The sequence below is a fragment of the Pseudomonas aegrilactucae genome, assembly GCF_019168305.1.
Taxonomy (GTDB): domain Bacteria; phylum Pseudomonadota; class Gammaproteobacteria; order Pseudomonadales; family Pseudomonadaceae; genus Aquipseudomonas; species Aquipseudomonas aegrilactucae.
On record NZ_JAHTBI010000095.1, the window covers coordinates 1 to 56240 of the forward strand.

Genomic DNA, 56240 nt, shown 5'->3' on the forward strand with positions numbered 1-56240 from the left:
GCCTGCAGGCTCTGCGTTGCCAGCCTTGTTGGCTCGGCGCCCTATCGCGATGAGGCCCCTTGTAGGACCCGGCCTCGCCGGCGAAGCTCTCGATACACACCTTCAGTTTTGCGCCCCCAGGCCGATGCAATGGCATTAGACCAATAATCCGCCTCGCCTGCCCGCAATGGAGTCACACCATGTACCGTTGGTTAGCCCAGCATCTGGGTAATGTCAGTGTCACGCTCAAACTCGGCATCGGCTTCAGCGTGGTACTGCTGCTGACCCTGGCCATCACCCTGACCGGCTGGCAGGGCCTCAATGGCATCACTACCCGCGGCGACACGCTGGGCTCAATCTCCCAGGTGCATCAGACCACCCAGGACCTGCGCATCGCCCGCCAACACTACGAGCGCACCCGCGACGCCGCCAGCGCACAGGCCGTGGAAAAATACCTCGCCGACCTCGAACGCCAACTCAAGGATGTGCAGCAACGCGTAGCCGTCGGTGAAGGCGGCAACCGCCTGCAACAACAGGCCGAAGCCGCCGAACGCTACCAGCGCGCCTTCGCCGACCTGAAGCAGACCACGCAGGCCCGTGAAACCGCGCGCGAAGCACTGGGCAACAGCGCCGACAAGGCCGCCGCCCTGCTCGCCAAGGTCGAACAAGGCCTGCTGCAAGGTGGCGACATCAACACCTTCGATAACGCCGTACAGGCCAACAAACTGCTGCAACAGGCGCGCTTCCAGGTACGCGGCTACACCTACAGCGGCAAAGCCGAGTTCCAGCAGACCGCGCTCACCGCCATCGACCAGGCCCTGGCCGTGATCCGCACACTGCCAGCCAAGGTGCCCGCCGAACATGCCGCCAGCCTCGAGGCCGCAGGCCAGGCGCTGAGTGCCTACCGCAACGCCGTGGAACAGTTCGGCCAGGCGCAGGTAGCCAGCGAGCAGGCCCTCGGGCGCATGGGCGAACAAGGCAGCGTGCTGCTGGACCTCAGCCAGCAACTGACGCAGACCCTGACCCAGCTGCGCGACGAAGAGTCCAGCCATGCCCAGTCAATGCTCGCCCTGGCCACCGGGCTGGCACTGTTCTTCGGCATCCTCGCCTCGTGGGCCATCACCCGCCAGATCGTCGTGCCGCTGCGCTACACCCTCGGCGCCGTCGACCGCATCGCCAGCGGCGATCTGCGCCAGGACCTGAAGATCGAGCGCAGCGACGAACTCGGCCAGTTGCAGCACAGCATGCAACGCATGACCGTGAACCTGCGCCAACTGATCGGCGGCATCGGCGAGGGTGTGACGCAGATCGCCAGCGCCGCCGAAGAGCTCTCGGCGGTCACCGAACAGACCAGCGCCGGGGTCAACAATCAAAAGGTCGAGACCGATCAGGTGGCCACCGCCATGAACGAGATGGCCGCCACCGTTCAGGAAGTTGCGCGCAACGCCGAGGAAGCCTCCGAAGCCGCCCTGATGGCCGACCAGCAGGCCCGCGAAGGCGACCGTGTGGTGGGTGAAGCCATCGCCCAGATCGAGCGCCTGGCCGCCGAGGTCGACCACTCCAGCGAAGCCATGGGCCAGCTCAAGGCCGAAAGCGACAAGATCGGCAGCGTGCTCGACGTGATCAAGTCGGTGGCCCAGCAGACCAACCTGCTGGCCCTCAACGCCGCCATCGAGGCGGCCCGTGCCGGTGAGGCCGGGCGCGGGTTTGCCGTGGTGGCCGACGAAGTGCGCAGCCTGGCCCAGCGCACCCAGCAGTCCACCGAAGAGATCGAGGCGCTGATCGCCGGCCTGCAGAATGGCACCCAGCAGGTCGTTACGGTGATGGACAACAGCCGCAGCCTGACCGGCAGCAGCGTCGAGCTGACGCGCCGCGCCGGCACCTCGCTGGAAACCATCACCCGCACCGTGTCGTCGATCCAGGCCATGAACCAGCAGATCGCCGCCGCCGCCGAGCAGCAGAGTGCGGTGGCCGAAGAGATCAACCGCAGCGTGATGAACGTGCGCGACGTGTCCGACCAGACCAGCGCTGCCAGCGAACAAACCGCCGCGTCCAGCGTCGAGCTGGCGCGCCTGGGCACCCACCTGCAAACCCTCGTGGCCAGGTTCAGCCTGTAAGCGAACCCCGGGCGCCACGCGCAACGCGTGGCACCCGCCCCCTATGCCCGCCCATCATTAAGGGAAATTTCCTACAGCATTTGCAGGTCCAGACCTGCGCACTCCTGCCGATGAGACCGGATTGACCGCGATTCCTTGCGTCGCGATTCATCCAATGTGCCGGAGAGCCACCATGATCCTGAACCAAATGCTGGGCAACCTGAGTATCAAGTTGAAACTGGGCCTGGGCTTTGCCCTGGTCTTGCTGCTGACGCTGGGCATCGCCCTGGTGGGCTGGGTGACCCTGGACAACCTCGCCGATCGCAGCGACAAGCTCACCGACATCGGCCGGCTCGACAAGGAAATCCAGGATGTGCGCAACGAGCGCCTGGTCTACGAGCGCAACCTGGACCCGGCCACCGGCAAACAGATGAGAAAGGAACTGGACGATGTGGCCCAGCGTATCCAGGCCCTGCAACAGCGCCTCAACGTCCCCGAGAACCTCACCCGCCTGCAGCACCAGACCGACACGCTGGCGCAGTACCGACGCCTGTTCATCGAGCTGGAACAGGTGGCGCTGAACCGTCAGCAGGCGCGCGAGCGGCTGGGCGGCAGCGCCGACCGCACCACCGCCCTGCTCGACCCACTCGAACGCACCCTGCGCGAGGCCGGCAACCTGGGTGGCTTCGCCAGCCTGATCGCGGTCAACCAGCAGATTCAGCAGGCGCGTTTTCACCTGCGCGGCTACACCTACAGCGGTCGCGCCGAATTCGAACAACCCGCACTGAGCGCCATCGACCAGGCCGCCGCCACCCTGGACGCCCTGCCCGACAAGCTGCCCGGCAACTACCGCGATACGCTGCTGGGTGCGAGCAGCGCACTGGCCGACTACCGTACTGCGGTGCTGGCGTTCGGCGCCGCGCGCCAGGCCAGTGACACCCTGCTCGCGCAGCTGGCCCTGCTGGGCGACAGCCTGCTGGTGATCAGCGATGAGCTGACCCTGTCGCAAAGCCAGCTGGTGCACACCGAAGCCGTGACCGCCCGCACCACCCTGGGCCTGGCCATCCTGTTCGCACTGCTGCTGGGGATGACGGCGGCCTGGGTCATTACCCGCCAGATCACCATCCCGCTCAACGAGACGCTGGGCATGGTCGAGCGCGTGGCGGCCGGCGACCTGGGGCACGACCTGCAGGTACAGCGTCGCGACGAGCTGGGTGATCTGCAACGCAGTACCCAGCGCATGACCGTCAGCCTGCGCCGCCTGATCGGCGGCATCGGCGAGGGTGTGACCCAGATCGCCAGCGCGGCCGAACAGCTCTCGGCCGTCACCGAGCAGACCAGCGCCGGGGTCAACAATCAAAAGGTCGAGACCGACCAGGTGGCCACCGCCATGAACCAGATGGCCGCCACGGTACAGGACGTTGCGCGCAACGCCGAACAGGCCAGCGTAGCGGCGCAGATAGCCGACCAGCAGGCCGCCGAGGGCGAGCAGGTGGTGGGCAAGGCCATCGCCGAGATCGAACGCCTGGCCGCCGCGGTCGCGCATTCCACCGAGGCAATGGGCACGCTCAAGAGCGAAAGCGACAAGATCGGCAGCGTGCTCGACGTGATCAAGTCGGTGGCCCAGCAGACCAACCTGCTGGCGCTCAACGCCGCCATCGAGGCGGCGCGCGCCGGTGAAGCCGGGCGTGGCTTCGCGGTAGTGGCCGATGAGGTACGCAGCCTGGCCCGGCGCACCCAGGAGTCCACCGAAGAGATCGAAGGCCTGATCGCCGGCCTGCACCGCGGCACCCAGGACGTGTCGGCGATCATGGACAACAGCCGCGAACTGACGGCCAGCAGCGTCGAACTGACCCGTCGCGCCGGCACGTCGCTGGACACCATCACCAGCACCGTGTCGTCGATCCAGGGCATGAACCAGCAGATTGCCACAGCGGCCGAACAACAGAGCGCTGCGGCCGAAGAGATCAACCGCAGCGTGATCAACGTACGCGACATCTGCGACCAGACCAGCGCCGCCAGCGAACAGACCGCCACCGCCAGCATCGAACTGGCGCGCCTGGGCACGCACCTGCAGACGCTGGTAAGCGCATTCAAACTTCCCACTTAAATACGGGAATTTTCCTACGACACATGCAGGTCCAGCTCTGCCGCCGATGGCCGATGAGCAGTGATGGGCGCGCCCGGTTTGACCCGGGCGCTATCGCCTAAACCTCACCGGAGATCGTCATGCTCGCACCGCTGTCTCGCTTGCTGAACAACATGAGTGTCAGGCTGAAACTGACCCTGGGCTTTGCCATTGTGTTGCTGCTTACGCTGGCAACCACCTTCGGTGGCTGGAAGGCGCTGAACGAATCGATCGACAGTTCCGAGCGCCTGTCCGAAATTGCCCGCGTCAACGATATCAGTCGTGACCTGCGTGCCGAGCGGATCACCTTCAGGGTGCTGGCCGACAGCGTGAGCCGCGATGGCATCGCCCAGGCGCTGGGCGGCCTCGACAGCCTGCTGCAGCAGATGCTGGAGCATTTCAGTGCCGCCGAGGACCGCCAGCGTGTCAGCGACAGCCTGGAGATTGTGCGCAGCTACAAGGCGGGCTTCGCCGACCTGCTGGTAGCCGTCGAGGCGCGCCAGACGCTGTTCAAGGCCCTGGAGGCCGAGGAGCAACGTCTGAGCGGTGCCACCGATGCGCTGGAGCAGCGTCTGCTGCGCAGTATCGACCCACAGCAATCGGGCGATCGCCAGAACCGGGCGCTCACACACCAGGCTGCACTGGAGCGACACCTGGACAATGCCATGCAACAGAGCCGTCTGCCGGCCTACACCTTCGAGCCGATGAGCGCCTTCGCGCACGTCGGCGCCACCTCGCTGGCGGAGGCCAGGGCCGCCATGGGCCAGCTCGACCAGGTGCTGAGCGGCCTCGGCCAGCGCAACAACCGCGAACTGCAAGCAACCGCCGCTGCACTGACGCAGTACAGCAGCGCCCTGAACCACTACGCGCAAAAGGCAATGGCCGTCGAGGCCCTGCAAAACACCCTGGAGACCCTGGGCAACCGCCTGCGCGATACCAGTCGCGTGCTCAGCGAGCGTCAGACCCTGGAACGCGACCGCGAGGCGCAGGCCGCACGCACGGTCATCAGTGCCCTGGCGGCGTTGGCGCTGCTGATCGGTGTGCTGGCGGCGTGGGTGATCACCGAACAGATCACCGCCCCCCTGAAGCTGACCCTGGCGGCAGCCCAGCGCATTGCCCAGGGCGACTTGCGCGGCGACCTGCGGGTCAGGCGACACGATGAACTGGGCCAGTTGCAGAACAGCATGCAGGCCATGAGCACGAGCCTGCGCGAGCTGATCGGCGGGATTGGCCAGGGGGCCGAGCAACTGGCGTCGGCGGTGGCCCAGCTGTCGACAGTGGCCGAGCAGACCCAGGCGGTGGTCGGCAGCCAGCGTGACGAAACCGACCAGGTGGCCACGGCAATGAACCAGATGACCGCTACCGTGCTGGAAGTGGCGCGCAATGCCGAATTTGCGTCCGAGGCGGCCACGGTGGCCGACGCGCAGTCGCGCCAGGGCGATGAGGTGGTCAACGCAGCCATCGGGCAGATCGAGCAGTTGGCCGAGCAGGTCGACCGTTCCATGGAGGCGATGCACACCCTGGCAGGCGAGAGCGAACGGATCGGCAGCATCCTGGTGGTGATCAAGTCGGTGTCGGAGCAGACCAACCTGCTGGCGCTCAATGCGGCCATCGAAGCGGCGCGGGCCGGTGAGGCCGGGCGCGGGTTTGCGGTGGTGGCCGACGAGGTGCGCGGGCTGGCCCAGCGCACCCAGCAGTCCACCGAAGAGATCGAGGCGTTGATCCAGAACCTGCACAGCGGCACGGCGCAGGTGGTGTCACTGCTCGACAGCAGCCGTGCGCTGACGCGTGACAGTGTCGAGCTGAGCCGTCGGGCAGGGGCTGCGCTGGGCCAGATCACCGCGACGGTGTCGAGCATCCAGGGCATGAACCAGCAGATCGCCACGGCCAGTGAAGAGCAGAGCTCGGTGGCCGAGGAGATCAACCGCAATGTGATGACGGTGCGCGATATTGCCGATCAGACCTCGACGGCGAGCGAGCAGACCGCGGCGTCGAGTGTGGAGCTGGCGCGACTGGGCGCGCATTTGCAGACGCTGGTGGGGCGGTTCAGCCTGTAGTGCACTTGCGGGCCTCTTCGCTGGCAAGCCAGCTCCCACAGGTTTGTCGCTGCTCTTGAGGACAGCGCAGTATTTGTGGGAGCTGGCTTGCCAGCGAAGGCCGCGCCGCGGTTACAGCACCTGGCGCAGGAACGCCTGGGCGCGCAGGTCCTTGGGCGCGGTAAAGAACTGCTCTGGCGGCGAGTCCTCCAGCAACTTGCCATGGTCGAAGAACAGCACCCGGTCCGCCACTTCGCGGGCAAAGCCCATCTCGTGGGTCACGCAGACCATGGTCATGCCTTCCAGGGCCAGGGTCTTCATCACGTCCAGCACTTCACCCACCATCTCCGGGTCCAGCGCCGAGGTCGGCTCGTCGAACAGCATCACCTTGGGGTCCATCGCCAGCGCACGGGCAATCGCCACGCGCTGCTGCTGGCCACCGGACAGGCGCGACGGGAACTCGTTGGCCTTCTGCGCGATACCGACCTTCTCCAGCAACGCCCGCGCCTTGCTCTCGCGCTCGGCCTTGCCGCGCTTGCGCACCACCTTCTGCGCCAGGCACAGGTTCTCCAGCACAGTCATGTGCGGGAACAGGTTGAAATGCTGGAACACCATGCCGACCTCACGCCGGTAGGCGTTCACGTCGGTCCTGGGGTCGGCCAGTTGCAGGCCGTCGATGGCCACGGTGCCTTCATCGAACGCCTCCAGGCCATTGAGGCAACGCAGGAAGGTCGACTTGCCCGACCCGGACGGGCCCAGCACCACCAGCACTTCACCCTTGGCCACGTGGGTGCTGACGTGATCGACCGCACGCACCACCTGCCCACGGGTGTCGAAGACTTTCACCAGATCACGGACTTCAATCACTTTGCGCAAGCCTCCGCTCGAGCCGGCTGGCGATATGCGACAGCGGCAGGTTGATCAGCAGGTACAGCCCGGCGACGCAGAACCAGATCTCGAAGGACGAGAACGAGGTGGTGATCGCTTCGCGGCCGCTCTTGGTCAGCTCGGTGATGGCGATCACCGACACCAGCGAGGTGTCCTTGACCAGGCTGATGAACTGCCCGGCCAGCGGCGGCAGCACGCGCTTGAACGCCTGCGGCAGCACCACGTGGCGCATCGACTGCCCGGCACTCAGGCCCAGCGAACGTGCCGCCTCACCCTGCCCCTTGGCAATCGACTGCACCCCGGCGCGCACGATCTCGGCCACGTAGGCACCGGTGAACAGCGCCAGCGCCGCCACCCCGGCAAACTCGCGGGACAGGTTGAGCACCGTACCGATGAAGAAGTAGAAGATGAAGATCTGCACCAGCAAGGGTGTGCCGCGTACCAGCTCGACGTACACCGTCGACAGGTCGCGCAGGGTCGGGTTGCTCGACAACCGGCAAAGGCCTGCGAACAAGCCGATCACCAGGCCCAGCACGCCGGCCGCCACGGATATCCACACGGTGGTGAACAAGCCCCAGGCCAGCGGGCCTGCCGCCCACTCGTGGGTCACGCCGATCAGGTCGCCTTCGGCCACGTCGTCGCCACGGGACAGTTGCAGGCTGGCCTGCTCGACCTCCAGCACCTGCTCGGCGCCGCTTTCGTCACGCAGGGTGACGCGAGCCATGTCGCCCTTGCGCTCGATCGCCTCCAGGGTGCCGTTCTCGGCCGCGCGCTGGGCCACTTCGGCATGGTAGGCGAAGTACTGCGGCACACGGTTCCAGCGCCACTCGTAGGAAATCACCGAGGTCGCGTAGTACAGGCTCAGCGCCAGGCCGATCAGGACCAGCGCGGTCAGCCCGTGCCAGGGCCACTGGGCTTTGTTGTGTTTGATCACGAGGGTACTTCCGTAAAAGCGAACGCGCAGGGCCAGCCTGCGCGTCGGGTTTCAAGCCGGGCCTTGGGCGGCGGCCTTATTCCATGTCCTTCTGCCAGGCGGTGTCCTTGAACCACTTGTCGTGGATTCGATCGTAGGTACCGTCATGCTTGATCTGGTGCAGGAAGTTGTTGATGAAGTTCAGGCTGTCGTAGTCGCCTTTCTTCAGGCCGAAGGCCAGCGGTTCGAAGGTGAACGGCTTGTCGAGGAACAGCAGCTTGCCGGCACCGGCCTTGTTCACCGCCACCACGTTGTAGGGCGCGTCGTAGACGAAGGCGTCGGCCTTGCCGTTGACCACGTCCATCACCGCTTCCTGCTCGTTGTCGTAGCCGTGGTACTTGGCCTTGCCGATCAGCTTCTTGGCGACCATCTCGCCCGTGGTGCCCAGCTTGGAGGTCAGGCGGTACTTCTCGTTGTTCAGGTCTTTGTAGGACTTGATCTCGTCAGCCAGTTCCTTGCGGATCAGCAGGGTCTGGCCGACCACGATGAAGGGTTCGCTGAAGTTGAGCTTGAGGTTGCGTTCCTGGGTCAGGGTCATGCCGCTGCCGATCATGTCGAACTTGTCGGTCATGAGGGCCGGGATGATGCCGTCGTAGGCGGTGGAGACCATCTCCAGCTTGACGCCCATGGACTTGGCCATGGCCTTGAGGATATCGACTTCGAAGCCGATGATCTCGCCGCGTTTGTTGGTCATCTGGAACGGCATGTAGGTAGGGTCCATGCCTACGCGCAAGGTGCCGCGCTTGACCGCGTCATCGATTGCACCGGCTGCCTGTGCGGCGTTGACCGCCACCAGTGCCGCGACGCCGATCATCAGCATCGACAGATACTTCTTCATCATCACCAGATCCCCCAGCAGTAAAACTTCGAGTTTTATTATCGGGGGGGATGCTAACGCATGGGGGGCGTTGTGGGTATCAGAAAAGGTGGTGAGGCCTTCGCTGGCAAGCCAGCTCCCACAGGTACTGCGCTGCCCTCAAGAGCAGCGATAACCTGTGGGAGCTGGCTTGCCAGCGAATGGGCCGCAAGGCGGCCCCACGGTTCACGCGCTGGCCAGGGTGGCCTGAGGCTGATGCTCCGGATGCAGCGGCAACAACGGCGAGTGCGGGTCGTTGGCCTTGGAGGCGCGCCACACATCCAGCCACGCCCGGTTGTCTTCGGCCCATACACGGCTGTGCAGGCGAGCCAGTGCGACAGGGTCGCTGAGCAGGCCCAGCCGGGTGTTGCCATCCAGGGCTGCCGGGCCCACGTCCAACGCCTTGGCGATACGCTCGGCGCGGTTGCTCTCGACCACCGCTGCGACACCATGGCGCGCCGTGGCCAAGGCACACGCCAGGGCGTTCTGCTGCGGGTCGACCACCGCCCGCACAAAACCGTCCTTCAGGGCATGCCAGCGGTTTTCATGGGTGTACTGGTCGGTTGCCAGCAGCTCATGCGGGATCGCGTATTCCTCCGGGATCAGGAACAGCTTCTCGTCCTTGGCGCGCAGGCCCAGGTTGGTGCGGCTGGAGATCACCGACACCGGGATCGACAGCATCAGCGAGCCCACGATCGGCACCAGCCACCACAGGAAGCTGGGGTTCAACCAGGCCACCAGCAGCGCCCAGCCCAGGCCCAGCAGGGTTTGCGGACCATGCCGGCGTATCGCTTCGCCCCACGGCGTGGAGTCGTCGTCACGCTGTGGCGAGTTCCAGGTCGCGGCCCAGCCGAGGAACGCGGCCAGCACGAAGCGGGTGTGGAAGATCATGCGCACCGGTGCCAGCAGCATGGAGAACAGCATCTCCAGCAGCATCGACGCGGTGACCTTGATGCGCCCACCGAACTCGGTGGCACCCTTGGCCCAGATCAGGATGATGCTCAGCAGCTTGGGCAGGAACAGCAGCACGATGGTGGTGGAGAACAGCGCGATGGCCTTTTCCGGGTGCCACTGCGGCCACAGCGGGTACAGCTGGCGCGGCTCGAGGAAGTACTGCGGCTCCATCAGCGTGTTGGTCGCCAGCAACGCGGTCGACAGCACCAGGAAGAAGAACCACAGCGGCGCCGACAGGTACGACATCACACCGGTCAGGAACACCGCACGGTGCACCGGGTGCATGCCCTTGACCAGGAACAGGCGGAAGTTCATCAGGTTGCCGTGGCACCAGCGCCGGTCGCGCTTGAGCTCGTCAAGCAGGTTGGGCGGCAACTCTTCATAGCTGCCCGGCAGGTCGTAGGCAATCCACACGCCCCAGCCGGCACGGCGCATCAGCGCGGCTTCGACGAAGTCGTGGGACAGGATCGCACCGGCGAACGCGCCCTTGCCCGGCAACGGCGCCAGGGCGCAGTGCTCGATGAAGGGTTTCATGCGGATGATCGCGTTGTGGCCCCAGTAGTGCGACTCGCCCAGTTGCCAGAAGTGCAGGCCAGCGGTGAACAGCGGGCCATACACACGCGTGGCGAACTGCTGCATGCGCGCATACAGGGTGTCCATGCCCGAGGCCTTGGGCGCGGTCTGGATGATACCGGCGTCCGGGTTGGCCTCCATCAGGCGCACCAGGCTGGTCAGGCAGTCACCGCTCATCACGCTGTCGGCGTCGAGCACCACCATGTAGCGGTAGTCGCCCCCCCAGCGACGGCAGAAGTCGTCGAGGTTGCCGCTCTTGCGCTTCACACGACGGCGGCGACGGCGGTAGAAGATGCGCCCGAAGCCCTTGGCCTCGCGGCACACCTCCAGCCAGGCCTGTTGCTCGGCAACAGCGATGTCGGTGTCGTTGGTGTCGCTGAGCACGAAGAAGTCGAAACGGTCCAGGTCACCGGTGGCCGCGACCGACTCGAAGGTCGCCCGCAGGCCGGCGAACACGCGTGGCACGTCTTCGTTGCAGATCGGCATGACGATGGCGGTGCGTGCACCGGCCTCGATCGGCTCGTTGCCGGCACTGCTGCCCGAGATCTTGTACTTGTCGCGCCCCGTGAGCAGCTCGAGGAAGCCCATCAGGGCCGTCCAGAAACCCGCCGAGACCCAGCAGAAGAGGATACCGAACAGGATCAGGATGCTGGTCTGCAGGGCATACGGCCACACCTGGGTGACGGTCTGCATGAACGATTGGTGCATCACTTCGTCGAGGTCGACAAACGACCAGCCCTGGTACGGCAGGATGCCTTTCATGTACCAGCCGGCCACGATGGTCTGGCCGAGCATCAGCGCCAGCAGGATATAGCGGCGCATCGAGCCGACCCAGCGCCAGCGTGCCTTGGGCAGCTCGCGCTGCTCAGGCGCCGGTGCATTGGTGCGGCCGGTGACCCGGCGCCAGGCGCGGATCAGGATATTGGTACGCCACGGCTCGGGGATCACCCGGGTGCGGCGGATCGGTGGCGTGGCCTTCAGGCACACGCGACCATTGCCATCGAGCACGAGCATCTCGGCCTCGTGCATTTGGGCAGCGCTGTCCAGGGTCAGGCGGCTGCCCACCGACCCCTGCACCGCGCCGTTTTCCCCGCTCGGCGGCTGCGCCGACAGGCGTCGGTGCAGCTCGCTGAACGATGAGCAGGTCGCGAGTTCCGCGCGCTGCTCGTCGCTCAAGGGAAGGTGGGCCAGGTACTCGCCAAGCGATTCTGGCCGTTCTGAAGAGTTACTCATCGGCAGGCAACTGATAGCTCCAGGTCTCGGTCAGCACCTGTTCGGTGGTGGCCGGTGCCCCGGTAGTGGAGGCCGCTTCGGCGGCGGGTGGCTGGGCAGGTTTTTCCTGCTTGGCGTGCTTGGCAACGGCCTTTTCCGGCTTGGCAGGCTCGACCGGCACGTCACGCAGCAGCGCAGCACGCATTTCGGTGGCCTTGCCCGGGTCCTTGACCTTCAGGCGCAGGGTCAGGCGCCAGCCCTTGATTTCAGGGTTGTAGCGCAGGTTGTTCTCGACCACTTCGGCGTTGTCGTCGGTGGTCACCTGGCTGCGCACATTGGCGTCTTCAGGCAGGGCGGCCAGCACCGGGCCTTCGAAGTCGACCAGGAACGCGACGCTGCCATCGGGTTGGCGGATCAGGTTGGACTGCTTGACGTCACCGGTGGAACGCAGGGTCTGCTTGACCCAGCCCAGGTTCGGCGAGTGGAACGCGGACTCGTCGATGGTCCAGTGCAGGCGGTAGTCGTACTCGAACGGCACGCCCGGCTCCGGCAGTTTTTCCGGGCTCCAGAAGGCCACGATGTTGTCGTTGGTCTCATCGGCTGTCGGGATCTCGACCAGGTCGACGGTGCCCTTGCCCCAGTCGCCGCGTGGTTCGATCCAGGTGCTTGGGCGCTTCTGGTAGTTGTCGTCGAGGTCTTCGAACTGGCTGAACTCGCGCTGACGCTGCAGCAGGCCGAAGCCGCGCGGGTTCTCCACGCTGAAGTTGCTCACGGCCAGGTGTTTCGGGTTGTTCAGCGGACGCCACAGCCATTCGCCGTTGGCGGCCTGGATCGACAGGCCCTCGGAGTCATGCAGGGCCGGACGGTAGTTCGGCACCTTGGACGGCTGGTTGCCGCCGAACAGGAACATACTGGTCAGCGGGGCGATGCCCAGGCGGCTGACATGGTCACGCAGGAACACCTTGGACTTGACGTCGACAATGGTGTCGCTGCCCGGGCGCAGGGTCAGCTTGTAGGCACCGGTGGAGCGCGGCGAGTCGAGCAGCGCGTAGATCACCAGGTGCTTGTCGGTGGCCTTGGGCTTCTCCACCCAGAATTCGGTGAAGCGCGGGAATTCCTCGCCCGACGGCAGCGCGGTGTCGATGGCCAGGCCACGCGCCGACAGGCCGTACACGTGGCCCTTGCCGACCACACGGAAGTAGCTGGCCCCCAGCAGGGTCATGATCTCGTCCTGCTTGTCGGCCTTGTTGATCGGGTACAGCACGCGAAAACCCGCGTAGCCGAGCTTGTCGGTGGCCTTGGGGTCGAACTGCACGTCACCGAAATCGAAACGGCTCGGGTCGTACTTGATCTCCTGGACCGAAGTGGCGGTCACTTCGTTGATGCGCACCGGCGTGTCGAAGTGCATACCCTGGTGGTAGAAGGACAGCTTGAACGGCGTCTTGTCCTTGGCCCACTCGGCCTTTTCCTGCAGGAAGCGGATCTTCTGGTAGTCGGCGTACTTCATGTCGCGGAACACGGCCGGCAGGTTGCTCTTGGGCGCTTCGTACTTCTGCCCGGCCAGGTCTTTGGCCTTGGCCGCTACATCGTCCAGGTTGAACGCCCAGAGCTGGCCGGCGCTGAGCAGGCACACCAGTGCAGAGGCTGCCACGAAGGCTTTGCGCAGCCGATTGCCAGGAGTTCTTGGTGCAGTAAAGGGACTAACAATCACGAGCAACCCTCGCCGAAAACAGATCAAAGAACCAACGGCCAGCGACGTATGCCGGGTTGGCGAGCACTGTTCGGACTCCGAAAGGGCACAATGATTCCCCAAACGGTTCCGGACGATGCTCAAGTCAGAGTAAAAAGGACCTGCGAACGCAGGCCCACATTTCGCGCGATTATCCAGCAGGCCGCGTTACAACGCATCAGGGCCAAGCAACTATTTATGTAAAAAACCCCCTGTTTTCATACTGACAGGGGGCTTTTTACCTTCATATTTGTAACATAAATGTTACAGGGCCATCATTGACCAGGTGCACCTGCATATCGGCACCAAAACGCCCGCTGGCGACCTGCTCGTGCTTGAGGCCTGCCTGGGCCAGCAGGTAGTCGAACAACTCGGCGCCGAGCGCCGGTGGCGCAGCACTGGAAAAGCTCGGGCGCAGGCCACTTTGGGTGTCGGCAGCCAGGGTGAACTGCGACACCAGCAGCAGGCCGCCGCCGATGTCCTTGAGCGACAGGTTCATCTTGCCCTGCGCGTCACTGAACACCCGGTAGTTGAGCAACTTGTGCAGCAGCTTGTCGGCATGCGCCGGCGTGTCGCCAGGTTCGACCGCAACCAGCACCAGCAGGCCCTGGTCGATGGCGCCGACGATTTCACCGTCTACCTCTACCCGCGCGCCACGCGCGCGTTGCAGCAACCCCTTCACGCTTCGTCCAGCGGCAGGTCCAGCAGGCGCCGGGCCATCTGGTCGGCGGCGCGTACCAGTGCGTCGGTGATGCCAGGCTCGGAGGCGGCATGGCCGGCGTCGCGGATCACCTTCAACTCGCTGTTGGGCCAGGCCTGGTGCAGTTCCCAGGCGTTGTCCAGGGGGCAGATCACGTCATAGCGGCCATGCACGATCACCGCCGGCAGGTGGGCGATGCGCGGCATGTCGCGAATCAGCTGGTCGGGCGCCAGGAAGGCGTTGTTCATGAAGTAGTGACATTCGATGCGGGCGATCGACAGCGCGCGCTGCGGCTCGGAGAAGCGGTCGACCACCAGCGGGTTGGGGCGCAGGGTGGCGGTGCGCCCTTCCCAGGTGGACCAGGCCTTGGCCGCGTGCATCTGGGCAATCTGGTCGTTGCCGGTGAGGCGCTTGTGGAAAGCCTTGACCAGATCGCCACGCTCGTCGGCCGGGATCGGCGCGATGTAGTCCTGCCAGTAGTCGGGGAACAGGCGGCTGGCACCGGCCTGGTAGAACCATTCGATTTCTTGCGGGCGGCACAGGAAGATGCCGCGCAGGATCAGGCCGTGCACGCGCTCGGGGTGGGTCTGGGCGTAGGCCAGCGCCAGGGTCGAACCCCAGGAGCCGCCGAACAGCACCCACTTGTCGATGTTCAGGTGCTTGCGGATGCGCTCGATGTCTTCGATCAGGGCCTGGGTGGTGTTGTTCTCCAGGCTCGCGTGCGGGGTGGAGCGGCCACAGCCACGCTGGTCGAAGGTGACGATGCGGTACAGGTTGGGGTCGAAATAGCAGCGGCTTTGCGCATCGCAGCCGGCACCCGGGCCGCCGTGAATGAACAGCACGGGCAGACCTTCCGGCGAACCGCTCTCATCGACATACAGTACATGCGGTGCTTCCACGGCCAGATCGTGCCGGGCGTAGGGTTTGATCTGCGGGTACAAGGTCTGCATTACGCACTCCGTGTGGGGAAATAGTCTGCCGTTGGGCATCATAAACCCGAAATGCGCTTTGAGCATGTACCTGTGTTCGGCTTTAGTGCCCCTTCGCTGGCAAGCCAGCTCCCACAGGTACAGCGCCGCCCCAGAGAGCATTGCCATTCCTGTGGGAGCTGGCTTGCCAGCGAAGGCCGCGCCGCGGTCCTATGCCGGGTAGCGCTCCCGCCCCCACCCCAGCATCGCCACCAGCATCTGCTCCAGCACCCGCTGCGTCGGCTGCGCCAGATCGTCGCGGTAGGCGAACGGCGCCACCTCTTCCATATACCTGCACTGCGCCAGCTCCAGTTGCACCGCATGCACATGCTCGGCCGGGTTGCCGTAATGCCGGGTGATATGCCCGCCCTTGAAGCGCCCGTTGAGCACATGGCTGTAGCCCTGGGCCTGGGCAGCCACCGCCTTGACCCGTTCGGCCAGCGCTGCGTCGCAGCTGGCGCCATTGAACGTGCCGATGTTGAAGTCCGGCAGCGTGCCGTCGAACAGGTGCGGGATCACCGAACGGATCGAATGCGCATCCCACAGCAGCGCATAACCGAACTGTTCACGCAGGCGCGCCAGCTCGGCAATGAGCGTGTCGTGATACGGCCGCCAGATCCCCTCCAGATAGCCTGCGCGTTCCTGCGCCGACGGTGCCAGCCCGTCCTTGAACAGCGGCTCGCCCTCGAACAGCGTGGCCGGGAACAACCCGGTGGTCGCGCCGGCATACAACGGCTGGTCGTCCTCGGGACGGTTCAGGTCGATGACGAACCGCGAATACTCCCCCACCACCACGCTCGCCCCCAGTTCACGGGCAAAATCGTACAGGCGCGGGATGTGCCAGTCGGTGTCCGGCAGGCCCGTGGCCGCGTCCACCAGCCCGGCCTCGACCGCCGGGGTCAGCTTGAGGCCGGCGTGCGGGATGCTGACCAGCAGCGGCAGCGTCCCCTGGTGAAAACTCATTACCTTGTCCATGCAACCTCCCCTCAGTCAGTCAGTTCAACGCCGTGGCGCACGATGCGTTTTTGCAGGTCGCCGCCCAGCCAGTACGCCAGGTCCGCCGGCCGCTCGATGTCCCAGGCGACGAAGTCGGCCACCTTGCCCACCTCCAGCGAACCGTGGCTGTCGCCCAGCCCAAGGGCGGTGGCGGCATGCACGGTGACACCGGCCAGGGCTTCTTCCGGGGTCATGCGCAACAAGGTGCAGGCCATGTTCAGCATCAGGCGCAACGACAACGCCGGCGACGTACCGGGGTTGAGGTCGCTGGCAATCGCGATCTTCACCCCGTGCCTGCGCAACGCGTCCATCGGCGGCAGCTGGGTTTCACGCAGAAAATAGAACGCCCCCGGCAGCAGTACCGCCACGGTCCCGGCGTTGGCCATGGCGATGGCATCGTCCTCGTCCATGAACTCCAGGTGATCGGCCGACAGCGCCTGATAGCGCGCCGCCAGGCTCGAACCGTGCAGCGACGACAGCTGTTCGGCGTGCAGCTTGACCGGCAGGCCCAGCTCGCGCGCCTTGAGGAACAGCCGCTCGACCTGCGCCGGCGAAAACGCCAGGTATTCGCAGAACGCATCCACTGCATCCACCAGCCCCTCGGCGGCCAGTGCAGGCAGCATCTGCTCGCAGACATGCTCGATGTAGTCATCCGCGCGCCCGGTGTATTCCGGTGGCAACGCATGGGCGGCCAGGCACGTGGTGCGTACCGTCAGCGCCAGTGTCTCGCCGAGCCGGCGCGCGACCCTGAGCATCTTGCCTTCGTTGGCCAGGTCCAGGCCGTAGCCGGACTTGATCTCCAGGGTGGTCACGCCATCGCGCATCAACGCCTGCACGCGGCGCAGGGCGCTGGCATACAGCTGGTCTTCGCTGGCCGCGCGGGTGGCCCGCACGGTGCTGGCGATACCGCCGCCCTGGGCGGCGATCTCGGCATAGCTGACGCCCTGCAGGCGCTGTTCGAACTCGCCGCTGCGGTTGCCGCCGAACACCGCATGGGTATGGCAGTCGATCAGCCCGGGCGTGACCCAGGCACCGCCCAGGTCGACCGTGCTGTCAGGCAAGAGATCCGGCAGCGCATGACGCGGGCCGACCCAGTCGATGCGCCCGGCGGACGTGACGATGGCCGCGTCCTCGATGATCGAGTAGGCGCCGTGCGCCATGCTTGCCACGTGGCAGTGCTGCCAGAGGGTTTTCATGCACAGTCTCCGAAGCTATTGAGGGGTCGACACCGGCTGTGTCACCGCACCGCGCGGCTTGCACCACAGCCAGTAGGCGCCGACCAGGAACACCACCCACACCACGCCGACCAGCAGCGCCGCCTGGGTGTCCGGGAAGTAACCCAGCACACCGAACACGAACAGCATGAAGGCGATGGCTGCGATAGGCCCGTACGGCCAGAACGGTACCGGGAACTTCAGTTGCGCGACTTCTTCGCGGCTCATGCTGCGACGCATGGCCACCTGGGTCACCAGGATCATCAACCACACCCACACCGTAGCAAAGGTGGCGATGGAGGCGATCAGCAGGAACACGTTCTCTGGGATCAGGTAGTTGAGCACCACGCCGCCCAGCAGCGCGGCGCCCATCACCAGCACGGTCATCCACGGCACGCCGTGGCGCGAGATCCTGGCAAAGCCCTTGGGCGCGTGGCCCTGTTCGGCCAGGCCGTACATCATGCGCCCGGCACCGAAGATGTCGCTGTTGATGGCCGATACGGCTGCCGAAATCACCACGATATTGAGCACCGTGGCCGCCGAGCCGATCCCCAGGTTGCTGAAGATCTGCACGAACGGGCTGCCCTGGCTGCCGATCTGCGGCCAGGGGTACAGGCACATCAGCACGAACAGGGTCAGCACGTAGAACAGCAGGATGCGCAGCGGGACGGCGTTGATCGCCTTGGGGATCACGCGCTGCGGGTCCTTGGCTTCACCGGCGGTGATGCCGATGATCTCGATGCCGCCGAAGGCGAACATCACCACCGCGAACGAAGCGATCAGGCCACCGACGCCGTTGGGCATGAAGCCGCCATGCTCGAACAGGTTGCTGATGCCCACCGCGTTACCTGCCTCGGCATTGGCCAGGCCGAAGGCCATGATGCCGAAGCCGGCCAGAATCATCGCGACGATCGCGCCGACCTTGAGCAGCGACAGCCAGAACTCCATCTCGCCGAACACCTTGACGTTGCACAGGTTGAGGCCGCCGATCAGGAACACGATACCCAGCACCCAGATCCAGCGCGCCACGTCGGGAAACCAGAAGCCCATGTAGATGCCGAACGCCGTGACGTCGGCCAGGCACACGATGATCATTTCAAAGGCGTAGGTCCAGCCCAGCACGAAGCCGGCCATGGGCCCCAGGTAGGTGCTGGCGTATTTGCCGAATGAGCCGGAGACAGGGTTGTGCACGGCCATTTCGCCGAGCGCGCGCATGACCATGAACACGGCCGCGCCGCCGATCAGGTAGGCCAGCAGTACCGCGGGACCGGCCATCTGGATAGCCGCGGCAGAGCCGTAGAACAGCCCGGTGCCGATGGCCGAGCCCAGTGCCATGAATCGAATATGCCGGGCCGTCAGCCCGCGCTTGAGACCTTGTGCTTGAGATTGCATTTTCGCGTTCCTGTTTTTTTTTGTAGGCGAAAAGCAGCACGAACCCGGCTGGGTTCGCGCGGCAGACGGCTGGCCTGCACGGCCAGCCGGGGGCGTCAGAGGCTAGGCAGCACCTTGGCTGGCAGCAGGCCGGTCAGCGTGCCTTCGGCCAGCAAGGCGATGGCCGCCTCGATGTCGGGGGCGAAGAAACGGTCCTTGTCGTAGTGGGCGACCTTGCCACGCAGGGCCTGGCGGGCCTGCTCCAGTTTCGGCGAGGTCTTGAGGCCGGTGCGCAGGTCCAGGCCCTGGCAGGCCGCCAGCCATTCCACGGCCAGCACGCCACGGGTGTTCTCGGCCATTTCCCACAGGCGCTTGCCGGCAGCCGGGGCCATCGACACATGGTCTTCCTGGTTGGCCGAGGTGGGGATGCTGTCCACGCTGTGCGGGTGCGCCAGCGCCTTGTTCTCGCTGGCCAGTGCCGCCGCAGTGACCTGGGCGATCATGAAGCCGGAGTTGACCCCGCCATTGGCCACCAGGAACGGCGGCAGCTGCGACATGTGCTTGTCCATCATCAGCGAGATGCGGCGCTCGCTCAGCGAGCCGATCTCGGCGATGGCCAGGGCCATGTTGTCGGCGGCCATGGCCACCGGCTCGGCGTGGAAGTTGCCGCCGGAGATCACGTCCCCTTCCCTGGCGAACACCAGCGGGTTGTCGGACACCGCGTTGGCCTCGACTACCAGCACCTCGGCGGCCTGGCGCAACTGGGTCAGGCAGGCGCCCATCACTTGTGGCTGGCAACGCAGCGAGTACGGGTCCTGTACCTTGCCGCAGTCCTTGTGCGAGGCCGACACTTCAGTGCCATCGCCCAGCAGGTCACGGTAGCAGGCGGCCGAGTCGATCTGGCCACGCTGGCCACGGGCCTGGTGAATGCGCTCGTCGAACGGCGAGCGCGAGCCCAGTACCGCCTCGACGGTGAGGCTGCCGCAGGCGACGGCCGCGGCAAACAGGTCTTCGCCTTCGAACAGGCCGCGCAGGGCATAGGCAGTGGACGCCTGGGTGCCGTTGAGCAAGGCCAGGCCTTCCTTGGCGGCCAGGGTCAGCGGCTCCAGGCCGGCCACTGCCAGCGCTTCGGTGGCCGACAGCCATTGGCCCTGGTGGCGGGCCTTGCCTTCGCCCAGCAGCACCAGCGACATATGCGCCAGGGGCGCGAGGTCGCCCGAGGCGCCGACCGAGCCCTTGAGCGGGATGTGCGGGTAGACCTGGGCGTTGATCAGGGCGATCAGCGCGTTGATCACCTTGCGCCGGATGCCCGAGAACCCACGGCTCAGGCTGTTGACCTTGAGCACCATGATCAGGCGCACCAGCGCGTCGTCCAGCGGCGCGCCGACGCCGGCGGCGTGGGACAGCACCAGCGAGCGCTGCAGGTTTTCCAGGTCGCAGCTGGCGATGCGGGTCGAGGCCAGCAGGCCGAAACCGGTATTGATGCCGTAGGCGGTGCGGTCTTCGGCGAGGATCTGCTCGACGCAGGCCACGCTGTCTTCGATCTGCTGGTCGGCGCTGGCGTCCAGCTGCAGGGTCAGCGGTTGCTGGTAGATCGCACGCAGCTGGGCCAAGGTCAGGGTGCCAGGCTTCAGGGTCAATTGGGTCACGTTATTGCTCCGTCTCGACAGGCGTTCACGCCCGTCATGAATTCAGTATCGACCAGGGCGCCGATCAGCGCGTGATCATCGGCAGGTTCAGGCCCTGCTCTTTCGCGCAGTCGATGGCGATCTGATAACCGGCATCGGCATGGCGCATCACACCCGTGGCCGGGTCGTTGTGCAGTACGCGGGCGATACGCTCGGCGGCCTCGTCGGTGCCGTCGCACACGATGACCATGCCCGAGTGCTGCGAGAAGCCCATGCCTACGCCGCCGCCGTGGTGCAGCGAAACCCAGGTCGCGCCGCTGGCGGTGTTGAGCAGGGCGTTGAGCAGCGGCCAGTCGGACACGGCGTCCGAGCCGTCCTGCATGGCTTCGGTTTCACGGTTGGGGCTGGAGACGGAGCCGGAGTCCAGGTGGTCGCGGCCGATCACGATCGGTGCCGACAGCTCGCCGCTGCGCACCATTTCGTTGAACGCCAGGCCCAGCTTGGCGCGCAGGCCCAGGCCCACCCAGCAGATACGTGCCGGCAGGCCCTGGAAGCTGATGCGCTCGCGGGCCATGTCCAGCCAGTTGTGCAGGTGGGCGTCGTCGGGGATCAGTTCCTTGACCTTGGCGTCGGTCTTGTAGATGTCCTGGGCATCGCCCGACAGCGCGGCCCAGCGGAACGGGCCCACGCCGCGGCAGAACAGCGGGCGGATATAGGCCGGCACGAAGCCCGGGAAATCGAAGGCATTGGTCACGCCCTCTTCCTTGGCCATCTGGCGGATGTTGTTGCCGTAGTCGAAGGTCGGGATGCCCTGTTTCTGGAAGTCGAGCATGGCCTGTACGTGCACGGCCATCGACTGCTTGGCGGCCTTGACCACCGCCGCCGGGTCGCTCTGCGCGCGGTCGCGGTACTGCTCCCAGGTCCAGCCGGCCGGCAGGTAGCCGTTGAGCGGGTCGTGGGCGCTGGTCTGGTCGGTGACCATGTCGGGGCGTACGCCACGCTTGACCAGCTCGGGGAGAATTTCGGCGGCGTTGCCCAGCAGTGCGATGGAGATGGCCTTGCCTTCGGCGGTGTATTTGGCGATGCGCGCCAGGGCGTCGTCCAGGTCGGTGGCCTGCTCATCCACGTAGCGGCTGCTCAGGCGGAAGTCGATGCGGCTCTGCTGGCACTCGATGTTCAGCGAGCTGGCGCCGGCCAGGGTCGCGGCCAGTGGCTGCGCGCCGCCCATGCCGCCCAGGCCTGCGGTGAGTACCCACTTGCCCTTGAGGCTACCGTTGTAGTGCTGGCGGCCGGCCTCCACGAAGGTTTCGTAGGTGCCCTGCACGATGCCCTGGCTGCCGATGTAGATCCAGCTGCCGGCGGTCATCTGGCCATACATGGCCAGGCCCTTGGCATCCAGTTCGTTGAAGTGTTCCCAGTTGGCCCAGTGCGGCACCAGGTTGGAGTTGGCGATCAGTACGCGCGGGGCGTTGCTGTGGGTCTTGAATACGCCGACCGGCTTGCCGGATTGCACCAGCAGGGTCTCGTCGTCGTTCAGGTGGGTGAGGCTTTCTACGATCTTGTCGTAGCACTCCCAGTTGCGCGCGGCGCGGCCGATGCCGCCGTACACCACCAGCTCTTTCGGGTTCTCGGCAACTTCCGGGTCGAGGTTGTTCATCAGCATGCGCAGCGGCGCTTCGGTCAGCCAGCTCTTGGCGGTCAGCTGGGTGCCGCGGGCGGCGCGGATTTCGACGTCACGGAATTTATTGTGCTTGTTCGTCACGTAAGGGCTCCTCGAGCGAAAGGCGAATTCGGGATGGCACTGCCATGGGTGCTATACAAACACACCTTTACTTGTATGTACAAGTACAGCCAACCAAAAAACCTTCACCTTGGCGTCGACCTTTCGGGCGCCTTCGCTGGCAAGCCAGCTCCCACAGGTTGCCCACTGCACTGGAGTGCAACGCCGTACCTGTGGGAGCTGGCTTGCCAGCGAAAGGCTGCAGAGCAGCCCAGACTTAACGTTCGCTCAGCTCGATCAGGCAGACCTGCCCACTGACCTGCAACTCCACCAGGCCCTGATTGGCGTCCAGGCGCAGGCAGTCATAACGCCCCAGCACCTGCTCCGGCTGCCCGGCGAGCGCAACCTGCACCTGCTCATCGGCAGCGAACACCAGCAGCGTCTGCGCCGAGCTGTACACCCGGCTGTCACCGGCCAGCCACTGCAAGCGCGCGGCAAACCGCTGCGGCGCGTAGATCAGGTTGAAGTCCCGTATCGGCCCGCCCAGCAGGCTGCAGCTCACCGCGCTCTCACCGCTGAAGGCGAACGCATCGAACGGTATCAGCTCACGGCTGGCGTGCCCGTCCACCACCAGGCGCATGCCATCGCCCTGCAGCACGCTGATGATGCGCTGGTAGCCGGCGAAGCTGGAAAAGCCGCCCGACGCCTCGATATCGGCAATCGACAGGCGCCAGCCGAAGCCGTCCAGGCCTGCGCCGCCATCACGGGTGATCTCTTCGGTGCTGCCGCCGCCGTTCTTCCACGGCATGCGCGGGTAGTCGGCGGCGTGTAACAAGGTCAACGAACTCATTTGCTGAAGCGTCCTTCCAAACGATGACGGGAACCCGGATGAATCAGGCGCGCCGCCGTGACCGGCTGGCGTCCGGACCAGGTGCGGCGGCGGATCAGCAGGCACGGCTCGCCCGGCTCGATCTGCAACAGCCGGCACTCTGCGGGCTCGGCCAATATCGCCTCGACCACGTGCTCGCCCTCGGTCAGCGGCGCCACCTGCGACAGGTACGCATACGGGGTCTGGCGGGTGAAGTCCTGCTTGAGGTAGTCCGGTGCGATCTGGGCGTTGACGAAGCGGTCTTCGATCTGCACTGCGATCCCGTTCTCGTAGTGCACGATCAGTGAATGGAACACCCGCTGGCCTTCGCGCATGTCCAGCGCCAGCGCCCGCTCGGAGCCGGCCGCCTCTTCGGCCAGGGTGATCACCTGGCAGGTATGCTGGTGACCGCGCGCGGCGATCTCATCGGCAATGTTGTTGACCTCGAACAGCGCCGAGCGGCTTTTGGGCTCGGCGACGAAGGTGCCAACGCCCTGCATGCGCACCAGCAGGCCTTCGGCGGTCAGCTCGCGCAAGGCGCGGTTGATGGTCATGCGGCTGAAGCCCAGTTCGCTGACCAGTTCGCTCTCGGAGGGCACGCGATGATGCGGCGGCCAGCTGCCGTTCTGGATCTGCTGGGCGATCATCTGCTTGACCCGCGCGTACAGCGGCGCCGGGACCTCGCCCATCTGGGCAACCAGCGCGGAGACAGGAGGTGTCGGCACGGCAAAAATCCTTGGTGGTGGGTATGAACGGTAGAGTGCCGCAGTTTACCGGGCAGGCAAACGTCTGTATATGTATATACAAATAACCAGAAAGGGGTGACCTGTCGATGTCCGTGTTCTTTGCCGAACGTGCCTTGCTGCCTACGGGCTGGGCTGAAAACGTGCGAATCGAGGTGGGCGCCGATGGCCTGCTGAGCCGCGTGCAACCCGATGCCACGGCAGAAGGCGCCGAGCGACTGGCCGGGCCGCTGCTGCCGGGCATGCCCAACCTGCATTCGCATGCCTTCCAGCGGGCAATGGCGGGCCTGGCAGAGGTGGCCGGCAACCCCAATGACAGTTTCTGGACGTGGCGCGAGCTGATGTACCGGCTGGTCGGCAAGATCAGCCCCGAGCAATTGGGCGTGATCGCGCGCCAGCTGTATATCGAGATGCTCAAGGCCGGCTACACCTCGGTGGCCGAGTTCCATTACGTGCACCATGACACCCAGGGCAAGGCCTATGCCGACCCGGCCGAGCTGTCGCTGCGCATCAGCCAGGCAGCGGCCGACACTGGCATCGGCCTGACCTTGCTGCCGGTGCTCTACAGCCATTCGGGGTTTGGCGGGCAGGCCCCCAACGACGGGCAGCGCCGGTTTATCAACAGCACCGAGCAGTACCTGAAACTGCAGGCGCAACTGGCGCCGTTGCTCGCGCAGCAGCCGGCGCAGCGCCTGGGCGTGTGCTTCCACTCCCTGCGCGCGGTCACCCCGCAGCAGATCAGCGAGGTGATGGCCGCCAGCGACAGCGCCTGCCCGGTGCATATCCACATTGCCGAACAGCAGAAGGAAGTCGACGACTGCCTGGCCTGGAGCGGTCGCCGGCCATTGCAGTGGCTGCATAAACATGCCGAGGTCGATGCGCGCTGGTGCCTGGTGCATGCGACCCATGCCCAAGCGGACGAAGTGTCGCTGATGGCGCGCAGCGGTGCGGTGGCGGGCTTGTGCCTGACTACCGAAGCCAACCTGGGCGACGGCATTTTCCCCGCTGTCGATTACCTGGCCCAGGGTGGGCGCCTGGGCATCGGCTCGGACAGCCATGTGTCGCTGAGCGTGGTGGAGGAACTGCGCTGGCTGGAGTACGGCCAACGCCTGCGCGATCAACGGCGCAATCGCCTGTACGGTGCCGAGCAGCCGATGGTGGGGCGCACGCTGTTCGATGCCGCACTGGCAGGCGGGGCACAGGCACTCGGGCAGCCGATCGGCGAACTGGCGGTGGGCAAGCGCGCCGACTGGATCGTGCTGGACGGGCTGGACCCGTACATTGCTACGGCGAGTGCAGACGGGATTCTCAATCGCTGGCTGTTCGCCGGCGGGGATCGGCAGGTGCGTGACGTGATGGTCAATGGCACGTGGGTGGTGCGCCAGGGGCGGCATGCCGATGAAGCGCAGAGTGCGCAGGCGTTTGCCGGGGTGCTGCGCAATTTGCTGGGTTGATGTCTATCCGCGGCGCGGCCTTCGCTGGCACGCCAGCTCCCACAGCGATTGCAGTGATCTTGAAGTCACCGATGTACCTGTGGGCGCTGGCTTGCCAGCGAAGAGGCCGTCACTGACTGCGCGCGATATCCCGGTCGGAAACGCGCCAGATCAGCCGTGTGGTGTCATACCCTTGCTGGCGCGCACGCGCCAGCAGGCTCTCGCGCTCCAGCGCCGGGATCGTCGGCTTGCGCGACAGGATCCACAGGTACTTGCGGTCCGGGTTGCCCACCAGCGCGGTCTGGTAGTCCTTGTCCACATACAGCACCCAGTAATCACCCTTGGCCACGCCCGGCAACAACGTGGAGAACCAGTTGTCGAACTCGACCCACAGCTTGTCGGTCTTGCCCGGCACCTGCGGCGTGGCCGTGCCACTGGCCTGCTGCCATTCACCCTGCAGCGTGAGGCAACGGTTGAGCACCCCCACCGTACCGTCCGGGCGCAGGTTGTAATGCGCCTCGCTCTGCGCGCAGTCGCGCTGGAAGAACATCGGCAACCGCGCCAGCTCGAACCACTTGCCCTGGTAACGCTTGAAGTCGACACGCTCGACGGTCTTGGGCGGCAACGGGCCCTCGTCGAACGAATGCGCGCAACCGCCCAGCAGCACCACGGCACACAGGCTCAGCAGTAGATGCAGACCTCTCATTTGAGCCCCTGCCCCGAGTACATCAGCACCTTGTCGGCGGCATACTGCACGCTGATGAAGCTCTTCTCGTCACCCCAGGTGCAACTGGACATGCCCAGCGCGCCGGAGCACTCGGTCGGGCTGCCGAGCAGCCGCTCGACCTCGGCCTTGGGCATACCCGCCTGAAGCCTGGAGTAGTTTTCCTGATTGATCTTGCTGCACGCAGCCAGCAACACGCACAACGACAACAGGGCGAGAGAACGCAACGACATGGGGGTCACTCCTGAACATGAGGATGCCAGCACGGGGCTTGACCTGAGCTTAGAAGGAAAAAGCCCTATCCGGTTCCCGGACCCACTGTTTTCCTTGACGTTTATCTGCGCCTTTTGTCGACTAGTCGCGTTTAAGGCTCATCTTTTTCCCACAACAGGCGACACAGGGGGGTGCTGCGACCGTTCGCTGAGCACTCCCGTTGACCGCCTTGTGCAGACAGACCTCGCAATGACCAAAAACCTGAAGTTCAGCCACAAGATTCTGCTGGCCGCCGCCCTCGTGGTCGCCGTGGCATTCACCTGTTTCATCCTGTTCAACGACTACCGTCAGCGCCAATCGCTGCGCGCCAATACCGAAGCCTCGCTGCAGGAACTGGGCAGCCTGACCACCGGCAATATCCAGACCTGGCTCCAAAGCCGTATCCAGCTGCTGCAGTCGCTGGCCCAGCAGGTGGCGGTGGATGGCGCGGGCAAGCCGAGCCTGGACCGCAGCCTGGCGCTGCCGGTGTACGCCAGCAACTTCGCGCTGACCTACTTCGGCGGCCAGGACGGCAGCATGCAGTCGATACCGGTGGGCAACCGCGCCGCCGACTACGACCCGCGGGTACGCGGCTGGTACAAGGCCGCCAACGACGCCGGGCGCACCATCGTCACCGAGCCGTATATCTCGGCGTCCATGAGCAAGCTGGTCATCACCATCGCCACCCCGGTGCAGCAGGGCGGGCGCCTGGTTGGCGTGAGCGGCGCCGATACCGACCTTGCCACCATCAGCACGATCATCAACTCGCTGAACTTCGACGGCCACGGGCAAGCGTTCATCGTCAACGGCGCGGGCAGGATCCTGATCCATCCCGACAGCAAGCTGGCCCTCAAGAGCCTGGCCGAGGTGTACCCACAGGGCACGCCGCAACTGGGCAGCGGGCTGAAGGAAGTCGAGGTGGACGGGCGCAAGCAGTTCATCACGTTCACCCAGGTCAACGGCGTGCCGTCGGCCGACTGGTACGTGGCGCTGGTGGTCGACCAGGACTACGCCTTCGCCATGCTCAGCGAGTTCCGTACCTCGGCGATCATCGCTACGTTGATCGCCGTGCTGATCATCATCGCGCTGCTGGGTGTGCTGATCCGCGTGCTGATGGAACCGCTGCACGTGATGGGCCGTGCCATGCACGACATCGCCGAAGGCGAAGGCGACCTGACCAAGCGCCTGCGCATTCATGCGCATGACGAGTTCGGCATGCTGGGCAAGTCGTTCAACCGCTTTGTGGAGCGCATCCACGATTCGATCCGCGAAGTGTCCTCGGCAACCGGCCAGGTCAACGAAGTGGCACTGCGCGTGGTCAGCGCCTCCAATGCCTCGATCCACAATGCCGACCAGCAGAGCGGTCGTACCAGCAGCGTGGCGGCGGCGATCAACCAGCTGGGCGCCGCTGCCCAGGAGATCGCGCAGAACGCCGCCCTCGCCTCGCAGCATTCCAGCGAGGCGCGCAACCAGGCTGCCGACGGCCAGGACGTGGTCAACCAGACCATCGCGGTGATGAACCAGCTGTCGGCCAAGATCAGCGACTCATGCACCAACATCGAGATGCTCAACGCCAACACGGTGAACATCGGGCAGATCCTTGAAGTGATCAGCGGGATTTCCCAGCAGACCAACCTGCTGGCGCTCAACGCGGCGATCGAGGCGGCGCGTGCCGGTGAAGCCGGGCGCGGCTTTGCGGTGGTGGCCGATGAAGTGCGCAACCTGGCGCACCGCACCCAGGACTCGGCGCAGCAGGTGCAGAAGATCATCGAAGAGCTGCAGGCCGGTGCCCAGGTGGCGGTCAGCACCATGACCGAGAGTCAGCGCCAGAGCCAGCACAGCGTGGGCATCGCCAACCAGGCCGGTGAACGGCTGGGCAGCGTGACCCTGCGCATTGGCGAGATCGACGGGATGAACCAGTCGGTGGCGACGGCGACCGAAGAGCAGACGGCCGTGGTCGAGTCGATCAATGTCGACATTACCGAGATCAATACGCTGAATCAGGAAGGGGTGGAGAATCTGCAGGCGACGTTGCGGGCCTGCAATGACCTGGAGAGCCAGGTGGATCGCTTGAAGCACCTGGTGGGCAGCTTCAGGATCTAGTGTGACTGTGCCGACCTCTTCGCTGGCAAGCCAGCTCCCACAAGGAAATGAGGTGTACACAAAACCTGTGGGAGCCGGCTTGCCGGCGAAGGGGCCGACAAGTCGGTCGCACAATCAGAACCGTGAACCCGGCTCCAGCAGAAAATCCATCTCTTCATCGGTGCTCGGGCGGTTCAGCAGCAGGTTGCGGTGCGGGAACCGGCCGAACCGCGCAATCACGCGCTGGTGCTGCTCGGCATAGTCGAGGAACCCCTCGAACAGGCGCCGATCGCTGTCAGGCTGCGCATCCAGCAACAGCTGGTAACGCTCGATGCTGATGTTCTGCCAGTCCAGCACCTCGGCATGCTCCAGCACCAACAGGATGAACACCCGCTGGATCGGCAGCAGCTGGTAATCCCAGGCCTTGTCCAGGCCCTGCATCACCAGCACCTGCGCCCGCCGGTCGCCATCGAAGGCATGCTGGGTGTCACGGTGGATCATGCGCGGCAGCTGGTCCAGCAGCAGGACCAGGCCCAGCCACCCCTGCGGGCACACCAGCCATTCGTCCAACCCACCCGCCAGGGCCTGCTCCGCCAGCTCGCCGAAGCGCTCGCGCGCCTCGTCGTCGTGGTGCTTGCCGAACCACAGCGTGCTCTTCTCGTCAGCCACGGCCTGGGGGCTGTTGCCCCAGCCGAACCACCATTCCAACAACGGCTGCCAAGGTGCGAGCATGATTTACTCCTGGTGATAACCCGTGACGCGCTCGACTTCCTGCCTGGAGCCCAGGAACACCGCCACACGCTGGTGCAGGCTCTCGGGCTGGATGTCGAGGATGCGCTGGCGACCGTCGGTAGAGGCGCCGCCGGCCTGTTCGATGATGAACGACATCGGGTTGGCTTCGTACATCAGGCGCAGCTTGCCTGGCTTGGAAGGCTCGCGCGCATCACGCGGGTACATGAACAGGCCGCCACGGGTCAGGATGCGGTGCACGTCGGCCACCATCGAGGCGATCCAGCGCATGTTGTAGTTCTTTTTCAGCGGGCCGGTCTCGCCGGCCAGCAGCTCGCCCACGTAGCGGGTCACCGGGGCTTCCCAGTGGCGCTGGTTGGACATGTTGATGGCGAACTCGGCGGTGGTTTCCGGCACCTGGATGTTCTCGTGGGTCAGCACGAAGCTGCCCAGTTCGCGGTCCAGGGTGAAGCCCTTGACGCCGTTGCCCAGGGTCAGGATCAGCATGGTCTGCGGGCCGTAGATGGCGTAGCCGGCAGCCACCTGCTCGGTGCCTGGCTGCAGGAAGGCCTGCTCGTTCAGGCTTTCGTTCTGGCTCAGGTACTCGTTGGGGCAGCGCAGTACCGAGAAGATGGTGCCGACCGACACGTTGACGTCGATGTTCGACGAACCGTCCAGCGGGTCGAATACCAGCAGGTAGGCACCTTTAGGGTATTTGCCCGGGATCTGGTAGGCGTTGTCCATTTCTTCGGAGGCCATGCCGGCCAGGTGGCCGCCCCACTCGTTGGCTTCGAGCAGGATGTCGTTGGAGATCACGTCCAGCTTCTTCTGGACTTCGCCTTGCACGTTTTCGGTGCCCATGCTGCCGAGCACGCCGCCCAGGGCGCCCTTGGACACGTTATGGCTGATTTCCTTGCACGCACGCGCCACCACTTCGATAAGGAAGCGCAGATCGGCAGGGGTGCTGTTGCTGCGGGTCTGCTCAATCAGGTAGCGACTCAGGGTAACGCGGGACATGTAAGGCTCCGGAGGATGGGGGTAGTAAAAAACCCACGCAGTTTACAGGGAGAGTGAAGCGCTAGCGAGCAATAGGACATGCTCGCCCGATCAGACGACACATTGGCCCGAAGGTTCAGGCCCCCGGGCAAGGTGCCGACGGGCTACTCCAGTGCCTGCCAGATCTCGCTGGCGTACTCGCGGATGGTGCGGTCCGACGAGAACCAGCCCATGCGCGCGGTGTTGAGCACCGCCGAGCGCCACCACAGCTTGGGCTCGTGCCACAGTTCCTCGACGCGGCGCTGGGCCTCCCAGTAGGCGTCGAAGTCGGCGCACAGCAGGAAGCGGTCGTAGGCCACCAGCGAATCGATCAGGCCCACGTAGCGGCCCGGATCATCCGGCGAAAACACCCCGCCACGGATCGCCTGCAGCACATCGTTGAGCCGATACGAGGCGCCGATGGCGGCATTGGCACCGAAGTCGCCGCTGCGCTTGCGCCCCTCCACCTGCTGCGAGGTGAGGCCGAAGATGAACATGTGCTCGGCCCCCACCTGCTCGCACATCTCGACGTTGGCGCCGTCCAGGGTGCCGATGGTGAGTGCGCCGTTGAGGCCGAACTTCATGTTGCTGGTGCCCGAGGCCTCGTAGCCGGCCGTGGAGATCTGCTCCGACAGGTCGGCCGCCGGGATGATGCTCTCGGCCAGGCTGACGTTGTAGTTGGGCAGGAACACCACCTTGAGCAGCCCGCGCACGGTCGGGTCATTGTTGACCACCTTGGCGATGTCGTTGGACAGCTTGATGATCAGCTTGGCCTGGTGATAGCTGGCCGCTGCCTTGCCGGCGAAGATCTTCACCCGCGGCGCCCAGTTGGTGCCCGGTTCTGCGCGAATCGCCTGGTACAGCGCCACGGTGTGCAGCAGGTTGAGCAACTGGCGCTTGTACTCGTGGATGCGCTTGACCTGTACATCGAACATCGCTTCGGGGTTGACCGTGATGCCCAGGCGCTCCTGGATCAGGCTGGCCAGGGCCTTCTTGCTGTGCAGGCGCTGTTCGGCGAAGGCCTTGCGAAACGCCGCCTTGTCGGCGAACGGTTCGAGGCCCTTGAGGTGCTTCTCGGGGTCGTCGAGCACGTCGGGGCCCAGCGCCTCCACCAGCATGCCGGTGAGCTGCGGGTTGGCCTGGTACAGCCAGCGGCGGAAGGTGATGCCGTTGGTCTTGTTGTTGATCCGCTCGGGGTAGAGCTTGTGCATTTCGGAAAACACGGTGCTGCGCATCAGCTTGGTGTGCAGCCCCGACACCCCGTTGACACTGTGCGAGCCGAGAAACGCCAGGTTGCCCATGCGCACCCGGCGGCCGTTGTCTTCCTCGATCAGCGAAACGGCGCGCAGCACGTCGAAATCGTGGATGCCCTTGGCGCGCAGGGCGTCGATGTGGAAGGCGTTGATCAGGTAGATGATCTGCATGTGGCGCGGCAACATGCGCTCCATCAGCCCCACCGACCAGGTCTCCAGCGCCTCGGGCAGCAGGGTGTGGTTGGTGTAGGCCAGGGTATCGACGGTGAGCTGCCAGGCGGTGTCCCACGGCACCTCGTGCTGGTCCACCAGCAGGCGCATCAGCTCGGCCACGGCAATCGAGGGGTGGGTGTCGTTGAGCTGGATCGCGGCCTTTTCATGCAGGTTGAGCAGGCTGGGGTTCATGTTCAGGTGGCGGCGCAGCAGGTCCTGCAGCGAGGCCGAGACGAAGAAGTATTCCTGGCGCAGGCGCAGTTCCTGCCCGGCCTCGGTGCTGTCGGCCGGGTACAGCACGCGCGAGATGCTTTCGGCGCGCGCCACTTCGGCCACCGCCCCCAGGTGGTCACCGGCGTTGAAGCGCTCCAGGTGCAGCTCCTCCAGGGCCCGCGCACGCCACAGGCGCAGGGTATTGACGCTGGCCCCGCGCCACCCGACCACCGGGGTGTCATACGCCACCGCACGCACCGTTTCGCCCGGCCACCACACCTGGCGCGGCTGACCGGCGCCGTCCTGCCTGGTTTCGACACTGCCGCCAAAGCTGATCGGGTAGATCACCTCGGCACGCTCGAACTCCCAGGGGTTGCCGAAGTCCAGCCAGTTCTCGGTCTGCTCCTGCTGCCAGCCATCGACCACCGCCTGGCGGAACAGGCCGTGCTCGTAGCGGATGCCATAGCCGTGGGCGGCGATGCCCAGGGTCGACATGCTTTCCATGAAGCACGCCGCCAGGCGGCCCAGGCCACCGTTGCCCAATGCCGCATCGGGTTCGAGCAGGCGGATGCGCTCCAGGTCCACATCCAGGCCGGTCATCGCCTCGCGGGCGATATCCAGCAAGCCCAGGTTGCTCAGGCTGTCGTACAGCAGTCGGCCGATCAGGAACTCGAGGGAGAGGTAGTACACGCGCTTCTGGCTTTTGCGGTAGATCTGCCGGGTGTGGTCCATCCAGTGGTCGACCATGTGGTCGCGGGCGGCCAGCGCAATGGCTTCGAACCAGTCATGCTCGAAGGCGTGTTCGGGGTCCTTGCCGACCGCGTAGGTCAGCTTTTCCAGTACAGCGGTGCGAAACGCGGCCACCTCTGCGTCACGTGCGAGTGGTTCCTGAGACATACGACGTCCTCGGGCAAGTTGACGAATTCGGATGGAGATTTCTCAGCCTAGACGGTTCGACCGGGAGCGATAGCCCAGGTTCGCGTGTTTCTGTGCAAAAGCAGTACCGCTTGCACGCAAAGCCGGCAAATGGTTGTTCACATTTTGACCAACTCCGGTATGATCGCGCGCCCACAGAACATCTAATAACCTGAGCCTGATGAAACCGACCCTGATTGCCGCCGCCGAACTCGACCGCCTGGACACCTGGCAGAGGTATGCCAGCCATATGTGCGGGGGCTGCGTATCCAGTTGCTGCACCTTGCCGGTGGAGGTCAAGCTCAACGACCTGATCCGCATCGGTGTGGTGGACGAATTCGAAAAGGGCGAGCCGCCCAAGAACATTGCCAAGCGGTTGCAGAAGGATGGAATCGTGGAGCGCTTCAACCAGAAGTCCGGGATCTTCACCTTGCAGCGCATGAGCAATGACGATTGCCTGTACCTGGACCGCAAGACGCGCTTCTGCACCATTTACGACAAGCGCCCGGACACCTGCCGCAACCACCCCAGGATCGGCCCGCGGCCGGGGTATTGCGCGTACAAGCCCAAGCCTGCGGCACGCTGAAAACACCCTGCACCGACCATCGGAACGCGGGCGCTTGAAACGCCTGGGTGTTTGACGGCTCACAAATGTTATGTTTACCTAACAAAATCCAATGAATGTTAGGTTTACGTAACATGGAAAACTCCCTGATGTCGCAACGTATCGGCCGCAGCATCCAAGAGATGCGCAAGAGTCGCGGGATGACCAAGGTCGAGCTGGCAGAGCGCATTGGCATCACGCGTCAAAAACTCAGCGAGATCGAGCAAGGCTCCAGCACGGTTGCCATGTCCTATTACGACCGGGCATTGAACGCGCTTGGCGGCGAAGTCCGGATCATCGCCAAATCCTTGCCGACGCTCGATGAACTGGAGGATGTATTCCGTTGAGCGCGCAGGACCTGCTTGTCTCGACACCGCAAGGCCCGGGCGGGCGAGTCTATCAAGCAAGCAATGGCGATTATGCCTTTCGCCACGACAGTGCGCTGGTGCCCGCCACAGCAATCAGCATGACCATGCCTGCGCGCCGAGAAGAGTATCGCTCACGCGACCTTCATCCGATCTTCCAGATGAACCTGCCTGAGGGCTATGTCCTGGAGGAACTGCGCAATCGCCTGGCCAAGGTCACCCCGCTCAACCCCATGCTGCTATTGGCCATCTCCGGTCACAACAGCCCGATTGGCCGTGTGCGTGCGACCTCATCAGTCGTCGACAATTTTCTGCACGCCAGAGCCGACTCGGACGCCGGTGTACGACTGGATGAAATCCTCAGTTGGGATGGGACAGAAGATATATTCAACGACCTGGTTGATCGCTACATTCTTCGCTCTGGTATCTCGGGTGTGCAGCCAAAGGTTCTGGTGCCAGAAAAAGTCGATAGCCCCCTCAAGGCAACAGCAGCAACCGCTGACCTGATCGTCAAAAGTGGCAAGGGCAAATTCCCTCACATGGCGATCAACGAGTACCTTTGCATGTCGATGGCGAGTGCTGCGGGCATCGCGACGCCGGAGTTCTACCTGTCCGCGGACAAGAACCTGTTCGTCATGCGCCGCTTCGACAGAGACCGGGATTTGAATGCGCTTGGCTTTGAGGACATGGCGGTACTTATGGGTCTCGGCACCGCCGACAAGTACAGTAAAAGCTACGAGCATATTGCCAAGGCCATCGAGGTGTTCGTTGCGCCACTGAAGCAGCGCGAAAGCCTTCAGGCGCTGTTCGACATCGTCGCCTTGAGCTGCATCGTAGGGAACGGCGACGCCCACTTGAAGAATTTCGGCCTGATGTGTACCACCCCCAGTGCGAACGACGCCGTTCTGGCACCCGCGTATGACATCGTCAATACCACGACTTACCTGCCAGACGATTCTCTGGCGTTGAATCTGGATAACCAGAAATCCATTTTCGCCTCACGCCTCTCCATCCTGGCGTTCGGAAAACGCTGCCTGGTCGATGACCCACGGGGCCGGATTCAGCAGCTTCTGCAAGCGGTGGAAGGAACACTTCTGCACGAGCTGGAACTGGTTGAAGCAGCGCCCGACGTTGCTGCCGCCATTCGTCGATGTGCCTTACCCTACGAGCAGTCCTTCGGCTAGCCCCCTGCAGAAGCCGGCGTTGCCGGCGAAGGCTGGCCCGCACAAACAAAAACGCCCCCGGCCTTTGGACCGGGGGCGTTTTCATTCAGCGAGGGCTAGAACATCAAGCCTTGGCTTTCTTCGCAGCGCGGGTACGCTCGCTTTCGTCCAGGATCTTCTTGCGAAGACGGATGGACTTAGGCGTGACTTCACACAGCTCGTCTTCCTGGATGTATTCCAGAGCCTGTTCCAGCGTGAAGCGAACCGGCGGAACCAGTGCGATGGTTTCGTCTTTGCCCGAAGCACGCATGTTGTCGAGCTTCTTGCCCTTGGTAGGGTTGACGCCCAGGTCGTTGTCGCGGCTGTTCTGGCCGACGATCTGACCGTTGTAGATCTCCTGGCCGTGCTCGACGAACAGCTTGCCGCGCGCCTGCAGGGTTTCCAGCGAGTAGGTCAGCGCCTTGCCGGTTTCAACCGAAACCAGTACGCCGTTCTGACGGCCGGACATGTGGCCCGACTTCACCGGAGCGTAACGATCGAAGATCGAGGTCAGGATGCCAGCACCGTTGGTCAGGGTCAGGAACTGGTTACGGAAACCGATCAGACCGCGAGCAGGGATGTTGTATTCCAGACGTACACGGCCCTTGCCATCCGGCACCATGTTGGTCAGGTCGCCCTTACGCAGACCCATCTCTTCCATGACCTTGCCCTGCGCTTCTTCAGGGATGTCGATGGTGACGTTTTCGAACGGTTCCTGCTTCACGCCGTCGACTTCACGGATGATCACTTCCGGACGGCCCAGGGCCATCTCGAAGCCTTCGCGACGCATGGTTTCGATCAGTACCGAGAGGTGCAGCTCACCACGGCCGGACACCTTGAACTTGTCAGCCGAGTCGCCTTCTTCAACGCGCAGTGCAACGTTGTACAGCAGCTCTTTGTCCAGACGCTCCTTGATGTTGCGCGAGGTCACGAACTTGCCTTCTTTACCGCAGAAGGGCGAGTCGTTTACCTGGAAGGTCATGGAAACGGTTGGCTCGTCGACGGTCAGCGGCTTCATTGCTTCGACGTTCAACGGGTCGCACAGGGTGTCGGAGATGAACAGCTCGTCGAAGCCGCTGATGCAGACGATGTCGCCGGCAGCTGCTTCTTCAACGTCGACGCGGTGCAGACCGTGGTGACCCATCAGCTTCAGGATGCGGCCTTTGCGCTCTTTGCCGTCGACGTCGATAGCCACCACCGGGGTGTTCGGCTTGACGCGACCACGGGCGATACGGCCAACGCCGATAACACCCAGGAAGCTGTTGTAGTCCAGTGCCGAGATCTGCATCTGGAACGGGCCGTCACGGTCCACAGCGGGCGCTGGAACGTGATCGACAACCGCCTGGTACAGCGCGGTCATGTCTTCGCCCATGGCGGTGTGATCCAGGCCGGCAATGCCGTTCAGGGCCGAGGCGTAGACAACCTGGAAGTCCAGTTGCTCTTCGGTGGCGCCCAGGTTGTCGAACAGGTCGAAGATCTGGTCCAGAACCCAATCAGGACGCGCGCCTGGACGGTCGACCTTGTTGATCACCACGATCGGACGCAGGCCGGCTTCGAAAGCCTTCTTGGTCACGAAGCGGGTTTGCGGCATAGGGCCGTCCTGAGCGTCGACCAGCAGCAGCACGGAGTCGACCATCGACATCACACGCTCTACTTCACCGCCGAAGTCGGCGTGGCCCGGGGTGTCCACGATGTTGATGTGGTAGCCGTTCCAGTTGATGGCGGTGTTTTTCGCCAGAATGGTAATGCCGCGCTCTTTTTCCTGGTCGTTGGAGTCCATCACGCGCTCGTCGTTGAGCTCGTTGCGCTCCAGGGTGCCGGATTGACGCAGGAGTTTGTCTACCAGGGTGGTCTTACCATGGTCAACGTGGGCGATGATGGCGATGTTGCGTAGATTTTCGATCACTTGTGTATCTCGATCAGAGGATTCGGGTTGCCACCCAGTCTAGGCGGCGAATGTGAATGAACGGCGCTCAACGGGCCCGTCGGTCGGGAGGGCGATGGCGGATACTGCCGCCATACAACCCCGGCGTCTTATGTCGGACGATAAACGCGCACATTGGCATGCCCCTCACTCAGTAGATGGTGGGCATGCAGGCGACTCATCACACCCTTGTCGCAATACAGCAGGTACTGGCGCGTGGGGTCCAGCTCCTTGAAGCGACTGTTGAGGGCGTAGAACGGCAAGGGCTTGACCTCGATGCCGTCCAGTTCCAGAGGCTGGTCTTCCTGGGCGTCGGGGTGGCGAATGTCGATCACCACCTGCCCGGCCAGCGCCTGGCTGACTTCTTCGATCTGGATATCCTGGCCCAGTTCATCGATCACGTTGTCGATCGACACCAGGCGGGCGCGCTCCAGGGCGCGCTCGAGCACGGCCATGTCGAACTGCTGCTCTTCATGGTCGACGCGGTGACGCTTGGCACAGGTGGTCGGGTTCACCGAGATCACGCCGCAGTACTCGGGCATGTGCTTGGCGAACTCGGCGGTGCCGATTTCGTTGGCCTGGTCGATGATGTCCTGCTTGTGGCTGGCCAGCAGCGGGCGCAGCACCAGCTTCTCGGTGGCCGCATCGATCACCGCGAGGTTGGGCAGGGTCTGGCTGGACACCTGGGAGATCGCCTCGCCGGTGACCAGCGCGTCGATCTGCAGGCGATCGGCAATGTTGGTCGCGGCCCGCAGCATCATGCGCTTGAGGGTCACACCCATATAACTGTTGTCGACCTTGCCGAGGATCTCGCCCACCACCTCTTCGAACGGCACGCTGACGAACAGCACGCGCTGGCTGCTGCCGTATTTCTTCCACAGGTAGTGCGCGACTTCCATCACGCCCAGCTCGTGGGCACGGCCGCCCAGGTTGAAGAAGCAGAAGTGGGTCATCAGGCCGCGGCGCATCATCTGGTAGGCCGCCACGGTGGAGTCGAAACCGCCGGACATCAGCACCAGGGTCTGCTCCAGCGCGCCCAGCGGGTAGCCGCCGATGCCCTTATGCTGGTTGTGGATCACGTACAGGCGCTTGTCGCGAATCTCGATGCGCACCTGCACTTCGGGGTTGCGCAGGTCGATGCCGGCGGCGCCGCATTGCTGGCGCAGCTGGCTGCCGACATAACGGTCGACGTCCATCGAGCTGAAATCATGGTGCCCGCCACGCTTGCAGCGCACGGCAAAATGCTTGCCTTCGAGCAGGTGGCCGAAATGCGTCTTGCACTTGGCGACGATGTCGTCGAAGTCGCCCAGCGGGTATTCATCGACCTGCAGGAAATGCGCGATGCCCGGCATGCAGCTCAGGCGCTCGGTCATTTCGCGCAGCACTTTCTCGTCGTCCAGGCGGGTGACCACCTCCAGATTGTCCCAGACACCATCGACCGCGAGCGCAGGATCGAGGTCCTTGAGCACGGTGCGGATGTTGCGGCCCAGTTGACGGATGAAGCGCTTGCGAACCGGGCGGCTCTTGATGGTGATCTCTGGGAATACTTTGACGATTAGTTTCATGAAAACAGCGCGCGCATGGCCAGCCGAAAAAGAAGGGGCGCGGATTATAGCGGAAATCGCTCAAGGTTTGAGCAACTTTTGTACAGAAGGTTTTCAGTGCACCGTTTTGGTTCGCCGCGAACCAAAAACGCCTCCTAAGGGTGCATAAAAAACCCGCAAAACGCGCCTGCTGCCCCCAAACGCTTGAGAATGGGGCGAAAAACCCAACTCGGGGCACTGGCATGCAATTTGCTCCCTTGTGAGGCAGGTTGCCTTGGCGGACTATTCGCGCCCGGCATCACCCACATTACAGGGCTGCACAGGCACGCTCTACCCCACCCGGAGGACACCATGTCGAAGTCGGTTCAACTCATCAAAGATCATGACGTTAAATGGATTGATCTGCGCTTCACTGACACCAAAGGCACCCAGCACCACGTCACCATGCCAGCCCGTGACGCGCTGGAAGACGACTTCTTCGAAGCCGGCAAGATGTTCGACGGTTCGTCCATCGCCGGCTGGAAAGGCATCGAAGCCTCCGACATGATCCTGATGCCGGACGACGCTACCGCCGTGCTCGACCCGTTCACCGAAGAGCCGACCCTGATCCTGGTCTGCGACATCATCGAACCGTCGACCATGCAAGGCTACGATCGCGACCCGCGCGCCATCGCCAAGCAAGCCGAAGAGTTCCTGAAGTCGACCGGTATCGGTGACACCGTGTTCGCCGGCCCCGAGCCAGAATTCTTCATCTTCGACGAAGTGAAGTTCAAGTCCGACATCTCCGGTTCCATGTTCAAGATCTTCTCCGAACAGGGTTCGTGGATGTCCGACCAGGACGTGGAAGGCGGCAACAAGGGCCACCGTCCAGGCGTCAAGGGTGGCTACTTCCCGGTTCCGCCGTTCGACCACGACCACGAAATCCGTACTGCCATGTGCAACGCACTGGAAGAGATGGGCCAGACCGTAGAAGTTCACCACCACGAAGTGGCGACCGCCGGTCAGAACGAAATCGGTGTGAAGTTCAACACCCTGGTGAAAAAAGCTGACGAAGTTCAGACCCTGAAATACGTCGTGCACAACGTTGCCGACGCCTACGGCCGCACCGCTACCTTCATGCCCAAACCGCTGTACGGCGACAACGGCTCGGGCATGCACGTGCACATGTCGATCTGGAAAGACGGCAAGAACACCTTCGCAGGTGAAGGCTATGCCGGCCTGTCCGACACCGCCCTGTACTTCATCGGCGGCATCATCAAGCACGGCAAGGCACTGAACGGTTTCACCAACCCTTCGACCAACTCCTACAAGCGTCTGGTACCAGGCTTCGAAGCCCCGGTCATGCTGGCCTACTCGGCACGCAACCGTTCCGCTTCGATCCGCATTCCTTACGTGTCGAGCCCTAAAGCTCGCCGTATCGAAGCGCGCTTCCCGGACCCGGCTGCCAACCCGTACCTGGCCTTCGCTGCCCTGCTGATGGCCGGCCTGGACGGCATCCAGAACAAGATCCACCCTGGCGATGCGGCCGACAAGAACCTGTACGACCTGCCGCCTGAAGAGGCCAAAGAGATCCCGCAGGTTTGTGGCAGCCTGAAAGAAGCCCTGGAAGAGCTGGACAAGGGCCGTGCGTTCCTGACCAAGGGCGGCGTGTTCTCCGACGACTTCATCGATGCCTACATCGCGCTCAAAAGCGAAGAAGAAATCAAGGTCCGCACCTTCGTACACCCACTGGAATACGAGCTGTACTACAGCTGCTAAGCCAGTGACGCTCGCTCACGCGGCGTAACGAGAGAGGCCTCCCACGCGGGAGGCCTTTTTTTTGCCTCGGGTTCGAGGGTGCCCGTGCGGGCCTCTTCGCTGGCAAGCCAGCTCCCACAGGGTTATCCGTGTTCTGCACAGATGCACTGTACCTGTGGGAGCTGGCTTGCCAGCGAAAGCATCAGCACAGATCGTGCTCTACAATGGTGCGCACGGTAGCGCTACCCATGCCCCCACAGCCCATTTTGGTTCAAAAATCAGCTCCAACTTCTCAACTCAGTCATTTTTTGCGCAGCCATGGCCCTATTTCAGGGAATCCCGCTTCTTTTCGGAGCCTTGGTTTGGTTTTTGCATTTTCTTGGTATCAGCGGATTACCAGCGCGCGCGACCCTGGCCCCGGCCATGGCTGCACTGTGCCAAACGAGGTCAACGACGCCCCATGACCATCAGCGATGCACTGCACCGACTGCTACTCGACAACCTGACCACTGCCACCATTCTGCTCAACGCCGAGCTGCGCCTGGAGTACATGAACCCGGCAGCGGAAATGCTCCTGGCCATCAGCGGCCAGCGCAGCCACGGCCAGTTCATCAGTGAACTGTTCACCGAATCGGCCGAAGCGCTCAATTCACTGCGCCAGGCGGTCGAGCACGCGCACCCGTTCACCAAGCGCGAGGCCATGCTCACCGCGCTCACCGGGCAGACCCTGACCGTCGACTACGCCGTGACCCCGATCCTGAGCAAGGGCCACACCCTGCTGCTGCTCGAAGTGCACCCGCGCGACCGGCTGCTGCGCATCACCAAGGAAGAGGCACAGCTGTCCAAGCAGGAAACCACCAAGATGCTGGTGCGCGGCATGGCCCACGAAATCAAGAATCCGCTGGGCGGCATCCGCGGCGCGGCGCAACTGCTGGCCCGCGAGCTGCCCGACAACGGCCTCAAGGACTACACCAACGTCATCATCGAGGAAGCCGACCGCCTGCGTAACCTGGTCGACCGCATGCTCGGCTCGAACAAGCTGCCGTCACTGGCCATGACCAACATCCACGAGGTGCTCGAACGCGTGTGCAGCCTGGTCGAGGCCGAGAGCCAGGGCGGTATCACCCTGGTGCGCGATTACGACCCGAGCCTGCCCGACGTGCTGATCGACCGCGAGCAGATGATCCAGGCGGTGCTCAACATCGTGCGCAACGCCATGCAGGCCATCAGCGGCCAGAACGAATTGCGCCTGGGTCGCATCACCTTGCGCAGTCGTGCGATGCGCCAGTTCACCATCGGCCACACCCGCCATCGCCTGGTGGCGCGCATCGAGCTGATCGACAACGGCCCGGGCATCCCGGCAGAACTGCAGGACACCCTCTTCTATCCCATGGTCAGCGGTCGCCCGGACGGTACCGGGCTGGGCCTGGCCATTACCCAGAACATCATCAGCCAGCACCAGGGCCTGATCGAATGTGACAGCCACCCTGGCCACACCACCTTCTCGATCTTCCTGCCGCTGGAACAAGGAGCCACTTCTTCATGAGCCGTAGCGAAACTGTCTGGATCGTCGATGACGACCGCTCCATCCGTTGGGTCCTGGAAAAAGCCCTGCAACAGGAAGGCATGACCACCCAGAGCTTCGACAGTGCCGATGGCGTCATGAGCCGCCTGGCCCGCCAGCAGCCGGACGTGATCATTTCCGACATCCGCATGCCCGGAGCCAGCGGCCTGGACCTGCTGGCGCAGATCCGCGAGCAGCACCCGCGCCTGCCGGTGATCATCATGACCGCGCATTCGGACCTGGACAGCGCCGTGGCCTCGTACCAGGGCGGTGCGTTCGAATACCTGCCCAAGCCATTCGATGTCGACGAAGCGGTGTCACTGGTCAAGCGCGCCAACCAGCACGCCCAGGAACAGCAGGGCATGGCCGAGCCCCAGGCGCTGCCCCGCACCCCCGAGATCATCGGCGAAGCGCCGGCCATGCAGGAGGTGTTTCGCGCCATCGGCCGCCTGAGCCACTCCAACATCACGGTGCTGATCAATGGCGAGTCAGGTACCGGCAAAGAGCTGGTGGCCCACGCCCTGCACCGCCACAGCCCGCGTGCGGCGTCGCCGTTCATCGCCCTGAACATGGCGGCGATCCCCAAGGACCTGATGGAGTCCGAGCTGTTCGGCCACGAAAAGGGCGCGTTCACCGGTGCCGCCAACCTGCGCCGCGGGCGTTTCGAGCAGGCTGACGGCGGTACGCTGTTCCTCGACGAGATCGGCGACATGCCGGCCGACACCCAGACCCGTTTGCTGCGGGTGCTGGCGGATGGGGAGTTCTACCGCGTGGGCGGGCATGTGCCGGTGAAAGTGGACGTGCGCATCATCGCCGCGACCCACCAGAACCTGGAAACCCTGGTGCAGGCCGGCAAGTTCCGTGAAGACCTGTTCCACCGCCTGAACGTGATCCGCATCCACATCCCGCGCCTGGCCGACCGTCGCGAAGACATCCCGACCCTGGCGCGGCACTTCCTGGGGCGTGCCGCGCAGGAGCTGTCGGTGGAGCCCAAGCTGCTCAAGCCGGAAACCGAGGAGTTCATCCGCAACCTGCCGTGGCCGGGCAACGTGCGCCAGCTGGAGAACACCTGCCGCTGGATCACGGTGATGGCGTCGGGGCGCGAGGTGCATATTGGCGACCTGCCGCCCGAGCTGCTCAACCTGCCGCAGGACGCAGCCCCGGTCACCAACTGGGAGCAGGCGCTGCGCCAGTGGGCCGACCAGGCACTGACCCGTGGCCAGTCGAACCTGCTGGACAGCGCGGTGCCGAGTTTCGAGCGGATCATGATCGAGACAGCGCTCAAGCACACGGCCGGGCGCCGGCGCGATGCGGCGGTGCTGCTGGGTTGGGGACGCAATACCCTGACGCGCAAGATCAAGGAACTGGGCATGAAGGTCGACGGCGGGGACGACGACGGCGACGACGAGGCCTGACCTTTCGGGCCTCTTCGCTGGCAAGCCAGCTCCCACAGGTACAGTGCCTCTCTGCAGAACACTGGCAACCCTGTGGGAGCTGGCTTGCCAGCGAAAGGGTCAGCACAAACACCACGCGCATGCCCCATTCCTGCACCACGCCCGCCCCCACTGCACCGCCTGAAGGCAAAACTGCCCCGCCAAACCCTGCAAAACCCCGGGTTTCACTGGCCAAACAAACTTGGCACACCCCCTGCATATACATAGATACCACCCAGTTTTGGGGACCTTGGTACAGGCAGGCCGGGGAATCCCCTCTTTTATTCGTGCAGCCTCACCTGCACCCTCCAGCGCCCGTCCGCTGGCTCGCCGGCCCAGTCGCCGTGCAGCGCACGGGCCGCCACCAGGCTCAACAGCAGCCCCTGGTCACTCTTCTGCAAACGCCACGCCACGGGCTTGCCGGCCAGCTCCAGCTGACCCTTCTGGCTGCGCCCACTGGCCTCGAACACCAGTACCAGCGTGCCCTCCACTTCCTCGCCATGCAGCTGCGGCTCTTCGTTGAACCACAGGTTCAAGCCATCGGCCACCACCTCGACCCGCTCCAGCACCCGTGGCTCGGGCGCAGTCAGGCGCCCGATCATCAGGCCCACCAACATCCCGAACAGTGCCAGCGAAAACAGTACGCGCGGCCACAGGTGTGAACGCGGGTCCGGTTCGCAGGTAGAATGCTCGTCATCTTTATGCTCGGAGCCGTGCATGTTTCACGTCATCCTTTTTCAACCGGAAATTCCACCGAATACCGGCAACATTATACGGCTGTGCGCCAACAGCGGCTGCCACCTGCACCTGATCGACCCGATCGGCTTCGAACTGGACGACAAGCGCCTGCGCCGTGCTGGCCTGGATTACCACGAGTACGCCACGCTCAAGCGCCACGCCGACCTGGCCAGCTGCCTTGAAAGCCTGGGCAACCCGCGCCTGTTCGCCTTTACCACCAAGGGCTCGCGGCCCTTTCATGACGCCGCCTTCGAACCCGGCGATGCCTTCCTGTTCGGCCCCGAAAGCCGCGGCCTGCCCGCCGAGGTACTGGACGCGCTGGGCAGCGACCAGCGCCTGCGCCTGCCCATGCGCGAAGGCTGCCGCAGCCTGAACCTGTCCAACACCGTGGCCGTGGCGGTGTACGAAGCCTGGCGCCAGCAGGGTTTTGCCTGAGCCATGAAAAAAGCGCCCCGGGGGGCGCTTTCAACGGGCTGCAATCAGCTTACTGCAGCGACGGCGCTTCGCCTGCTTCCTGCATGCGCTGCATTTCTTGCGCGTACAGGGCGTCGAAGTTCACCGGCGACAGCATCAGGGCCGGGAACGAGCCACGGGTCACCAGGCTGTCCAGCGCTTCACGCGCGTACGGGAACAGGATGTTCGGGCAGAACGCGCCCAGAGTGTGGCTCATCGACGCCGCGTCGAGGTTCTTGATCAGGAAGATACCGGCCTGCTGCACTTCAGCGATGAAGGCAACCTCTTCACCGTTCTTGACCGTGACCGACAGGGTCAGCACGACCTCGTGAAAGTCGCCTTCCAGGCCTTTCTGCTTGGTGTTCAGGTCCAGCGCGACACTCGGCTCCCACTGCTGACGGAAGATCGCCGGGCTTTTCGGCGCTTCGAACGACAGGTCGCGCACGTAGATGCGCTGCAGGGAGAATTGCGGGGCGCTTTCGTCGGCTGCCGCAGCGCCGTTGTTCTGTTCTTCAGTCATGACAGATCCTTCCTTGCAGGGTCTTGTAGGGGATTCAGGCCTTGAGCAGGGCGTCGAGCTTGCCGGCGCGCTCAAGGGCATACAGGTCGTCGCAACCGCCGACGTGGGTGCTGCCGATCCAGATCTGCGGCACCGAGGTACGGCCGGCCTTCTGGCTCATCTCGGCGCGCACCTGGGGCTTGCCATCGACCTTGATCTCTTCGAAGGCCACGCCTTTGTTCTGCAGCAGGCGCTTGGCCTGGGAGCAGTAAGGGCAGTAGTCGCTGGAGTAGACGATGACGTTGCTCATCTCACTTCACCAGCGGCAGGTTGTCGGCTTTCCAGCTCGACACGCCGCCCGACAGCTTGGCGGCGGTGAAGCCGGCCTTGAGCAGGTCGCGGCACACGGCGCCCGCATGCTGACCCATGTTGTCGACCACGATCAGGGTCTTGTTGGCCTTGTGCTTTTCCAGCTCGCCGATGCGGGCAGCAAACTTGTCCTGTGGAATGTTCAGCGCGCCGACGATGTGACCGGCGGCGTAGTCCTTGGACGTGCGGATGTCGACAACCAGGCCCTTGTCGCTGTTGACCAGTGCGGTCAGCTCGCCGGTGCTCAGGCTACGGCCGCCCTTGCGCGCCTCGGTAACGATCAGCAGGACCAGCAGAACGACGAAGATACCTACCAGCAGATAGTGAGTTGTCGCGAATTCAATCAGGTGAGCAACCATCAGAGGGTTCCGGGCCGTTAAAAATGATGGGCAGTATACACAGCCCCCAAGGCCGGCCAAAGCCCGCCACACGCGGTTATCGACAGTAATTCTCATTGCCGGGCTGCAGCCCGTCGGCCCGCACGGCCTGGCGCGCAAGGTTAATTCGTCAGCGATGGCCAATTTGCCCTAAAATGCGTGTCTTTATCATCTGAACAAGCGCGAGTGGGATTGATGACGAGCACGCCAAAACCCTTGGTCCTGATCATCCTGGATGGTTTCGGTCACAGCGAAAGCCACGAATACAACGCCATCTATTCGGCCACCACGCCGGTCTACGACCGCCTGCGCGCCACCCAGCCGCACGGCCTGATCTCGGGCTCGGGCATGGACGTGGGGCTGCCCGACGGGCAGATGGGCAACTCCGAAGTCGGCCACATGAACCTGGGTGCCGGGCGTGTGGTGTACCAGGACTTCACCCGCGTGACCAAGGCCATCAAGGAGGGCGAGTTCTTCGAGAACCCTGTGCTGTGCGGCGCAGTGGACAAGGCGGTCGGCGCCGGCAAGGCCGTGCACATCCTCGGCCTGCTCTCCGACGGTGGCGTGCACAGCCATCAGGACCACCTGGTGGCGATGGCCGAGCTGGCCGCGCAACGGGGCGCCGAGAAGATCTACCTGCACGCCTTCCTCGACGGCCGTGATACCCCGCCCAAGAGCGCGCAGTCGTCGATCGAACGGCTCGACGCCACCTTCGCCACACTCGGCAAGGGCCGCATCGCCAGCCTCATCGGCCGTTATTTCGCGATGGACCGCGACAACCGCTGGGACCGCGTCAGCACCGCCTACAACCTGATCGTCGACAGCACCGCCGAGTTCACCGCCGACAGCGCCATGGCCGGCCTTGAAGCCGCCTACGCACGCGGCGAGAGCGACGAGTTCGTCAAGGCCACGCGCATTGGCGAGGCGGTCACGGTCGAGGACGGCGATGCGGTGATCTTCATGAACTTCCGCGCCGACCGCGCCCGCGAACTGTCGCGCGTGTTCGTCGAGCCGGACTTCAACGAGTTCCCGCGTGCCCGCCTGCCCAGGCTGGCCGCCTATATCGGCCTGACCCAGTACTCGGCCAAGATCGCCGCACCTGCCGCGTTCGCGCCGGGCAGCCTGAACAACGTGCTGGGCGAATACCTGGCCAAACAGGGCAAGACCCAGCTGCGCATCGCCGAAACCGAGAAGTATGCCCACGTGACCTTCTTCTTCTCCGGCGGTCGCGAAGAACCGTTCGAAGGCGAAGAGCGCATCCTGATCCCGTCGCCGAAAGTCGCCACCTACGACCTGCAGCCGGAAATGAGCGCGCCCGAGGTCACCGACCGTATCGTCGAGGCGATCGAGCAGCAGCGCTATGACGTGATCGTGGTCAACTACGCCAACGGCGACATGGTCGGCCACAGCGGCGTGTTCGACGCGGCGGTCAAGGCCGTCGAAGCCCTGGACCTGTGCGTGGGGCGCATCGTCGAGGCCCTCGACAAGGTGGGCGGCGAAGCGCTGATCACCGCCGACCACGGCAACGTAGAGCAGATGGAAGACGAATGCACCGGCCAGGCGCACACCGCCCACACCACGGAGCCGGTGCCCTTCATCTATGTCGGCAAGCGAGCCTTGAAGGTGCGTGAAGGCGGCGTGCTGGCCGACGTGGCGCCGACCATGCTGACGCTGCTGGGCCTGGAAATACCGGCAGAAATGACCGGTACCTCGATCCTCGTCGACGCCTGACCTCGGCAAACCGGCCACAACGGTCGGTTTTCCGGACAAACGCCCCAAAGCAGTTGCCTTGGGGCGTTTTTTTTGGCGCCCATGGCGGGCATACTAGGCCAGTCTCTATCCCAGGTTTTGCCTACTCCATGCTTCGCGCCCTGATCTTCATAGCCCTGACCTGCCTGCTCGGCCCGGCGTTTGCCGACGAGCGCGCGCAAACCCAGCAGCAACTGGACGCCACGCGTCAGGACATTGCCGAGCTGAAAAAGCTGCTCGGCCAACTGCAGCAGGAAAAGTCCGGCGCGCAAAAAGACCTGCGCAGTACCGAAACCGACATCGGCAAGCTGGAAAAGCAGGTGGAGGCCCTGCAACAGGAACTAAAAAAGACCGAAGGCGAGCTGGAGCGCCTCGATAAAGAGAAAAAAAAACTCCAGAGCGCCCGCGTTGAACAGCAACGACTGATCGCCATCCAGGCCCGTTCGGCCTACCAGAACGGCCGCGAGGAATACCTCAAGCTGCTGCTCAACCAGCAGAACCCCGAGAAATTCGCGCGTACCCTGACCTATTACGACTACCTGAGCAAAGCGCGCCTGGAACAGCTGCGCAGCTTCAACGAGACCCTGCGCCAACTGGCCAATGTCGAGCAGGACATCGCCCTGCAGCAGGCCCAGTTGCTGGCCCAGCAAGGCACTCTCGAAAGCCAGCGTCAGGACCTCGAAAAAGTCCGCGCCGATCGCCAGCAGGTGCTGGCCAAGCTCAACAGCGATGTGAAGGAACGCGACCAGAAGCTGGCCGCCCGCGTGCAGGACCAGGCCGACCTGAGCCGCGTGCTCAAGACCATCGAGGAAACCCTCGCACGCCAGGCCCGCGAAGCCGAAGAGGCGCGCCAGCGTGCCTTGCTGGCCGCCCAGGAAGCCGAAAAGCAACGCCAGCGCGAAGCCCTGGCCGCCGGTAACGACGACGCGCCGAAAAAGCCCGCAAGCGTGCCTGGCGCACTGGTATCCAGCGACGGCGCAGCCTTTGGCGGCGCTTTTTCTGCAGCGCGCGGCAAACTTCCATGGCCCGTCAATGGTCGACTACTGGCACGCTTTGGTGAAACCCGTGGCGATGATGCCCGCGCCAAGTGGGACGGGGTGATGATCAGCGCCTCTGCCGGCAGCCGCGTGCACGCCGTACACGGCGGTCGCGTGGTGTTTGCCGACTGGTTGCGCGGCGCCGGACTTCTGGTCATTCTCGACCATGGCAACGGTTACCTGAGCCTGTACGGGCACAACCAGACCCTGCTCAAGCGTGCAGGCGACGTGGTCACGTCGGGCGAGGCGATCTCCACCGTTGGCGACAGCGGCGGGCAGAACAGCTCGGCGCTGTACTTCGCGATTCGCCAGCAAGGCCGCCCCAGCGACCCGACACAATGGTGCCGTGCCCAGGGATAGGGGCACTACCGCTTACTTCACGCTGCTGCCACTCTCCGGCGCCAGCGACGCTCCCTACGGGGCAAAACCAGGATCAGGAGTTCGTTCGACATGCTGCATACGCCTCGCCTTACCTCGCTGGCCCTGACCATTGCCCTGGTCATCGGCGCGCCCCTGGCCCACGCGGCCGAGCCCGCCAGGCCGGCAGCGGTGGCACCGACCACGGTCACCACCAAGGCGCCGCTGCCGCTCGACGAGCTGCGCACCTTCGCCGAGGTGATGGACCGCATCAAGGCGGCCTATGTCGAGCCGGTCGACGACAAGACCCTGCTGGAAAACGCCATCAAGGGCATGCTCAGCAACCTTGACCCGCACTCGGCCTACCTGGGCCCGGAAGACTTCCAGGAGCTGCAGGAAAGCACCAGCGGCGAATTCGGCGGGCTGGGCATCGAAGTGGGCATGGAAGACGGCTTCGTCAAGGTGGTGTCGCCGATCGACGACACCCCGGCCTCGCGTGCCGGCATCGAGGCGGGCGACCTGATCGTCAAGATCGACGGCCAGCCGACCCGTGGCCAGACCATGACCGAGGCGGTCGACAAGATGCGCGGCAAGATCGGCCAGAAGATCACCCTGACCCTGGTACGCGACGGCGGCACGCCGTTCGACGTGACCCTGGCGCGCGCGGTCATCCAGGTCAAGAGCGTCAAGGCGCAGCTGCTCGAAGACGGCTACGGCTATATCCGCATCACCCAGTTCCAGGTCAAGACCGGCGAAGAGGTCGGCAAGGCCCTGGCCAAGTTGCGCAAGGACAACGGCAAGAAGCTGCGCGGGCTGGTGCTGGACCTGCGCAACAACCCCGGTGGCGTGCTGCAGTCGGCGGTCGAAGTGGCTGACCACTTCCTGACCAAGGGCCTGATCGTGTACACCAAGGGCCGCATCGCCAACTCCGAGCTGCGCTTCTCCGCCGACCCGGCCGACGCCAGCGAAGGTGTACCACTGGTGGTGCTGATCAACGGCGGCAGCGCCTCGGCCTCCGAGATTGTCGCCGGCGCCCTGCAAGACCAGAAACGCGGCGTGCTGATGGGTACCGACAGCTTCGGCAAGGGCTCGGTGCAGACCGTGCTGCCGCTCAACAACGACCGCGCGCTGAAGATCACCACCGCGTTGTACTACACCCCCAACGGCCGCTCCATCCAGGCCCAGGGCATCGTGCCGGACATCGAGGTGCGCCGCGCCAAGATCACCAGCGAGCAGGACAACGACAACTTCAAGGAAGCCGACCTGCAAGGTCACCTGGGCAATGGCAACGGCGGCGCCGACCGGCCTTCGGGCAAGGCCGCGAGCAAGAAGGAGCGTCCGCAGGACGACGACTTCCAGCTCAGCCAGGCCCTGAGCCTGCTCAAGGGCCTGAGCATCACCAGCGGCAAGTGATGCGCCCGCTGCTGTTCGCCCTGCTCTGCCTGCTGGCCGGGGCCGCCCCTGCGGCCCCGGCCAAGGCCTACCTCACGCTGATCATCGACGACCTGGGCCAGAGCCCGGCACGCGATGCGCGCACCCTGGCCTTGCCAGGCCCGGTCACCCTCGCCGTGATGCCCGATACCCCGCACGCCACCGAATTCGCCCGCCAGGCGCACAAGGCCGGCAAGACGGTGATCCTGCACATGCCCATGGACCCGGCCACCGGCCCCTACGCCTGGCACCCCGGCACACCGCTGCCCGAGCTGGAACAACGGCTGAACGCCGCGTTGCTCAAGGTGCCGTACGCCAGCGGCATCAACAACCACATGGGCAGCCGCATGACCTCGCAGCCGCAGGCCATGGCCTGGCTGATGGGCGAGCTGCAACGCCGGCACCTGTTCTTCGTCGACAGCCGCACCAGCGCCGCCACGGTCGCGGCGGCCAAGGCGCAGGACCTGGGGCTGGCGAGCCTGTCGCGGGATGTGTTCCTGGATGACGTGCGCACCCCCGAGGCGATTGCCGGGCAGTTGCGCATCGCCGTTGAACTGGCGCGCCGGCAGGGCTCGGCGGTGCTGATCGGCCACCCCTACCCGCAGACCCTGGAGGTGCTGGAACGCGAGCTGCCGCGCCTGAAGGCGCAGGGCATCGAGTGGATCGAGATCCACCAGATGATCGCCCTGCGCAGCAACCAGGCGATGGCGGCGCACGGTGCCGCCGGGCGCTACCGCGCCAGCGCCGGCGGGCGCTGACACTCAGGGGCCGACCGGGAACCACTCCCGGGCGTCATGCCGGGGCGCTCAAGCATGAACTCGGCCCTCAGGCCTTGTTCGGTGACGTTCGAAGGGGGGGTGAGGCAGGCATGTCGATACTCCTTTCATCCTCGCGGATGCAGCCTGAAAGGAGTATCTGAGCAGGGCGCTCGTGGCCCGGTGAGCTACCTATTGCGCACGTTGTTACACCGCATTGAGCGTGCGCAGCGGAAACCAGCCCTTGAGAAACGCCGGGGTCAGGTCAGCACGCCAGATCACGCCCACGATACCGGTGCTCTTCGCCTCCTTGAGCAGGTCTGCATAGCCTTTGGTGCGTTGCGCCTCGAGCTTGATGTGGCCTTTGCTGAACGCTGCGCTCGGCGTGGCCTGGTCGGGATAGTGCAGGTGCACGTACCATTTGCCGCCCCCCGCCACGCGAACCTCGTACTCGTCGATGAAGTCGCCGGCCGCCAGGGCCTTGCGCGGTGCCTTGAACTCGATGTGCAACTGCTTGCGCTCCCAGAGGTAGAGCAGGTTGCGGGCGGTGGGCTTTTGCGTCTTGCACATGCTCAGGCGCAAGGCATCCGCTTCATCCCGCAATCCCTGGGCCTGCTTGCGCAACTGGGCGACTGTGCCCTGCTCCGCCTCCGGCAGGTCGCTGTGGCGTTCGAAATCGTCGGCTACCCGAATCAGCCGGTCGGCCAGGATCTGCAGCGGGAACACGATGTCTGCGGGCTGATGCCCGGAACCGGAAAAACCTTGCTGCTTGGCCGTGAGCGGCGCCACCTGGTCGAGCACCTGGCGCGCCTCGCTGCGCAGCGCCTTGCGCGGCTTGAGGCCGACCGGCGTGGCAGGCAATACCGTCTTGATCGGGTTCCAGTCGTCGTCGCCGTGCTCGCGGTAGGAAGCCACGATACGATGATTGGCGTCTTCGACATCCACGATCGGCACCGGCTCGTTGACAGAAGCCGCACGCACCCGCCCTACCACCACGCGCCGCGTGCGTGTGACGATGACCTTGCGCTTGCGCGTCGGCCTGACCGGGGCACGGACGACCGGCACCTCGACCAGCCTGTCCAGTTCGCTCCTGGCACTGGCATCAAGCTGATCGAGGGTCTGCACGAAGGCGGCCAGATAATCCTTGCCTGGCACCGCCGCGAACAGGTGGCCCACATACTGGGCAACTGCACGCGCCCGCGAATAGCAATGCGACGCCTCGCGCAGCACCTGGATGCGCTCCTGGGGGGTGAACTCCTGGGCATCGATGCCCAGTTGCTCATGCGACAGCACGCCGGCAACGATGTCGGGGTCCAGTAAAAGGTCCTTGAAAAACGGCCGCTGCGTGGCATCCGCGATACGCGTGTCCAGGCTCATGTAGCCGAGGATTTCCAGGTAAGCCGTGCGGATGCGCTGGGCGCTGAACACCTTCAGCTCGTCACGCTTGGCTTCGCCATAGCGGATGATTTCATCGACCGAGGCCCTCACCGCCGGCTCGCGCCGTATCTCCTCGGCCAGTGCGTCACAGGCCTCGGCCTGCTCCAGCGCCAGCAGGTGGTACTTCTCGTTCTGCGTGTTGGCGTCCAGCAGCGCGGAAAACGGCTGTGCGGAGTCGCCCAGGGTGACCTGAAACGCATTCTCGACCCAGGCATCGTGCAGCGCGATCTTGAACTGCTTGCTGTGATACTGGGCCTGCAACTGCAGACGGGCCTGGAAGTTCATCCTGAAGTTCAGGTTCAACGACTGAGTGTAGTCGGCCGGGCGCAGATGACCGTAGAAGTCGGCCATCTTCAGCGTTTCGCGGGCCTGGAGGGTGGTGCGCAAGAGGTTTTGCGTCACCTCGATGAAGGCGTCCTGCTCACCCTTCAAGGCCTGTTCTGCCACTTGCGCCCGCGCGCGCGCCTGTTTCATCGCAACGAGGCGGGTCGCCGTGCGATCGAGCTGGTACTCGCGCTGGGACTTGAACATAGGATCGAGCAGTGCATTGAGTTCGTTGACCTTGGGGGTCATCACCTCGATACGCCTGAAGCAGTCCTGCTGTGCCGTCTCCAGGTTGGCATTGAGCTGCTGAAGCTGCAGTTTGTTCTGCGCCTTCTTCTCTTGCAGGCTCAGGCGCTTGTTCGGCGCTCCGCCACGCAGGCCCAGGCGCAGATCCAGTTGCCAGCCTCCATTACCAGCGCGGCGCAACCATGGCCCCTGGCGGCTGCTGTCGAGCGGGTCGACGATGCAGAATCGCCCTTGCACCTCCAGCACCCGGTACCAGTGGCCGTCGAGGTTCACATGCGGGAGCCCGTCGATCAGCGCCAGGCCACGCTGCGTGCCCGTCTCGATCACGCGGGGCGGTTCGTGCCCAGGGCTGACCTGCAGCTTGCGCATCAAGGCACGCAACTGGGGGCTCGACTCGCTGCGCATGCCGCTCCAGGAAAAGTCCATCGCTGTCGCAAGCGCACTGACGCTGCGCAGTGGCGCGCCCGGCGGTTGCTGCACCGGCGCCAGCACCCCGGTGACCGGCAGGTTGCCGCGCACCGGCAAGCGCGCCTGCAGCATCGAGGGCAGTACCTTGACCGGCGCCGCGCGGGCCATGCCGACCTCGCCGGCCCCATGCATGAACACGGTGCCCAGGTTGAACAGCAGGTCGACCACCGCCTGGGCGCGCTGCGCCTCGTCACCCTTGCGCAGCACCTCGAAATCGCTGTCCAGGCTGCTGACCAGTTGCACCAGCCACCCCGCGATGGCCGCCGGCCCGCGCAGATACGGCAGCGCGATGTTGAACAGCAGCCAGCCCGCCTCCTTCAGGCGCAGCCAGCGGTCTTCGGCATTGGACACCGATTGGCGGTCGCCCAGGGTAATCAGCGCATCCACCGTGCTGGTGTAGAAATGCGCCAGCAGGTCACCGGTCAATGCAGTGCCGCCCAGGCGCGGCACATTCGCCCCCGGCAAGGCCGTCGGGTCGTCCACGATGCCACCCAGGTGCGGCTCGGCAAAACCGCCATGGGCATAGACGCGCCGGGCGTCCTGCCCCATCCAGCTGAGCACGCTGGCCTCCAGTTCAGGTTCCTTGAGCGCCGCAAACAACGCCGCTTCACTGGCAAATTCGCGCAACAGCGGCTCGAACAGCGGTCGGTACAACACCCGCTCAGGCATGCCCGGCAGGGCGAACACGAACATGTTGTCGACCGTATCGGGGCTGGCCCCTTCGCCACTGAGGAAGGTCAACGGGCGTACCTCGACGCGCTCGGCCGCGTCATTGCTCATGGCATAGTCCACACAGCGCACCCCCTGGCGCGTGAAGCCCTGCTCGCCCTTGATCTTGCACTCCAGCGCCAGCAACGGCAGTTGCGCACGCAGCGTGTCTGCAAACAGCTGGCGACGCTCAGCGGCCTGGCGCGGATCGCTACGCATGACCTGTTCGATCAGCGCCAGGTAGCTGGCCCCGATGTCCACGGCCGCGATGAGCTGCAACAGGTAGTCGGGGGTCAACCACGCGGCCAGCTCGTCGCCATCGGCATGTGCAACGTGCATCGGGCCCTTGGGCAGGCCGGAGAGGTTTTCCAGTGCGGCATCCACCAGCAGCAGCCTCACGGTCTCGACAAAGCCAAAGCCGCCCTGGCCGTAGGGCACCTCGAAGGTCAGCACCAGCGTGTACGGGTCGTAGGCCGGGGCGTGCGGCTGATCCGCCAGCATGCGCTCGCGCAGCACCTGGGCGGCGTAGTCGCGCAGCGTCGGAAGGTCATGGTCGTACGCCTTGCCGGCGGTGCGCTGGTGCGCCAGCGCCATGTCCAGCCAGTGCATGCGGTAACTGAGGTAGTCAGCCCCTGAAGCCTGCCTGAGCCAGGCCGGCAACTGCTCGAGCATCCGCGTGTCGGCAGGCGTCGGCACAAACGCCGGATTGCCGCTCAGGCGCGCAGCGACATCGGACACGGTGGCAAACAGCCCTTCGAGCACGGCCACCGACTGCCCGCTCAGGCGCAGTGCCTGTACATCGCGCAGTTGCTGGTCGAGCAGCGCCTCGGCCTGGACCATGAACGGGTTTCCCTCGATTTCCAGCAACTGCCATTGCAGCCCGACGATGCGATACGCATCTTCGAACTGGTTCGTCAGCACCTGCCCGAACGCCTCCAGTGAAGCGTGGGCACTGACCTGGCCTGCCGGGGTGCAGCGCAGCACCTGGTCAGCGCAGACCATCACCAGATCGCTCAACAGCATCTGCGTGCTGCTCAGGCTGGCATCGAGCTGCACTTGCACCAGATACACCCTGACGGCCTGCTCGCCGCGCGCCTGACGCACCGCCCAGCGCGGCCATTGCAACACCTGGCCAAGCATCCCGGCCCCGACCTGGGTGCCGGCCGCGTGCGGTGCCAGGGCCTGGGCCAGGGTTCTGGCCAGCCAGCTCAGGCGTGAGACACCTTCACTGCCACGGGCCTGCCAGTAGTTCATCAAGGCCTGCTGGAACTCGGCCACGATGCCGTCGGCGAACACCTTGATCACTTCGCGCAGCGTGTCGGGGTCCAGCGCGGTGTCGTCGAGCTTGAGCCTCACCCCCGATGCGTCGCCCAGAAAGCCCGAGAGCGCACCGGCATGCAGTTGCAGAGGCTCCCATTGGCACAGGTTGTCCAACGCCGCGTCGATCAGCGGCCGCACGTGGTAACTGCGCCCTTCGGGCTCGGGCACAAACAGCTGTAGCGCTTCAAGGTCAAATCCCAGGCCGGGGAAGTACTCACGCAGCAAGCGGCCCAGCAGGGCCGCACTGGCACTGCGCAGGGTCGGGCGCCCGGCAAACTGCCGGGCCACGGCGGTGGCGAGGGTATTGTCGGGTTGCGGCGCGGGCAGGTCTTGCAGGATATGCAGTGGCATCTAACACCTTCCATGAGTGATCGGGCTGTGCATCGACAGCGACGATCCATCACAGCAGCCAGGTGCGTGGCTGCGGCACTACATAGTTAGGTGGCGGCTACAGGTAACGGGCAAAGGTGGCGTCGACGAAACCGTCCTCGCGCAGCTGATCCAGGCTGCGCTGGAGCTTTTCCACCAGGGCATCGGGTACCTGGCGGTTGAGCGCCAGGTAGAACTGGGCGCCATGGAAGCGCAGCACGGTCTTGAGCTGGGTGATATTGACCTGACGGGCCAGGTAGCGGCCGGCCGGATCGCCGGTGGCCCACAGGTCGATCTCGCCGTTGAGCAGCTTGCGCGCGTTGTCCTGGTCACGCAGTACGGTGATCGGCTTGAGCCCTTCCTTGCTCAGGTACTGGGCAATCGCATCGCCCTTGTAGGCGCCGATCTTGAAACCGCGGGCATCGCTGAGGTGCTCGAGGCTGACGGGGCTGTCCGGGCGGGCCAGCAGGATCCAGTCGTCGGGGCCCAGCGGGCCGACCCACTTGAAGAGCTTTTCGCGATCGGGCTGGCGGGCCATCACGAACGCGCCGTGGTTGGGGCTGTTCAGAACCTGCTGGTAGACACGCTCCCAGGGGAAGCGCAGGGTCATGCTGTAGGGGATGTCGGCACGCTTGAACATCTCGCGCACGATATCGGCAGCGATGCCCTGAATCTTGTCTTCGCGGGCGAAGCTCTTGCCATTGCTGGCCATGTTGTAGGGCGGGAAGTTCTCGGTGAGCAGCACCAGG

General features: G+C 64.5%; 43 protein-coding genes and 3 pseudogenes. 19 read left to right on the top strand and 27 right to left on the bottom strand.

What is annotated here, in order from left to right; genetic code table 11:
- Window positions 1-179: 179 nt before the first annotated feature.
- From KUO17_RS27335 to KUO17_RS27360, 6 genes and pseudogenes are all read left to right on the top strand, one after another.
- A pseudogene (locus KUO17_RS27335) lies at window positions 180-1241 on the top strand (methyl-accepting chemotaxis protein); the annotation flags it as partial.
- 141 nt (window positions 1242-1382) lie between these two features.
- Window positions 1383-2096 carry a methyl-accepting chemotaxis protein gene (locus tag KUO17_RS27340; RefSeq protein ID WP_425274890.1) on the top strand — a complete coding sequence of 238 codons (714 nt, stop codon included), beginning with the start codon at window positions 1383-1385 and terminating at the stop codon, window positions 2094-2096.
- Between the two features lie 187 nt (window positions 2097-2283).
- Window positions 2284-3321: pseudogene (locus tag KUO17_RS27345) on the top strand (methyl-accepting chemotaxis protein); the annotation flags it as partial.
- 144 nt (window positions 3322-3465) lie between these two features.
- Window positions 3466-4185, top strand: a complete 720-nt coding sequence (locus tag KUO17_RS27350; protein WP_425274891.1) for a methyl-accepting chemotaxis protein — start codon at window positions 3466-3468, stop codon at window positions 4183-4185.
- A gap of 152 nt (window positions 4186-4337) precedes the next feature.
- Window positions 4338-5405: pseudogene (locus KUO17_RS27355) on the top strand (methyl-accepting chemotaxis protein); the annotation flags it as partial.
- Between the two features lie 141 nt (window positions 5406-5546).
- Window positions 5547-6260: a methyl-accepting chemotaxis protein gene (locus KUO17_RS27360; protein WP_425274892.1), complete on the top strand. Its 714-nt coding sequence runs from the start codon at window positions 5547-5549 to the stop codon at window positions 6258-6260.
- A gap of 111 nt (window positions 6261-6371) precedes the next feature.
- Here KUO17_RS27360 and KUO17_RS22720 read toward each other — a convergent pair whose 3' ends face one another.
- From KUO17_RS22720 to hutC, 14 genes are all read right to left on the bottom strand, one after another.
- The gene (locus KUO17_RS22720; protein ID WP_217977865.1) at window positions 6372-7106 is read right to left on the bottom strand and encodes an amino acid ABC transporter ATP-binding protein; all 735 of its coding nucleotides are present in this window, start codon (window positions 7104-7106) and stop codon (window positions 6372-6374) included.
- Window positions 7099-8061 carry an amino acid ABC transporter permease gene (locus KUO17_RS22725; RefSeq protein WP_217977830.1) on the bottom strand — a complete coding sequence of 321 codons (963 nt, stop codon included), beginning with the start codon at window positions 8059-8061 and terminating at the stop codon, window positions 7099-7101. The genes KUO17_RS22720 and KUO17_RS22725 overlap by 8 nt, the downstream gene beginning before the upstream one ends.
- Window positions 8062-8137: 76 nt before the next feature.
- Window positions 8138-8938, bottom strand: coding sequence for a transporter substrate-binding domain-containing protein (locus tag KUO17_RS22730; protein WP_217977866.1), 801 nt, complete (start codon window positions 8936-8938; stop codon window positions 8138-8140).
- Between the two features lie 204 nt (window positions 8939-9142).
- A complete protein-coding gene (gene mdoH, locus KUO17_RS22735; protein ID WP_217977831.1) occupies window positions 9143-11716 on the bottom strand; it encodes a glucans biosynthesis glucosyltransferase MdoH in 2574 nt (857 codons plus the stop codon).
- On the bottom strand, window positions 11709-13406 hold the full coding sequence (locus tag KUO17_RS22740) for a glucan biosynthesis protein G (RefSeq protein WP_217977832.1): 1698 nt from the start codon (window positions 13404-13406) through the stop codon (window positions 11709-11711). The genes mdoH and KUO17_RS22740 overlap by 8 nt, the downstream gene beginning before the upstream one ends.
- 262 nt (window positions 13407-13668) lie before the next feature.
- Entirely contained in the window at window positions 13669-14106 is a 438-nt protein-coding gene (gene dtd, locus KUO17_RS22745) for a D-aminoacyl-tRNA deacylase (protein ID WP_217977833.1), read from the bottom strand.
- Window positions 14103-15074 carry a prolyl aminopeptidase gene (pip, locus tag KUO17_RS22750; protein ID WP_217977834.1) on the bottom strand — a complete coding sequence of 324 codons (972 nt, stop codon included), beginning with the start codon at window positions 15072-15074 and terminating at the stop codon, window positions 14103-14105. Before pip ends, dtd begins: the two co-directional genes overlap by 4 nt.
- A 189-nt stretch (window positions 15075-15263) precedes the next feature.
- Window positions 15264-16067, bottom strand: a complete 804-nt coding sequence (gene hutG, locus KUO17_RS22755) for an N-formylglutamate deformylase (RefSeq protein ID WP_217977835.1) — start codon at window positions 16065-16067, stop codon at window positions 15264-15266.
- An 11-nt stretch (window positions 16068-16078) separates the two neighbouring features.
- Window positions 16079-17284 (bottom strand): imidazolonepropionase, encoded by a 1206-nt coding sequence (hutI, locus tag KUO17_RS22760; RefSeq protein WP_217977836.1) that lies wholly within the window; start codon window positions 17282-17284, stop codon window positions 16079-16081.
- A 15-nt stretch (window positions 17285-17299) separates the two neighbouring features.
- The gene (locus KUO17_RS22765; RefSeq protein WP_217977837.1) at window positions 17300-18694 is read right to left on the bottom strand and encodes an amino acid permease; all 1395 of its coding nucleotides are present in this window, start codon (window positions 18692-18694) and stop codon (window positions 17300-17302) included.
- Window positions 18695-18789: 95 nt separating this feature from the next.
- The gene (gene hutH, locus KUO17_RS22770) at window positions 18790-20322 is read right to left on the bottom strand and encodes a histidine ammonia-lyase (RefSeq protein WP_217977838.1); all 1533 of its coding nucleotides are present in this window, start codon (window positions 20320-20322) and stop codon (window positions 18790-18792) included.
- A gap of 64 nt (window positions 20323-20386) precedes the next feature.
- A complete protein-coding gene (hutU, locus tag KUO17_RS22775) occupies window positions 20387-22063 on the bottom strand; it encodes a urocanate hydratase (RefSeq protein WP_217977839.1) in 1677 nt (558 codons plus the stop codon).
- Window positions 22064-22298: 235 nt separating this feature from the next.
- The gene (locus KUO17_RS22780) at window positions 22299-22871 is read right to left on the bottom strand and encodes a HutD/Ves family protein (RefSeq protein ID WP_217977840.1); all 573 of its coding nucleotides are present in this window, start codon (window positions 22869-22871) and stop codon (window positions 22299-22301) included.
- Entirely contained in the window at window positions 22868-23578 is a 711-nt protein-coding gene (hutC, locus tag KUO17_RS22785) for a histidine utilization repressor (RefSeq protein WP_217977867.1), read from the bottom strand. Before hutC ends, KUO17_RS22780 begins: the two co-directional genes overlap by 4 nt.
- Before the next feature lie 143 nt (window positions 23579-23721).
- On the opposite strand from hutC, the gene KUO17_RS22790 reads away from it, so the two are divergent.
- Entirely contained in the window at window positions 23722-25086 is a 1365-nt protein-coding gene (locus KUO17_RS22790; RefSeq protein WP_217977841.1) for a formimidoylglutamate deiminase, read from the top strand.
- A 109-nt stretch (window positions 25087-25195) separates the two neighbouring features.
- On the opposite strand, the gene KUO17_RS22795 is transcribed toward KUO17_RS22790, so the two are convergent.
- Together KUO17_RS22795 and KUO17_RS22800 are read right to left on the bottom strand one after the other, a co-directional pair.
- A complete protein-coding gene (locus KUO17_RS22795) occupies window positions 25196-25771 on the bottom strand; it encodes a lipocalin family protein (protein WP_217977842.1) in 576 nt (191 codons plus the stop codon).
- The gene (locus tag KUO17_RS22800) at window positions 25768-26022 is read right to left on the bottom strand and encodes an outer membrane protein assembly factor BamE (protein ID WP_217977843.1); all 255 of its coding nucleotides are present in this window, start codon (window positions 26020-26022) and stop codon (window positions 25768-25770) included. The genes KUO17_RS22795 and KUO17_RS22800 overlap by 4 nt, the downstream gene beginning before the upstream one ends.
- Before the next feature lie 229 nt (window positions 26023-26251).
- On the opposite strand from KUO17_RS22800, the gene KUO17_RS22805 reads away from it, so the two are divergent.
- Complete coding sequence (locus tag KUO17_RS22805) at window positions 26252-28144, top strand: methyl-accepting chemotaxis protein (RefSeq protein WP_217977844.1); 1893 nt, start codon at window positions 26252-26254, stop codon at window positions 28142-28144.
- 114 nt (window positions 28145-28258) lie between these two features.
- On the opposite strand, the gene KUO17_RS22810 is transcribed toward KUO17_RS22805, so the two are convergent.
- The 3 genes from KUO17_RS22810 to KUO17_RS22820 form a co-directional block, all read right to left on the bottom strand.
- Complete coding sequence (locus KUO17_RS22810; protein WP_217977845.1) at window positions 28259-28855, bottom strand: DUF924 family protein; 597 nt, start codon at window positions 28853-28855, stop codon at window positions 28259-28261.
- Window positions 28856-28858: 3 nt separating this feature from the next.
- Window positions 28859-29869 carry a class 1 fructose-bisphosphatase gene (locus KUO17_RS22815; protein WP_217977846.1) on the bottom strand — a complete coding sequence of 337 codons (1011 nt, stop codon included), beginning with the start codon at window positions 29867-29869 and terminating at the stop codon, window positions 28859-28861.
- A 143-nt stretch (window positions 29870-30012) separates the two neighbouring features.
- Window positions 30013-32463, bottom strand: coding sequence for a glycogen/starch/alpha-glucan phosphorylase (locus KUO17_RS22820; protein WP_217977847.1), 2451 nt, complete (start codon window positions 32461-32463; stop codon window positions 30013-30015).
- Between the two features lie 199 nt (window positions 32464-32662).
- Here KUO17_RS22820 and KUO17_RS22825 point away from each other — a divergent pair, with 199 nt between their 5' ends.
- From KUO17_RS22825 to KUO17_RS22835, 3 genes are all read left to right on the top strand, one after another.
- Entirely contained in the window at window positions 32663-33067 is a 405-nt protein-coding gene (locus KUO17_RS22825; RefSeq protein WP_217977848.1) for a YkgJ family cysteine cluster protein, read from the top strand.
- Window positions 33068-33180: 113 nt separating this feature from the next.
- Window positions 33181-33432: a helix-turn-helix transcriptional regulator gene (locus KUO17_RS22830; protein ID WP_217977849.1), complete on the top strand. Its 252-nt coding sequence runs from the start codon at window positions 33181-33183 to the stop codon at window positions 33430-33432.
- The gene (locus tag KUO17_RS22835; RefSeq protein WP_217977850.1) at window positions 33429-34634 is read left to right on the top strand and encodes a type II toxin-antitoxin system HipA family toxin; all 1206 of its coding nucleotides are present in this window, start codon (window positions 33429-33431) and stop codon (window positions 34632-34634) included. The genes KUO17_RS22830 and KUO17_RS22835 overlap by 4 nt, the downstream gene beginning before the upstream one ends.
- A 103-nt stretch (window positions 34635-34737) precedes the next feature.
- Here KUO17_RS22835 and typA read toward each other — a convergent pair whose 3' ends face one another.
- Together typA and thiI are read right to left on the bottom strand one after the other, a co-directional pair.
- On the bottom strand, window positions 34738-36558 hold the full coding sequence (typA, locus tag KUO17_RS22840; protein ID WP_217977851.1) for a translational GTPase TypA: 1821 nt from the start codon (window positions 36556-36558) through the stop codon (window positions 34738-34740).
- A gap of 128 nt (window positions 36559-36686) precedes the next feature.
- Window positions 36687-38141 (bottom strand): tRNA uracil 4-sulfurtransferase ThiI, encoded by a 1455-nt coding sequence (gene thiI, locus KUO17_RS22845; RefSeq protein WP_217977852.1) that lies wholly within the window; start codon window positions 38139-38141, stop codon window positions 36687-36689.
- Between the two features lie 330 nt (window positions 38142-38471).
- Here thiI and glnA point away from each other — a divergent pair, with 330 nt between their 5' ends.
- The 3 genes from glnA (at window position 38472) to ntrC (ending at window position 42836) form a co-directional block, all read left to right on the top strand.
- Entirely contained in the window at window positions 38472-39878 is a 1407-nt protein-coding gene (gene glnA, locus KUO17_RS22850) for a glutamate--ammonia ligase (protein ID WP_217977853.1), read from the top strand.
- Window positions 39879-40317: 439 nt separating this feature from the next.
- Entirely contained in the window at window positions 40318-41403 is a 1086-nt protein-coding gene (glnL, locus tag KUO17_RS22855; protein ID WP_217977854.1) for a nitrogen regulation protein NR(II), read from the top strand.
- On the top strand, window positions 41400-42836 hold the full coding sequence (ntrC, locus tag KUO17_RS22860) for a nitrogen regulation protein NR(I) (protein WP_217977855.1): 1437 nt from the start codon (window positions 41400-41402) through the stop codon (window positions 42834-42836). The genes glnL and ntrC overlap by 4 nt, the downstream gene beginning before the upstream one ends.
- A 299-nt stretch (window positions 42837-43135) precedes the next feature.
- On the opposite strand, the gene KUO17_RS22865 is transcribed toward ntrC, so the two are convergent.
- Entirely contained in the window at window positions 43136-43573 is a 438-nt protein-coding gene (locus KUO17_RS22865) for a hypothetical protein (RefSeq protein ID WP_217977856.1), read from the bottom strand.
- Here KUO17_RS22865 and trmL point away from each other — a divergent pair.
- A complete protein-coding gene (trmL, locus tag KUO17_RS22870) occupies window positions 43572-44027 on the top strand; it encodes a tRNA (uridine(34)/cytosine(34)/5-carboxymethylaminomethyluridine(34)-2'-O)-methyltransferase TrmL (RefSeq protein ID WP_217977857.1) in 456 nt (151 codons plus the stop codon). The genes KUO17_RS22865 and trmL overlap by 2 nt on opposite strands.
- 49 nt (window positions 44028-44076) lie before the next feature.
- Here the strand turns inward: trmL and secB are convergent, their stop codons facing one another.
- Genes secB through KUO17_RS22885 form a run of 3 tightly spaced genes read right to left on the bottom strand, consistent with a single transcriptional unit; the run spans window position 44077 to window position 45272 of the window.
- A complete protein-coding gene (secB, locus tag KUO17_RS22875; protein WP_217977858.1) occupies window positions 44077-44565 on the bottom strand; it encodes a protein-export chaperone SecB in 489 nt (162 codons plus the stop codon).
- Between the two features lie 34 nt (window positions 44566-44599).
- Window positions 44600-44854, bottom strand: a complete 255-nt coding sequence (grxC, locus tag KUO17_RS22880; protein WP_163941057.1) for a glutaredoxin 3 — start codon at window positions 44852-44854, stop codon at window positions 44600-44602.
- 1 nt (window position 44855) lies between these two features.
- Window positions 44856-45272: a rhodanese-like domain-containing protein gene (locus tag KUO17_RS22885; RefSeq protein ID WP_163941060.1), complete on the bottom strand. Its 417-nt coding sequence runs from the start codon at window positions 45270-45272 to the stop codon at window positions 44856-44858.
- Window positions 45273-45485: 213 nt separating this feature from the next.
- On the opposite strand from KUO17_RS22885, the gene gpmI reads away from it, so the two are divergent.
- From gpmI to KUO17_RS22905, 4 genes are all read left to right on the top strand, one after another.
- Window positions 45486-47021: a 2,3-bisphosphoglycerate-independent phosphoglycerate mutase gene (gpmI, locus tag KUO17_RS22890; RefSeq protein ID WP_217977859.1), complete on the top strand. Its 1536-nt coding sequence runs from the start codon at window positions 45486-45488 to the stop codon at window positions 47019-47021.
- Between the two features lie 128 nt (window positions 47022-47149).
- On the top strand, window positions 47150-48436 hold the full coding sequence (locus KUO17_RS22895) for a murein hydrolase activator EnvC family protein (RefSeq protein ID WP_217977860.1): 1287 nt from the start codon (window positions 47150-47152) through the stop codon (window positions 48434-48436).
- A 90-nt stretch (window positions 48437-48526) separates the two neighbouring features.
- Window positions 48527-49846 (top strand): S41 family peptidase, encoded by a 1320-nt coding sequence (locus KUO17_RS22900; protein WP_217977861.1) that lies wholly within the window; start codon window positions 48527-48529, stop codon window positions 49844-49846.
- Window positions 49846-50622 carry a divergent polysaccharide deacetylase family protein gene (locus KUO17_RS22905; RefSeq protein ID WP_217977862.1) on the top strand — a complete coding sequence of 259 codons (777 nt, stop codon included), beginning with the start codon at window positions 49846-49848 and terminating at the stop codon, window positions 50620-50622. The genes KUO17_RS22900 and KUO17_RS22905 overlap by 1 nt, the downstream gene beginning before the upstream one ends.
- Before the next feature lie 204 nt (window positions 50623-50826).
- Here KUO17_RS22905 and KUO17_RS22910 read toward each other — a convergent pair whose 3' ends face one another.
- Window positions 50827-55473, bottom strand: a complete 4647-nt coding sequence (locus tag KUO17_RS22910; RefSeq protein ID WP_217977863.1) for a dermonecrotic toxin domain-containing protein — start codon at window positions 55471-55473, stop codon at window positions 50827-50829.
- Window positions 55474-55570: 97 nt separating this feature from the next.
- On the bottom strand, window positions 55571-56239 hold the full coding sequence (locus tag KUO17_RS22915; protein WP_255263742.1) for a substrate-binding periplasmic protein: 669 nt from the start codon (window positions 56237-56239) through the stop codon (window positions 55571-55573).
- Window position 56240 lies beyond the last annotated feature (1 nt).

Excerpts from the sequence above, each read along its gene's own strand:
- KUO17_RS22790 (WP_217977841.1), top strand. The coding sequence starts at position 23,722 with ATGTCCGTGTTCTTTGCCGAACGTGCCTTGCTGCCTACGGGCTGGGCT.
- KUO17_RS22795 (WP_217977842.1), bottom strand. The coding sequence starts at position 25,771 with ATGAGAGGTCTGCATCTACTGCTGAGCCTGTGTGCCGTGGTGCTGCTG.
- thiI (WP_217977852.1), bottom strand. The coding sequence starts at position 38,141 with ATGAAACTAATCGTCAAAGTATTCCCAGAGATCACCATCAAGAGCCGC.
- glnA (WP_217977853.1), top strand. The coding sequence starts at position 38,472 with ATGTCGAAGTCGGTTCAACTCATCAAAGATCATGACGTTAAATGGATT.
- KUO17_RS22825 (WP_217977848.1), top strand. The coding sequence starts at position 32,663 with ATGAAACCGACCCTGATTGCCGCCGCCGAACTCGACCGCCTGGACACC.
- KUO17_RS22820 (WP_217977847.1), bottom strand. The coding sequence starts at position 32,463 with ATGTCTCAGGAACCACTCGCACGTGACGCAGAGGTGGCCGCGTTTCGC.
- KUO17_RS22810 (WP_217977845.1), bottom strand. The coding sequence starts at position 28,855 with ATGCTCGCACCTTGGCAGCCGTTGTTGGAATGGTGGTTCGGCTGGGGC.
- glnL (WP_217977854.1), top strand. The coding sequence starts at position 40,318 with ATGACCATCAGCGATGCACTGCACCGACTGCTACTCGACAACCTGACC.
- KUO17_RS22780 (WP_217977840.1), bottom strand. The coding sequence starts at position 22,871 with ATGAGTTCGTTGACCTTGTTACACGCCGCCGACTACCCGCGCATGCCG.
- KUO17_RS22800 (WP_217977843.1), bottom strand. The coding sequence starts at position 26,022 with ATGTCGTTGCGTTCTCTCGCCCTGTTGTCGTTGTGCGTGTTGCTGGCT.
- pip (WP_217977834.1), bottom strand. The coding sequence starts at position 15,074 with ATGCAGACCTTGTACCCGCAGATCAAACCCTACGCCCGGCACGATCTG.
- hutI (WP_217977836.1), bottom strand. The coding sequence starts at position 17,284 with ATGAAAACCCTCTGGCAGCACTGCCACGTGGCAAGCATGGCGCACGGC.
- KUO17_RS22910 (WP_217977863.1), bottom strand. The coding sequence starts at position 55,473 with ATGCCACTGCATATCCTGCAAGACCTGCCCGCGCCGCAACCCGACAAT.
- hutC (WP_217977867.1), bottom strand. The coding sequence starts at position 23,578 with ATGGGCGAGGTCCCGGCGCCGCTGTACGCGCGGGTCAAGCAGATGATC.
- KUO17_RS22905 (WP_217977862.1), top strand. The coding sequence starts at position 49,846 with ATGCGCCCGCTGCTGTTCGCCCTGCTCTGCCTGCTGGCCGGGGCCGCC.
- secB (WP_217977858.1), bottom strand. The coding sequence starts at position 44,565 with ATGACTGAAGAACAGAACAACGGCGCTGCGGCAGCCGACGAAAGCGCC.
- ntrC (WP_217977855.1), top strand. The coding sequence starts at position 41,400 with ATGAGCCGTAGCGAAACTGTCTGGATCGTCGATGACGACCGCTCCATC.
- KUO17_RS22865 (WP_217977856.1), bottom strand. The coding sequence starts at position 43,573 with ATGCACGGCTCCGAGCATAAAGATGACGAGCATTCTACCTGCGAACCG.
- KUO17_RS27360 (WP_425274892.1), top strand. The coding sequence starts at position 5,547 with ATGAACCAGATGACCGCTACCGTGCTGGAAGTGGCGCGCAATGCCGAA.
- KUO17_RS22895 (WP_217977860.1), top strand. The coding sequence starts at position 47,150 with ATGCTTCGCGCCCTGATCTTCATAGCCCTGACCTGCCTGCTCGGCCCG.
- KUO17_RS22730 (WP_217977866.1), bottom strand. The coding sequence starts at position 8,938 with ATGAAGAAGTATCTGTCGATGCTGATGATCGGCGTCGCGGCACTGGTG.
- KUO17_RS27350 (WP_425274891.1), top strand. The coding sequence starts at position 3,466 with ATGAACCAGATGGCCGCCACGGTACAGGACGTTGCGCGCAACGCCGAA.
- gpmI (WP_217977859.1), top strand. The coding sequence starts at position 45,486 with ATGACGAGCACGCCAAAACCCTTGGTCCTGATCATCCTGGATGGTTTC.
- hutG (WP_217977835.1), bottom strand. The coding sequence starts at position 16,067 with ATGGACAAGGTAATGAGTTTTCACCAGGGGACGCTGCCGCTGCTGGTC.
- mdoH (WP_217977831.1), bottom strand. The coding sequence starts at position 11,716 with ATGAGTAACTCTTCAGAACGGCCAGAATCGCTTGGCGAGTACCTGGCC.
- KUO17_RS22900 (WP_217977861.1), top strand. The coding sequence starts at position 48,527 with ATGCTGCATACGCCTCGCCTTACCTCGCTGGCCCTGACCATTGCCCTG.
- trmL (WP_217977857.1), top strand. The coding sequence starts at position 43,572 with ATGTTTCACGTCATCCTTTTTCAACCGGAAATTCCACCGAATACCGGC.
- grxC (WP_163941057.1), bottom strand. The coding sequence starts at position 44,854 with ATGAGCAACGTCATCGTCTACTCCAGCGACTACTGCCCTTACTGCTCC.
- KUO17_RS22830 (WP_217977849.1), top strand. The coding sequence starts at position 33,181 with ATGGAAAACTCCCTGATGTCGCAACGTATCGGCCGCAGCATCCAAGAG.
- KUO17_RS22815 (WP_217977846.1), bottom strand. The coding sequence starts at position 29,869 with ATGTCCCGCGTTACCCTGAGTCGCTACCTGATTGAGCAGACCCGCAGC.
- KUO17_RS22765 (WP_217977837.1), bottom strand. The coding sequence starts at position 18,694 with ATGCAATCTCAAGCACAAGGTCTCAAGCGCGGGCTGACGGCCCGGCAT.
- KUO17_RS27340 (WP_425274890.1), top strand. The coding sequence starts at position 1,383 with ATGAACGAGATGGCCGCCACCGTTCAGGAAGTTGCGCGCAACGCCGAG.
- KUO17_RS22885 (WP_163941060.1), bottom strand. The coding sequence starts at position 45,272 with ATGGTTGCTCACCTGATTGAATTCGCGACAACTCACTATCTGCTGGTA.
- KUO17_RS22805 (WP_217977844.1), top strand. The coding sequence starts at position 26,252 with ATGACCAAAAACCTGAAGTTCAGCCACAAGATTCTGCTGGCCGCCGCC.